General features: G+C 45.1%; 46 protein-coding genes and 1 tRNA gene (1 of these 47 running past the window's edge). 28 read left to right on the top strand and 19 right to left on the bottom strand.

Features of this window, described 5'->3' with window-relative positions:
• Positions 1 to 135, bottom strand: partial view of a methyltransferase domain-containing protein gene (locus QUB35_RS15390; RefSeq protein ID WP_333142723.1) — the start only. Its footprint begins 1,539 nt before the window's first position; 135 of the gene's 1,674 nt are visible here — the first part of the coding sequence; the start codon lies at positions 133 to 135; the stop codon falls past the left edge of the window.
• A 369-nt stretch (positions 136 to 504) separates the two neighbouring features.
• On the opposite strand from QUB35_RS15390, the gene QUB35_RS15385 reads away from it, so the two are divergent.
• The 11 genes from QUB35_RS15385 (at position 505) to QUB35_RS15335 (ending at position 18,638) form a co-directional block, all read left to right on the top strand.
• Positions 505 to 5,103 carry a glycosyltransferase gene (locus QUB35_RS15385; protein ID WP_333142722.1) on the top strand — a complete coding sequence of 1,533 codons (4,599 nt, stop codon included), beginning with the start codon at positions 505 to 507 and terminating at the stop codon, positions 5,101 to 5,103.
• Between the two features lie 295 nt (positions 5,104 to 5,398).
• Positions 5,399 to 6,148 carry a peptidylprolyl isomerase gene (locus tag QUB35_RS15380; protein WP_333102856.1) on the top strand — a complete coding sequence of 250 codons (750 nt, stop codon included), beginning with the start codon at positions 5,399 to 5,401 and terminating at the stop codon, positions 6,146 to 6,148.
• 132 nt (positions 6,149 to 6,280) lie between these two features.
• Complete coding sequence (locus QUB35_RS15375) at positions 6,281 to 9,289, top strand: peptidase domain-containing ABC transporter (RefSeq protein ID WP_333142721.1); 3,009 nt, start codon at positions 6,281 to 6,283, stop codon at positions 9,287 to 9,289.
• A gap of 52 nt (positions 9,290 to 9,341) precedes the next feature.
• Positions 9,342 to 11,348, top strand: coding sequence for a chromosome partitioning protein ParA (locus QUB35_RS15370; RefSeq protein WP_333142720.1), 2,007 nt, complete (start codon positions 9,342 to 9,344; stop codon positions 11,346 to 11,348).
• 222 nt (positions 11,349 to 11,570) lie between these two features.
• Entirely contained in the window at positions 11,571 to 13,694 is a 2,124-nt protein-coding gene (locus QUB35_RS15365) for a hypothetical protein (RefSeq protein ID WP_333142719.1), read from the top strand.
• A 172-nt stretch (positions 13,695 to 13,866) separates the two neighbouring features.
• Positions 13,867 to 14,970, top strand: coding sequence for a hypothetical protein (locus tag QUB35_RS15360; RefSeq protein WP_333142718.1), 1,104 nt, complete (start codon positions 13,867 to 13,869; stop codon positions 14,968 to 14,970).
• Between the two features lie 128 nt (positions 14,971 to 15,098).
• Positions 15,099 to 15,620 (top strand): hypothetical protein, encoded by a 522-nt coding sequence (locus QUB35_RS15355; protein WP_333142717.1) that lies wholly within the window; start codon positions 15,099 to 15,101, stop codon positions 15,618 to 15,620.
• Positions 15,617 to 16,417 (top strand): glycosyltransferase family 2 protein, encoded by an 801-nt coding sequence (locus QUB35_RS15350; protein WP_333142716.1) that lies wholly within the window; start codon positions 15,617 to 15,619, stop codon positions 16,415 to 16,417. The genes QUB35_RS15355 and QUB35_RS15350 overlap by 4 nt, the downstream gene beginning before the upstream one ends.
• On the top strand, positions 16,417 to 16,611 hold the full coding sequence (locus tag QUB35_RS15345) for a hypothetical protein (protein ID WP_333142715.1): 195 nt from the start codon (positions 16,417 to 16,419) through the stop codon (positions 16,609 to 16,611). The genes QUB35_RS15350 and QUB35_RS15345 overlap by 1 nt, the downstream gene beginning before the upstream one ends.
• Before the next feature lie 79 nt (positions 16,612 to 16,690).
• The gene (locus tag QUB35_RS15340; protein WP_333102862.1) at positions 16,691 to 17,347 is read left to right on the top strand and encodes a Uma2 family endonuclease; all 657 of its coding nucleotides are present in this window, start codon (positions 16,691 to 16,693) and stop codon (positions 17,345 to 17,347) included.
• A gap of 226 nt (positions 17,348 to 17,573) precedes the next feature.
• Entirely contained in the window at positions 17,574 to 18,638 is a 1,065-nt protein-coding gene (locus tag QUB35_RS15335; protein WP_333142714.1) for an NAD-dependent epimerase/dehydratase family protein, read from the top strand.
• An 87-nt stretch (positions 18,639 to 18,725) separates the two neighbouring features.
• Here QUB35_RS15335 and QUB35_RS15330 read toward each other — a convergent pair whose 3' ends face one another.
• The 3 genes from QUB35_RS15330 to QUB35_RS15320 all read right to left on the bottom strand — a co-directional run bounded on the left by QUB35_RS15330 (position 18,726) and on the right by QUB35_RS15320 (position 20,210).
• Positions 18,726 to 19,349 carry a hypothetical protein gene (locus QUB35_RS15330; RefSeq protein WP_333142713.1) on the bottom strand — a complete coding sequence of 208 codons (624 nt, stop codon included), beginning with the start codon at positions 19,347 to 19,349 and terminating at the stop codon, positions 18,726 to 18,728.
• A gap of 96 nt (positions 19,350 to 19,445) precedes the next feature.
• Positions 19,446 to 20,048, bottom strand: coding sequence for a Uma2 family endonuclease (locus QUB35_RS15325; RefSeq protein ID WP_333142712.1), 603 nt, complete (start codon positions 20,046 to 20,048; stop codon positions 19,446 to 19,448).
• A gap of 36 nt (positions 20,049 to 20,084) precedes the next feature.
• Entirely contained in the window at positions 20,085 to 20,210 is a 126-nt protein-coding gene (locus tag QUB35_RS15320; RefSeq protein WP_333142711.1) for a hypothetical protein, read from the bottom strand.
• 32 nt (positions 20,211 to 20,242) lie between these two features.
• Here QUB35_RS15320 and QUB35_RS15315 point away from each other — a divergent pair, with 32 nt between their 5' ends.
• Positions 20,243 to 20,788 (top strand): Uma2 family endonuclease, encoded by a 546-nt coding sequence (locus QUB35_RS15315; RefSeq protein ID WP_333142710.1) that lies wholly within the window; start codon positions 20,243 to 20,245, stop codon positions 20,786 to 20,788.
• 62 nt (positions 20,789 to 20,850) lie between these two features.
• On the opposite strand, the gene QUB35_RS15310 is transcribed toward QUB35_RS15315, so the two are convergent.
• Positions 20,851 to 21,525 carry a methyltransferase domain-containing protein gene (locus QUB35_RS15310; protein WP_333142709.1) on the bottom strand — a complete coding sequence of 225 codons (675 nt, stop codon included), beginning with the start codon at positions 21,523 to 21,525 and terminating at the stop codon, positions 20,851 to 20,853.
• A 50-nt stretch (positions 21,526 to 21,575) separates the two neighbouring features.
• On the opposite strand from QUB35_RS15310, the gene rfbC reads away from it, so the two are divergent.
• The 4 genes from rfbC (at position 21,576) to QUB35_RS15290 (ending at position 25,962) form a co-directional block, all read left to right on the top strand.
• On the top strand, positions 21,576 to 22,121 hold the full coding sequence (gene rfbC / locus QUB35_RS15305) for a dTDP-4-dehydrorhamnose 3,5-epimerase (protein WP_333142708.1): 546 nt from the start codon (positions 21,576 to 21,578) through the stop codon (positions 22,119 to 22,121).
• 2 nt (positions 22,122 to 22,123) lie between these two features.
• Positions 22,124 to 22,996 (top strand): dTDP-4-dehydrorhamnose reductase, encoded by an 873-nt coding sequence (rfbD, locus tag QUB35_RS15300; RefSeq protein WP_333142707.1) that lies wholly within the window; start codon positions 22,124 to 22,126, stop codon positions 22,994 to 22,996.
• A 153-nt stretch (positions 22,997 to 23,149) separates the two neighbouring features.
• Positions 23,150 to 24,895, top strand: coding sequence for a hypothetical protein (locus QUB35_RS15295; protein ID WP_333142706.1), 1,746 nt, complete (start codon positions 23,150 to 23,152; stop codon positions 24,893 to 24,895).
• A gap of 92 nt (positions 24,896 to 24,987) precedes the next feature.
• A complete protein-coding gene (locus QUB35_RS15290) occupies positions 24,988 to 25,962 on the top strand; it encodes a glycosyltransferase family 2 protein (protein ID WP_333142705.1) in 975 nt (324 codons plus the stop codon).
• A 93-nt stretch (positions 25,963 to 26,055) separates the two neighbouring features.
• On the opposite strand, the gene QUB35_RS15285 is transcribed toward QUB35_RS15290, so the two are convergent.
• From QUB35_RS15285 to smc, 5 genes are all read right to left on the bottom strand, one after another.
• Complete coding sequence (locus QUB35_RS15285) at positions 26,056 to 27,900, bottom strand: DUF6798 domain-containing protein (RefSeq protein ID WP_333142704.1); 1,845 nt, start codon at positions 27,898 to 27,900, stop codon at positions 26,056 to 26,058.
• 12 nt (positions 27,901 to 27,912) lie between these two features.
• Complete coding sequence (locus QUB35_RS15280; protein WP_333142703.1) at positions 27,913 to 30,093, bottom strand: hypothetical protein; 2,181 nt, start codon at positions 30,091 to 30,093, stop codon at positions 27,913 to 27,915.
• Positions 30,094 to 30,174: 81 nt separating this feature from the next.
• Positions 30,175 to 31,104: an SGNH/GDSL hydrolase family protein gene (locus QUB35_RS15275; protein ID WP_333142702.1), complete on the bottom strand. Its 930-nt coding sequence runs from the start codon at positions 31,102 to 31,104 to the stop codon at positions 30,175 to 30,177.
• Positions 31,105 to 31,487: 383 nt separating this feature from the next.
• Entirely contained in the window at positions 31,488 to 32,513 is a 1,026-nt protein-coding gene (locus tag QUB35_RS15270; RefSeq protein ID WP_333142701.1) for a PRC-barrel domain-containing protein, read from the bottom strand.
• A gap of 618 nt (positions 32,514 to 33,131) precedes the next feature.
• Positions 33,132 to 37,019 carry a chromosome segregation protein SMC gene (gene smc, locus QUB35_RS15265; RefSeq protein ID WP_333142700.1) on the bottom strand — a complete coding sequence of 1,296 codons (3,888 nt, stop codon included), beginning with the start codon at positions 37,017 to 37,019 and terminating at the stop codon, positions 33,132 to 33,134.
• A 365-nt stretch (positions 37,020 to 37,384) separates the two neighbouring features.
• Between smc and murA the strand changes: the two genes are divergently transcribed.
• The 6 genes from murA to QUB35_RS15235 all read left to right on the top strand — a co-directional run bounded on the left by murA (position 37,385) and on the right by QUB35_RS15235 (position 41,301).
• Positions 37,385 to 38,803: a UDP-N-acetylglucosamine 1-carboxyvinyltransferase gene (murA, locus tag QUB35_RS15260; protein WP_333142699.1), complete on the top strand. Its 1,419-nt coding sequence runs from the start codon at positions 37,385 to 37,387 to the stop codon at positions 38,801 to 38,803.
• 94 nt (positions 38,804 to 38,897) lie between these two features.
• Positions 38,898 to 39,767, top strand: coding sequence for a M48 family metallopeptidase (locus tag QUB35_RS15255; protein ID WP_333142698.1), 870 nt, complete (start codon positions 38,898 to 38,900; stop codon positions 39,765 to 39,767).
• A tRNA-Leu gene (locus QUB35_RS15250) sits at positions 39,746 to 39,827 on the top strand. The genes QUB35_RS15255 and QUB35_RS15250 overlap by 22 nt, the downstream gene beginning before the upstream one ends.
• Entirely contained in the window at positions 39,801 to 40,124 is a 324-nt protein-coding gene (locus QUB35_RS15245) for a hypothetical protein (protein ID WP_333142697.1), read from the top strand. The genes QUB35_RS15250 and QUB35_RS15245 overlap by 27 nt, the downstream gene beginning before the upstream one ends.
• Complete coding sequence (locus QUB35_RS15240) at positions 40,103 to 40,978, top strand: DMT family transporter (RefSeq protein WP_333142696.1); 876 nt, start codon at positions 40,103 to 40,105, stop codon at positions 40,976 to 40,978. Before QUB35_RS15245 ends, QUB35_RS15240 begins: the two co-directional genes overlap by 22 nt.
• 95 nt (positions 40,979 to 41,073) lie before the next feature.
• Positions 41,074 to 41,301, top strand: coding sequence for a hypothetical protein (locus tag QUB35_RS15235; protein ID WP_333142695.1), 228 nt, complete (start codon positions 41,074 to 41,076; stop codon positions 41,299 to 41,301).
• Between the two features lie 216 nt (positions 41,302 to 41,517).
• Here QUB35_RS15235 and QUB35_RS15230 read toward each other — a convergent pair whose 3' ends face one another.
• From QUB35_RS15230 to QUB35_RS15220, 3 genes are all read right to left on the bottom strand, one after another.
• Complete coding sequence (locus tag QUB35_RS15230) at positions 41,518 to 42,144, bottom strand: type II toxin-antitoxin system antitoxin SocA domain-containing protein (RefSeq protein ID WP_333142694.1); 627 nt, start codon at positions 42,142 to 42,144, stop codon at positions 41,518 to 41,520.
• A gap of 69 nt (positions 42,145 to 42,213) precedes the next feature.
• Complete coding sequence (locus QUB35_RS15225; protein ID WP_333142693.1) at positions 42,214 to 42,453, bottom strand: DUF2283 domain-containing protein; 240 nt, start codon at positions 42,451 to 42,453, stop codon at positions 42,214 to 42,216.
• Complete coding sequence (locus QUB35_RS15220) at positions 42,438 to 42,767, bottom strand: hypothetical protein (protein ID WP_333142692.1); 330 nt, start codon at positions 42,765 to 42,767, stop codon at positions 42,438 to 42,440. Before QUB35_RS15220 ends, QUB35_RS15225 begins: the two co-directional genes overlap by 16 nt.
• Positions 42,768 to 42,962: 195 nt before the next feature.
• Between QUB35_RS15220 and QUB35_RS15215 the strand changes: the two genes are divergently transcribed.
• Positions 42,963 to 43,298: a DUF6883 domain-containing protein gene (locus tag QUB35_RS15215; RefSeq protein ID WP_333142691.1), complete on the top strand. Its 336-nt coding sequence runs from the start codon at positions 42,963 to 42,965 to the stop codon at positions 43,296 to 43,298.
• A gap of 8 nt (positions 43,299 to 43,306) precedes the next feature.
• Complete coding sequence (locus tag QUB35_RS15210) at positions 43,307 to 43,531, top strand: DUF4926 domain-containing protein (RefSeq protein ID WP_333053374.1); 225 nt, start codon at positions 43,307 to 43,309, stop codon at positions 43,529 to 43,531.
• Positions 43,532 to 43,761: 230 nt separating this feature from the next.
• Here QUB35_RS15210 and QUB35_RS15205 read toward each other — a convergent pair whose 3' ends face one another.
• The 6 genes from QUB35_RS15205 to cysC form a co-directional block, all read right to left on the bottom strand.
• Positions 43,762 to 45,399, bottom strand: a complete 1,638-nt coding sequence (locus QUB35_RS15205; protein WP_333142690.1) for an acetolactate synthase large subunit — start codon at positions 45,397 to 45,399, stop codon at positions 43,762 to 43,764.
• 148 nt (positions 45,400 to 45,547) lie between these two features.
• Positions 45,548 to 46,915 (bottom strand): NAD-dependent succinate-semialdehyde dehydrogenase, encoded by a 1,368-nt coding sequence (locus QUB35_RS15200; protein WP_333142689.1) that lies wholly within the window; start codon positions 46,913 to 46,915, stop codon positions 45,548 to 45,550.
• Between the two features lie 159 nt (positions 46,916 to 47,074).
• The gene (locus QUB35_RS15195; RefSeq protein ID WP_333142688.1) at positions 47,075 to 47,332 is read right to left on the bottom strand and encodes a hypothetical protein; all 258 of its coding nucleotides are present in this window, start codon (positions 47,330 to 47,332) and stop codon (positions 47,075 to 47,077) included.
• A 129-nt stretch (positions 47,333 to 47,461) separates the two neighbouring features.
• Positions 47,462 to 49,786, bottom strand: coding sequence for a polysaccharide biosynthesis tyrosine autokinase (locus QUB35_RS15190; RefSeq protein ID WP_333142687.1), 2,325 nt, complete (start codon positions 49,784 to 49,786; stop codon positions 47,462 to 47,464).
• 143 nt (positions 49,787 to 49,929) lie between these two features.
• A complete protein-coding gene (locus QUB35_RS15185) occupies positions 49,930 to 51,477 on the bottom strand; it encodes an SLBB domain-containing protein (protein WP_333142686.1) in 1,548 nt (515 codons plus the stop codon).
• 220 nt (positions 51,478 to 51,697) lie between these two features.
• A complete protein-coding gene (gene cysC / locus QUB35_RS15180; protein ID WP_333142685.1) occupies positions 51,698 to 52,222 on the bottom strand; it encodes an adenylyl-sulfate kinase in 525 nt (174 codons plus the stop codon).
• Between the two features lie 349 nt (positions 52,223 to 52,571).
• Between cysC and QUB35_RS15175 the strand changes: the two genes are divergently transcribed.
• From QUB35_RS15175 to hetR, 4 genes are all read left to right on the top strand, one after another.
• The gene (locus QUB35_RS15175; protein WP_333142684.1) at positions 52,572 to 54,374 is read left to right on the top strand and encodes an FAD-dependent oxidoreductase; all 1,803 of its coding nucleotides are present in this window, start codon (positions 52,572 to 52,574) and stop codon (positions 54,372 to 54,374) included.
• Positions 54,375 to 54,472: 98 nt separating this feature from the next.
• A complete protein-coding gene (gene patX / locus QUB35_RS15170; protein WP_333142683.1) occupies positions 54,473 to 54,700 on the top strand; it encodes a heterocyst-inhibiting protein PatX in 228 nt (75 codons plus the stop codon).
• Between the two features lie 605 nt (positions 54,701 to 55,305).
• Positions 55,306 to 55,530: a hypothetical protein gene (locus tag QUB35_RS15165; protein WP_333142682.1), complete on the top strand. Its 225-nt coding sequence runs from the start codon at positions 55,306 to 55,308 to the stop codon at positions 55,528 to 55,530.
• 852 nt (positions 55,531 to 56,382) lie between these two features.
• Positions 56,383 to 57,288 (top strand): heterocyst differentiation master regulator HetR, encoded by a 906-nt coding sequence (gene hetR / locus QUB35_RS15160; RefSeq protein WP_333034952.1) that lies wholly within the window; start codon positions 56,383 to 56,385, stop codon positions 57,286 to 57,288.
• Positions 57,289 to 57,671: the final 383 nt, after the last annotated feature.

The following is a 57,671-nucleotide window of genomic DNA, read 5'->3' as shown; positions in this document are numbered from 1 at the left end:
GCCAATATACTGACAATGGGGAGTGATCAGCTTGTACTGTTCGCCCGTCGAGCCCGTACCGCAACCAATTTCAACAATGACTTTAGCATCCGGCGGGAGCAGCTTCAAGAGGTCGTGGTTGACGCGATCGATCACTTTCTCTAAAATTCCTGATTAGTTTATCGTAAAATAAAACAGAGCCACCCATGCCGACAGACAACCAGCCGAAGGTTAGCATTGCGATGCCAGTATACAATGGCGATCGGCACATTTGTCAAGCACCAAATTTTTTGTTGCCAACTCTTTCTCTTCCCTCTCTTCTCTTCCTCTGCGTTCTCTGCGGCCTCTGCGGTTCATTTAATCTTATTCACCCATCCTACAAGGATTGCTATATCTTAGCAAATATTGAGCAAAATTATAATTTATTCTTAACCCATATCCTCATTTAGCGCGATTTAGGAACTCCCTTAATTCTGCTTTTTCCCCAAAAATCAACACAACAATTTGCTAAATACATTAGAAACTATGAAGCCTAATCTAGGAATGAACATCGCCGGCTACATCAACGGCGAATTTGGCATAGGAGAAGGTGTCAGAGCAAACATCAGAGCCGCCGAAGCCGCCAACATTCCCTTCGTCATCAACAATTTTACCCGCAGTCCCCACCGCAAGAAAGACACCACCTATCAAAATTTTAGCCAAGACAATCCCCATCCCGTAAACTTAATTCAAGTCAACGCCGATGAAGTTGCAACCTTTATTAAACATACAGGTTCCAGCTATTTTAAAAACAAATACAATATCGGCTTTTGGGCCTGGGAACTTCCCGCATTTCCCCCTGAATGGCAGCCAGCCTTTAATCACTTTCACGAAATATGGACTTATAGTAACTATTGCGCCGAGGCAATTTCCGCAGTCTCACCAATTCCCGTTATCAAAATCATGCCCAGTATTGCTCTTCCCGCACCTTCCCTGAAAAGAGAAGCACTGAATTTACCTAAAGATAAATTTATTTTCTTATTTGTATTCGACTTTTCCAGTCGCATCGAGCGCAAAAATACTTTAGCGACAATTCAAGCATTTAAACAAGCTTTTGGCGAAGAGGATCGCGTATTATTGATTGTCAAATCTTCTAATTCAAACAAATTTTCAGAGGCTCAAGCCTCCTTAAACTCAGCCATAGCGAATAATTCCAATATCAAACATCTAGACGGGTATTTGTCCAAAGATAAACTTAATGGTTTGCTCTACAATTGCGACTGTTATGTATCCCTGCACCGCTGCGAAGGATTTGGCTTAACAATGGCTGAAGCCATGTTTTATGGCAAACCCGTAATTGCCACAGGCTATTCATCAAATACAGAATTTATGAATGTCGGCAATAGCTATTTAGCCAAGTATAAGTTAATCCCAATTGAGAAAGATTGCGGGCCTTACAAAAAAGGCAATGTTTGGGCAGAAGCGGATGTGGAACACGTTGCTGATTTAATGCGGTACGTCTTCAACAATTACCGGGAAGCTCAACAAATTGGAGCGATAGCGGCTGAGCAAATTAAGACTTTACTCAACCCGCAAGTTACAGGGAATAAAATTAGAAAACGTCTCGAATATATTGCCGAAATTACCGATAACTTTCAAAGCATACCTCTGTCAGGAGCTGCCAAAGCGCAGTCTGCCAAAATTAGGGCTAACTTGCCACCATCACAGCAACAAAGTCAATCAAAAGCAGAACTGCCAAACGGGCAGCCGAAGGTTAGCATTTGCATTCCGACATACAACGGAGAAGCATTTATTGGGGAAGCAATTCAAAGTGCTTTGGCCCAAACCTACCCTAACATAGAACTGATTATATCCGACGACGGCTCCACAGACCGCACAATTGCGATCGCCCAATCATTCCAATCACAAACCTTAGTCGATTTCCGCATCATACTGCACCGCAACTACGGCTTATCACAAAACTGGAATTTTTGCATCTCTCAAGCAACAGGCCAATACATTAAATTTCTATTTCAAGACGACTTACTCGCACCAGAATGTATTGAGAAAATGGTCGCACTCGCCCAAGCAAACCCAGAAATAGGTATGGTTTTCTCCCCGCGCGGCATCACCATAGCTGAAGATGAATCTAACCCAATTTTGCGGAGAGCTTCCCAATCAATTAAAGATTTGCATAAAAGTTGGTCGAATTTAAAATCTATTCAGCCCGGAAAAGAATTACTGGCAGATACTAACTGCTTGACCAACCCGATAAACAAAATTGGCGAACCGAGTACCGTCTTAATTGCCGCGCGAGTCTTTGAAGAAATAGGATTATTTGATTCGGGATTATCTCAGTATGTAGACTTAGATATGTGGTGGCGAATCATGGGGAACTATCACATCGGATTTGTAGACGAAAAACTGTCCTCACTGCGGATTCATCCCGAACAACAAACTTGGAAAAACTTCGCGGCTGGGGAAAATCATAAGGATGTAGTAAGATTTTACAAAAAACTACTCAATAGTCCTGATTACAGTTTCCTGAATCAACAAATCAAACAGCAAATCCGCCAAAAGCTGGCATTGAGAACCCAGCCGAGTTTATCGGAATTGTCAGCAATGCTTGATCAATACAAGAAATTCCCCTCAAAACAGCCTCTTCTCGCGCTGCGCCCCTACCGCCAACAGCTAGCTGAATATTGGCTGAATTTGCCAGCGGAAAAATTAGAAACTGCTTACTCGAAAGACATGGGGAAAGCTCATAAATTGCTACTACATAGCGGTCTCAAACATGAAACTTTAACTGACGAAGAACAAAGTTTTGTCCAGGAGTTATCCTCGAAACTTGCTGAAGGAGGGGAAATTGCCGAGAAGATGCAATATCTCCTCGCAGTGATGCTGTACAGCGACGCTTATCAGTTGCCGCTTGAGTATAACAATGCAGCGATTCCCCAGTGGTTTTTTGACGACTTTCTGAAATTCCTATTTCAGTCGCCGAATTATTTTCAAAGGAGATGTGGCATTGTCAAGAACGGGCAAGATGCCCGTTCCACAAGAGATGAATTTTCTGGTGGAACAGGCATCTTGCCTGTTGCTTCCACACAAGATGAATTATCTGGTGGAACAGGCATCTTGCCTGTTGCTTCCACACAAGATGAATTATCTGGTGGAACAGGCATCTTGCCTGTTAGTTCCACAACAGATGAATTATCTTGTGGAACAGGCATCTTGCCTGTTAGTTCCACACAAGATGAATTATCTAGTGGAACAGGCATCTTGCCTGTTAGTTCCACAACAGATGAATTATCTGGTGGAACAGGCATCTTGCCTGTTAGTTCCACAACACATGAATTATCTGGTGGAACAGGCATCTTGCCTGTTAGTTCCACAACAGATGAATTTTCTAGTGGAACAGGCATCTTGCCTGTTAGTTCCACAACAGATGAATTATCTGGTGGAACAGGCATCTTGCCTGTTAGTTCCACACAAGATGAATTATCTTGTGGAACAGGCATCTTGCCTGTTAGTTCCACACAAGATGAATTTTCTAGTGGAACAGGCATCTTGCCTGTTAGTTCCACAACAGATGAATTATCTGGTGGAACAGGCATCTTGCCTGTTAGTTCCACACAAGATGAATTATCTTGTGGAACAGGCATCTTGCCTGTTAGTTCCACAACAGATGAATTATCTTGTGGAACAGGCATCTTGCCTGTTCCTAACCAAGTAATTGAGAAGGGTGCAAGATATCAGTTTAAACCCAAGTCGGAAGTTGAAAGGTACTCTGAATATTTCCAGCAGTTAATCAATTACGTCGCTGCTAATATCGCCAGTTTTCCCGATTCAGAAGTTTGGCGTTATTTGGCGGCTTTTATTGCGAAAAATGTTAGATTCCAAGCTTTGTATTTGAGCGAGTTCAATCTGCTCAATATATTGAGTCAGCGAGCTGATATTCTGGAATTTCATTGGAAAAATATCGGCAGTCAAATAGAATGGAATTTTCCTCAGAGAGAACCTGAAAGAACTAAAATCAGAGTTGGCTTTTTGCTTGATAAAATTAGTGATAAATCCGAGACTCGTGCAGCAATTGCGAGTTTTGAATATTTAGACAGAAGCAAATTTGAAATTATCGTGTACTATTTCCAGGTACAAGACGAGCGACTGGGGAAATATTGCGAAAATTGCGCCGACAAACTGGTGCAACTGTCAGAAGCTTTGCCCAATCAAGTCCGAGAAATGCGATCGCACGATTTAGATATTCTGCTAATCTGCACCAATACTACCGACACTTCTCAACCAAGCGCGCTGCTGTGCCTGCACCGACTAGCGCGGGTGCAAATAGCTACGGGTGCATCAACCCCCGCAACCACAGGCGCCCGAAATATTGATTATTTCATTGCCGGAGATTTGACATTGCCCCCAGGTGCAGCAGCAGAGTATCGCGAAAAATTAATTAGTTTAGAAGGTTCGGGAGTTTGTTTAAGCTATACTGTAGGATCAGCACCTGGCAGAGTTGAACCGACTCGCAGGAGTTGGGGAGCCACCGACGAATCTGTAGTGTTCATGTCCGGCGCTCAAGCTTTTACAATTATCCCAGAATTGAGAGAAACTTGGGCAAAAATTATTGCGGCCGTACCAAATTCTATTTTAGTTTTGTATCCCTTTCGTTCGCGCAATGAAAACTATCCGACGGTGCCTTTTTACAACCAAATTCGATCGCTCTTTGCCGAATTTGGGATTGACAAAAAGCGTTTAGTTGTGATTAAGGCGCTGCCATCTCGCGCAGATTGCATAAAATGTCTGGAATTGGCTGATATATATTTAGACTCCTATCCATACAGCAGTGCCTGCTCCTTAGCAGAACCCCTGTTGGCCGGGTTGCCTGTAGTGGTAAGAAAAGGGCAAACAACTCGATCGCGACAATCAGCCGCAGTGATCGAAGAACTACTACTTCCGGAACTGGTAGCAAACAGCGAGAAGTCTTATTTAGAGCTGAGCACAGCACTGGGAACCAACCCAGAACTGCGTCGGCACTACCGCGATCGAATCCAGCAAAAAATGGCGGCAAACCCCAAATATCTCGACAGTCGCGCTTGCTCGACCCAACTCGAAACACTCTTTGAAAGACTATTCCGAGAGTGAAGGAAGAAGGAAGTTCAGCAACTAAGCAGTGTACGGGATTTAACGGATGGATGTTGAGGGAAGAAGGAAGATGGCAGAAGTAAAGATTTTCCCACTCTCCCACTCTCGCATCCCCCTACCATTGTGAGACCCGTGGGGAACCCCTCGCTAGGCAGAGCGTCAAGAAATAGACAGCAATAGCGCTAGCCCACGGACGGTCTGCTATCATCGGGGAATCGAGGGGTTAGTGGTTGTCGCTCTTTTCCTGCCACAGCTAAATTAAAAGGGGAAGCGCAAGTCAGTTGGAGATAAAAAAATGACAGGACTTTTTCAAATAGGCGATAAATTACTGCAAGCTCAGGATATGCCATCGCTCCTGAAGCGGTACCAGTTGATGCCGCAATTCTTGCGCGGTGTAATAGTAGACCAAGCGATCGCATCCTTTAGTTGCAGCGACGAAGAACGCCAATCCGCCGTGGAGAACTTTCTGGCACAACACCAACTGACAGCCCCGGAAGCCAAAGAAGCTTGGCTGCGCGGTCAAAATATGACGGAAGAAGAACTTCAAGAGATGGCCGTTAGGCCCTTGCTGATCGAAAAATTTAAGCAAGCCACTTGGAGACCTAAAGTAGATAATTATTTTTTAACCCGCAAAGCCAGCCTAGACCACGTAGTCTATTCCCTGGTACGCACCAAAAATCCATCGCTGGCAAACGAACTTTACTTTCGCATCCTCGAAGGCGAACAAACCTTTGCTGAAGTGGCCCGCGACTATTCCGAAGGGCCCGAGTCCAAGTCAGGCGGCTTGTTGGGCCCAGTACCCCTCTCCCAGCCCCACCCGGCAATCAGCAAACTTTTGTCCGTCAGCCAGCCAAATCAACTCTGGACGCCGCGTCCTCTGGCAGAATGGATGGTAATTATTCGACTAGAAAAGTTCATGCCGGCCCAGCTCGATGAATCGATGCGGCTGCACTTGATTAACGAACTATTTGAAAGCTGGCTCGCCGAACAGATAGCGCAAATAGGCCCGCTACAGCCCCTCTCCTCCCTGTCTTCCATATCATGACAATCAAGCAAGTTGGTCAGGGGCCCCCGGATTTATCCGTGGAGACTTGAAAAAGCGTAGCATCCTGACAAAAACCCCCTGGATTCATCTGTGGATTCAATCTAAAATCTAAAATCTAAAATCTAAAATTGGATGACTTCTTCCGCTGTTTCCCTCTCCCAAATTCAGGATTTCCTAGCTCAAACACCTCCCTTTGACCGACTGTCAGAGACGGCTCTGACAGCCTTGGTGGCTAAATGCCAACTCCTTGGCTACCGGACGGGGCAACCCCTGTTTGAACGGGAAAAAATGCCGACTCAGGTGGCAATTATCTATCAAGGCCAGGCCCGGCTGCTGGGGTTTGACCAGCGCTCGCAGCGCCACGTAAGTTTACGCTTGGTGCAGTCGAAGGAAATTCTCGGCTGGGCTGGATTGCTCAGGGGAGTTCCCTGCGAAACCGCGATCGCCTCTACAGATGTGATCGCGATCGTCCTGCCTGCCGAAGAGTTCCTGAGCGTACTGGAAAAACAGCCGACATTTGGAGAAGCCTTTCGCGAACACTGTTCCTTGAGCGAAGTATTTGAACTGTTGAGCCTGGAATTGCAGCGCCAAGCCGACGGCACTTCCAATCTCAAGGAACTCACCCTGCAAGCTTGGCAAGATGCGACAGTTGTCAACGTGCCAAACGGCAACAAAAAAACTCAAGACATCGCCAAAGAGCTAGATCCCGATCGAGTTTGGCTCGTCAGCAGCGGCGTCTTGGGCGACTTTCCCACCGGCAGCCGCTTCTCTGTGGAAAACGCAGCCAAATCCTTAAAAGTAGAAGGCCGCCTCGGCGCGCGATTGGTCGGCTTCCGGGAACCCCCAGAACCTCAAGAAACAGACCCATTAAATCCCACGCCAGATATAGTAGACCCTGGGCCGAATCCGCCCGGCGGAAAATCGCTCAGCATTATAGACGCCCCAGACCGTCCCCCAGAACCCAAAACCGACCCCCAAACAAAGGATGCGGCGAGATACCCAGTTTTCCGCGCCAAAGGGCAGATTGACGCCCCGCTAGCTTGCTTCCAAATGTTGAGCAAGTATTTCGGCCTCAAATTTCGTCGAGATATCATCCGCAAAGTTCTAGAAAATCAGTTAAAAACCGCCGGTTCCATCAGCATCCAAGCCTGCGGGGCGATCGCCCAAAGCATCGGCCTCACGCCTCAATTGGCGCAAGTCCCAGCAGAAGCAATCAACCGCATCAAAGCTCCCGTAATGATTAAATGGCAAGATAGCTTTGCCATTATTTACAGCATCACCGAGCAAGAATTGGTGATGGCCACGCCCGAACAGGGGCTGATGCGGAAGCGGATACCTCAGTTTAAAGAAATCTGGGGCGAACAGGGAGAAGTCCTGCTGCTGCAAGCTCCGCAAGTTGAGCAAAAAGAGCAGTTCAGCTTCTGGTGGTTTGTGCCGGCGCTCATGGAACACAAGACAGTGTTTTTTGAGGTGTTGCTGGCTTCGTTTTTTGTACAGTTATTTGGTCTTGCCAACCCATTAATCAGCCAAGTAATTATTGATAAAGTCTTAGGTCAGCGCAGCATTGACACCTTGGATATTTTGGGGGCATTTCTATTAGGTGTTGCCCTGTTTGAAGGACTGCTCAACGGTTTGCGTACCTTTTTGTTTATAGATACCTCAAACCGCATTGATGTCAAATTGAGTGCAGAGGTAATCGACCACTTGCTCCGGCTGCCCCAGAATTACTTTGACAATCGGCGCGTCGGAGATTTGGTATACAAATTCAGCATGATGGGCCAGATTCGGGAATTCATGACGAGTACAGCTCTGACAGTGGTTCTCGATGCGGTATTTTCGGTGGTTTACGTCGCCGTTATGCTCTCTTACAGTGTGCAGCTAACTGCAGTATCTTTGGCAGTGGTACCGATACTGGGGCTGATGATTGTTCTAATCAATCCGCTGGTGCTGCGCCTGATAAAACAAAGAAACAACCGTTTTGCTGACTCTCAATCTTATTTAGTGGAAGTAGTCAGCGGGATTCAAACTGTTAAGGCTCAAAATATTGAATTGAAATCCCGTTGGGAGTGGTCGAGCCGCTACGCAAAATACATTACAGCCAGTTTTAAAACAATTATCACGGGGACTACGGCCGGTACGGTTAGCAGCTTTTTAAACCAGGTGGGTAACTTAGCTCAGTTGTGGGTGGGAGCTTATTTGGTACTGGGAAATGAGATTACGTTGGGTCAGTTGATTGCTTTCCGAATTATTTCCGGGAACGTGACTGGTTCGCTGCTGCGTTTTGTGAGCGTCTGGCAGAGTTTCCAAGAAGTCTCAATGTCGATCGATATGCTTAAGGATGTCGTCGATACGCCGACGGAAACCAGCGAGGAAGACCGCAGCAATATCCCGCTGCCGGCAATTCAAGGGCAGGTTACCTATGAGGAGGTTTCCTTCCGATTTCTAGAAAGCGGGGCACTGCAATTGGCTAATGTGAATTTGGAATTTCCCCCTGGCAGTTTTGTGGGAATTGTGGGGGGAAGCGGTTCCGGTAAAAGTACGGCGATGAAGCTGTTGCAGCGTCTTTATCCGCCGCTGTCGGGCCGGATTTTTATTGACGGGTACGACATTGCCAAGGTGGAACTGTACTCGCTCCGCAGCCAACTTGGGGTGGTGCTGCAAGATACTTTGCTGTTTAACTGCTCGGTACAGGAAAATATTGCTCTGAGCAATCCCGATGCGAGTACGGATGAGATTGTGCGAGCTGCGAAATTAGCGGTGGCTCACGATTTTATTATGGGCTTGCCTGCTGGCTACAATACGATAGTCGGAGAGCGGGGTTCGTCGCTTTCTGGGGGTCAAAGACAGCGTTTGGCGATCGCCCGGACGATTTTGCAAAACCCGAAACTGCTGATTTTGGACGAAGCTACAAGCGCCCTCGACTACCATTCCGAACGCCAAGTTTGCAATAACTTAGCAGAAGCTTTTGCCGGCCGCACGGTGTTTTTCATTACTCACCGCCTGACGACAATCCAAAACGCCGACATAATTATTATGATGGATCAAGGTTCTGTAGTCGAGCGGGGAACTCATAAAGAATTAATGGCTCTTAAAGGGCGTTACTACTGCCTCTTCCAACAACAAGAGTCATCGAATACCTGATATCTAACAACTCACAACTTAGCGCTAACAATTAACAACTGAGAACTAACAAATGGCTATGAAATCGTTAATACTTTCTGAGCAACCAGTCATTCTCGAAAAACCAGCGATTTGGTCGCACTTGTTTTTGTGGATGATCATGCTGATGACCACTTCTGCTGTAGTTTGGGCTTATTTTGCTAGCGTAGAGCAAGCTGTCCCCGCTGTCGGCCAATTGGAGTTCAAAGATGGTGCTAGAGACATCCAAGCACCTGCTACGGGCGCTGTGGTGAGACTTCACGTTGAAAATGGCGATCGCGTGGAAAAGAACCAGCCTCTGCTCACTTTCAACCCCCTTGCACCCAGCGCCGATTTAACATCGATTCAGAAAACTAAAGAAGCTCTGGAAAAGGAAAATAAATTTTACGAAGATGTTGTCAACGGCAAAATTCAAGGCGCTGTTCCTTCTAACCTAGAATCAACTATCAAGGACAGACAGAGCCTCACGGCACAAAATCAAGTGCTGCAAGCTTTGATTGACGAACTGTACCTCAACAGGGGAGCTAGCGGAAATTTTGATGCTGCTCAGCAAGGACTTTATGTTAATTATCGATCGGAGTTTCTGTCTCGCGTAGCCGCAGCTCAAGGCCAAGTTCAGGAGTTGGAAAAACAACTGAAGCAAGCTCAGGATGCTGAGAAAGCCGCCGGCGATCAAATGACAGTGGCACAGCAACAATTGGGTTTTGCCCAGAACCAATTAAATTATGCTCAGCAGCAGTTAAGTTCTTCGCAAGAGCAAGTAAAATCAGCCCTGGCTCAGAGAGATTTGGCCCAAGAACAGTTAGCGAAATCCCAACAAGTATTGAAGTCGAATCAAAACATTCTAGGCAGACTCGCCCCCCTGGTGGAGGAAGGAGCCATCGCTGAACTGCAAAAAGAACGTCAAGAACAAGATGTTTTCAGAGGCCAAAGCGACGTTCTCAAACAGCAAGATCAAATCAAGCAGCGCGAAGGTGAAATCAACTCTCGCAGGGGCGAAATTAACACGCGCCTCGGTGAAATCAATACGCGCCGAGGCGAAATTAACGCGCGTCAAGGTGACATCCAAAAAATTACTGCTGAAATACAGCGTCACCAAGGAGAGCAAGCGCGCCTTCTGGAGTCCATCGCCCGCGCCCAAGAACAGTTGAAAAACACCAAGGATACCTGGGCGAAAGAACTTTATACCAAAATTGCTGAAAACCAGAAACAAATTGCCAGCAGCGATTCTCAGCTAAGCCGCTTCAAAGTGGAAAACCTGAAAAAGTTGTCCGAGGTGAACGCTCAGCTAGAAAAGGCTCAACAAAACCGCGACACTCAAGTGATGAAGGCTCCGGTATCTGGCGTTATCTTCGATTTGAAACCTTCTACGAAGGAGAAAGCTAAGTTGGATATGGCGAAAGATCCGATATGCCAATCCATTATTAATACGGTGGTGAAACCGGGCGAACCGCGCCCAGCACGCTGCGAAGAAGCTTATTACGAAGCGCAGCAAACTGAAAAGCTGCTCAAAGTTTTGGATGACGACAACGGTCTGCAAGCAGTGGTTTACCTGGAAAACAGCAATGTGGCTCTGGTATTGGATGCTTTGAGACAGAAGCGGGCAAAATTGGAGCAGTATCACGGCAAGCAATTAGACGGAGAAAAGATTGACTGCGAAATAGGTAAAAGTTGCGTTTGTCCAGAGAAGGAAGTTAACAGAGAGAAACTGGGTTTGACGAAATACCAATGCGTGCCTGTGGAAGTGAATGTAGAAGCTTTCCCGGCGCTGGAGTTTGGTACTGCTGAGGGTGAAGTGATAGAGATTAGCAGCGATGCTGAGCCTCCTACTGAACTGCGGAAATACTACGCTTTCAAAACCAAAATAAAGCTCAAAAATCAGAAGTTTGTTTTGAACAAGGGCAAGGCAAATGAAGTGGAGGTTAACTTGCAGTCGGGAATGTCCGTGAGTTCTAATATCAATATTGGCAAGCGGAGTGTCTTGCAGATGTTTATCAACCGATTTACTGGGAAAATGGATACGTTCAAGACTATTAAGTAATTCGGTTAACCGAATTGAACGTGAGACTTTGAGGCTGTTCGGAAACCCGGTTTCTTCAAGAAACCGGGTTTCTATGTGTTATGTTTTTCAACTTGTTTGTAGTAACGAATGCAAGTCCCGGCTCAAACTATGAGGAGTGAAATCTTCACTACAAACTTGATAAAAATTATTTAACCGGGTTTGATATAAAATGGTGATGACAATCAGTGCGATCGCACTTTCATGAAAAAAATCATCTTATTTACTTTATATCTAATTCCTGTCCTCTTCTTAATCGGATTGGTAGCGAATTTTAGCGTTAACGTTCCCGTTGATGACGAGTGGAGGTTAGCTAGCCTTTTTGAAAAAATAGCTGCGGGAAATGTAACTTTTAACGATTTTTGGGATTTGCACAGCAATCACCGCATAGTTTTCCCTAAAATAATTATTGCGGTGCTGGCTTTTGCTTCCCGATGGAATATTAATTATCAGTTGTGTCTCAGCATAGGTTTGGCTGCGATAACTTTTCTCGCTATGTACAAGTTATCCTCGATGCAAGTTAAGAATGTTGGGGATGATTTGTGGCATTTAGCTAATATTTTAACTTGTATTTTGCTTTTCTCGCTAGTTCAGCACGAAAACTGGCTTTGGGGATTTCAATTGGCTTGGTTTTTAGTCAATTTTTGTTTTGTCGCTGCGGTTTATGCGCTGGTTTCAAATCACAAATTATTGCCTAATATAGCGGTTTTTAATCGGATGAAACAGAGATGTTGCACCACGATCAATAAGCTATTTAGGAACGGGCAAGATGCCCGTTCCACAAGAACATTGAATTTTTGTGGAACGGGCATCTTGCCCGTTATTGAGAATGATGCAACACCTCAGATCAAACAGAGTACGGACACGCCACTGCCGTGTCCCTACGATATTCAAATATGGATTGCGGCTGGATTCTGCTTTATTGCGAGTTTTTCCCTGGCCCAAGGTTTGCTTTCTTGGTTGGCTGCGATTCCGGCTGTGGCGGCTTTAGAAGGAAATGCGGCGCAGAAAAGAAAAAGAGTTATTGTCTGGATGCTGCTGTTTTTGGCAACTTGTGCTGTTTACTCAATTGATTATCATCCTAGCCGGAAAGCAAGTATTATTTCATTGTTGAATAAGCCGTTTGTGGTGATTGATTACTTTTTAAGTTTGCTGGGTTCGCCAATTGTGCGATCACCTGGAATTTCAGCATTAGTTGGATTGCTAATAGTTGCAAGTTTCTTATTTTTGGTATTCTATTTCTTTGTCATTGGGAACCCTGCGAAGCCATCTCCAGCCCCTGCGATTCCTTCGCCACTGGCAATGACAGATAGGAATGATATTTCGGAAAGCTATAGCAATCCCAACTCAGTTATGAACGTGGTTCAGACTGCGACGCTGGACGGGCAAGATGCCCATCCCACAATTCATTTAGGATTACGGCAAGATACTCATTCCAATATTGATTTAGGAGTGCCATATCAGGCTTTACCTTGGCTGTCAATAGGTTTTTTTTCGGTTTTATCGGCTCTGTTTATTACGGCGGGAAGGGCTGAATTTGGGGCAATTCAGGCGCTAGAATCGTCTAGATATACGACTAATTCAATTTTGCTATTAATTGCTGTGGTTCAGCTAGGGCAATTGTTTGTCCGAGGCAATTATCAAGAAACAAAAGCAACGTTAAAACGTAATTATAAATTTATTTATCGGGTAGTTGCAGGGCTGTTAATTGCTACAATTATTCTTAACTCTCAACAGGCGATCGCCCAAACTAGATCGGCACTTCTTTACAAACAAGGCGCTCAAGATTGTTTGCAGTTAATTAACTATCTGGAACCCTCGGATTTTTTTAAGAATTCGCCGGAAAGCTGTTTGAGGGTGCTGAGCAAAAAAACTTGGCTGGTGAGAGAAGGCGCTGCAATTATAGACAAAATAGGTTGGCTCAAGTTCGCGAAAAATGTAGAGTTTATTTCTAATACCGAGAAAATTTACGGTTATTTAGACAAACCTCAAACTACCGATAAATCCTTGACTGTTAAGCAAAATGATGCTGTCAAGGCTGCGGGTTGGGCGGTTTGGCCAGAAAAATTGCACCAGCCGAATATTGTACTGCTATCTGTAGGCGATAAACAATCTTTTTTTGCTAACGCTTATGTAAATTTGGACAGTCCCGACATTGCTGAGAGTTTAAAATCTGAGTTATACAATAATGCAAGGTGGGCTGTTGATTTGTCGCATAATAATTTGCCGATCGCCCAAACGGAAATTAAAGCTTGGGTGTATAATCCTGTTGACAACCAGTTTGTCAAATTAAAGGGAGAGGAGCAAGTGAGAGTCGAGGAACTCTAAAAATTTCATGCAATAGATTTTTTGGTTTTGCTCAACTTGTTACTCAAGTCCTGTTATGATTTAGAACAGTTTATCACTGTTATCCGTAAACATAGAACACAACCTCTCGCTTGTTGTGTTAATCAAGCACCTGAATCATTACTCTTTTCTCTTTCCTGTCCAAGCAAACATAATGAAAAAAAGTACCTTACTGATTCTTTATCTGATTCCTGTGCTCTTAGTAATTTGGTTTGTAGCTGCTTTTAGCGTCAATGTTCCCTTTAGGGATCAATGGGCATTAGTCCCTATTTTTGATAAAGTGACTGCGGGAACTTTAACCTTTAGACCTTTTTGGGCTTTACATAGTAACCACCGGATACCAGTCCCAAAAATTATTATGACTATACTCGCGTTTATATCCCATTGGAATATCAATTATGAAATATGTTTTAGCATTTTTTTATCTCTCATAACTTTTGGTATCCTCTATAAAATCTCTGAGATCACAGCCAAGGGTGTGAGCGCTCGTCTGTTCCATTTGACAAATATTTTAACCTGCTTTTTGGTCTTTTCCCTCGTTCAAGAAGAAAACTGGCTGTGGGGGTTCCAATTAGCATGGTTTTTGATTAATTTATGTGTTATTTTAGCGGTATATTGGCTGAATAAAAAATCCCAAATATCTGCTAAAAAGAGAATTTTTTTAGCAGGCATATTCTGTTTCGTGGCTAGCCTTTCATCCGCCCACGGCCTGCTATCTTGGCTCGCCGTCATCCCTTCATTATTTGCCCTCGAAGGAACAGTAAAGGATAAAATCCAGCGATTGGTAGGATGGGTGAGCATTTGGGTAGCTTTATTGGCTATATATACAATTAATTATCATCCTAAAAAGGGGAATTACCAAATAGATTCTTTGCAAGAACAGCCATTCCTCCTATTCGATTACTTTTTTAGCTTGCTCGGTGCGCCAATTGTCCGATTTCAGATGGTTTCAGCGGTTATAGGCTTAGTCATTTTTTCCGGTTTTTTTGGTATAAGTGTATATGTTATCAAAGTTCTCAAAATCTCTCAGTTCAAGTTTGTACCTGCTATCACAGAACTAACACCCTGGCTATCAATTGGTTTGTTTTCTCTGTTATGTTCTCTTGCAATTACGATTGGTCGGGTGCGATACGGGGTAGAACAGGCTTTGGAATCGAGATATACGACAACTTCTCTGTTGTTAATCATTGCTTTTGTTCAGATTGGTAATATATTTATATGTAACCAAAGAAAAAAAATGCAACTTTTGGTAGCCTGATTTATCCTGTTTTTACGGTTATTTTAGCTGGTACAATCACGCTCAATTCTGGGTTTGCAATTGCCAAAGCTCAAGCTGATATTCCCTACAAGCAAAGCATCAAAACTTGCTTAGAGCTAATTAATTATATGGAAAAATCCCCATTTCACGAATCAGAAGATAGCTGCCTCTTTCTGCTCAGTGGTGAAAAACCTTTGTTAATTAGAAAGCGTGCAGAAGTCCTCGATCGCATTGGGTTTAGACATTTCCCCAAAGACGTAGCTTTTATTAGCAATAATAGCGAAAACTACGGCTATCTTGACAACCCCCAGACAATAGATAAACCCTTAGTTGTCAAAAGCAACGATCGCATCCGGGTGACAGGCTGGGCAATTCTGCCAGATCGCCAGCAACAACCCACACTCGTGCTACTATCATTGGCAGACAAAAAATCATTTTTTGCCAATGCTTGTGTCACTCTGGATAGCCCTGATGTAGCCAAAGCGTTAAGGTCTAATCAGTATAGTCGCGTGAGGTGGGCTGTGGATTTTTCGGCGAAAAATTTGCCGATCGCCCAAACCGAAATTAAAGCTTGGGTGTATAATCCTGTGGACAACCAATTTGTCAGGTTGCGTGGTGGCGCTAGGATAAAAGTGGAGGATGAGGAGTGAAAATTTCTGTGATAATACCAGCCCACAATGAGGAGGGCTGTTTGTACGGTACTGTGCGGGCGATCGCCCAGACGCTCGATTTAGAAGGCATTCCGCACGAAATTTTGATTGTGAATGACAATAGTGTCGATCGAACTATTGATATTTGCCAGGAGTTGTCAGAGACTTTTCCCACAGTGAGATACATCAACAATCAGCCTCCCAACGGTTTCGGATTTGCTGTGCGCCGGGGATTGGCGGAATTTGACGGAGATGCAGCAGCAATTGTGATGGCGGATGCTTCCGACGATCCGATGGATTTGGTAGCAGGATACCGCAAGTTGCAAGAAGGATATGATTGCGTTTTCGGTTCCCGCTTTATCAAAGGTGGCTTGATAGTTGATTATCCAATTCACAAGTTAGCAATTAACCGCTTAGCAAACTGGTTTGTCAAAAGTATTTTCGGCTTGCGGTACAGCGATGTCACCAATGCTTTTAAAATTTACCGCCGAGAAGTAATTGAAGGCGTACAACCGATTTTGAGCCATCATTTTAATTTGACAGTGGAACTGCCTTTAAAAGCAATTGTTCGTGGTTTTTCCTATAAGGTAATTCCTTTGAGGTGGTACAATCGGACTGCTGGGATTTCTAAGCTGAAAATCAAAGAGATGGGCAGTAGGTATTTGTTTATTGTCTTGTACGTTTGGCTGGAAAAACATCTCTCTCGCGGCGACTACCACCGGACTAGAAAGATGAATGAATTGAAATTAGATTTATTGCCAAATTCAAGGAGGGAAGTTTTGACGGCGAAGGAATGATGACTAATGATTTTGGTACCGCAGCTATTGATACTTTGATGCAGATCGGAGATAATCAGTGCGATCGGTTAATCGTCATCCTACCTGGCATATTCTCGCGAGATGGAAAAATTCATGGCAACTTTGCGCTCTTCTCGCGGATTGCGTACAAAATCGAGTTTCCCGATTATAATGGTGAAGGGGATAAAAAGTAGGATAGTCAGCGATAATTTGACGAGAGAGGCGATGGGGAAGTTTGGGTTATAAAATATACCAAATTGGGAGGATTGAGTCATGGTTTTTACAGCCCAAGAAATGGCAAGATTGATGCCAGATGCCAGTCAATTAGAAAGTGACGAACCGGAAATGGAAAGTTCCCTACATTATATTCAACTAGCATTATTAGTTGCCTGTTTGGAATGGCAATGGCGCGAGCGCCACGACTTTTTTATTGGAGCAAACCTGACGGTTTACTACAGCCAGCAACAATTGCGGAATCGGGATTTTCGCGGTCCGGATTTTTTTCTGATCGCAAACACAGAAAAACGTCCGCGTCGTTCCTGGGTAGTTTGGGAAGAAGAGGGGAGATATCCCGATCTAATTATAGAATTGCTATCTAGTTCTACGGCAAGAGTCGATCGCAACGAAAAAAAGATATTATATCAGAATCGGTTTAGAACTCCCGAATACTTTTGGTTCGATCCTGAAGATTTAGATTTTAGCGGTTTTCGTTTAATCGGTCAAGAATATCAACCTATCATTGCCAATGAATTTGGTAGATTGTGGAGTGAGGTACTAGAATTATATCTGGGAATTCACGATGGGAAATTGCGTTATTTTACCCCAGATGGTGAGTTAGTTGCTACACCAGAGGAAGCTGCACTGCAAGCACAGGAGCGGGCCAATCGATTAGCGAATCAGTTGCGGGCTTTGGGCATTGAACCAGAATAGTTGAAGACTTACGCATTTCCGACCAAAGAAACCGGGTTTTTTATCTAATCTGCGGATTGCAGCGAAGGATTTTCGCAAAAAACCCGGTTTCTGGTCATCCGTGCGTCAGTCCTATAGTTGTCAAAATTCATTAAAAAGATGATTCGGTTTTAATGCGAGGTATACCTCAACACCCATTGTTCAATAATTTAACAGCAGTAATTAATCCTCTAAGAAAGTTGAGTCAATGCCTGAGAGAATTTTAATTGTGGGTGGTGCGGGTTTCATCGGCAGTTGTTTGGCAATTGGCCTGAAGAAACGGCACCCGGAATGGCAAATAATTTGTTTAGATAACCTGCGTCGCCGGGGCTCGGAATTGAATCTGCCGCGGCTTAAGAGTTGGGGGATTCAGTTTGTTTACGGGGATATTCGTACAGCGGCAGATTTAGATCCAGTTGCACTGAATGCTGACTGCATTATAGATTGTGCTGCGGAGCCTTCTGTGCTGGCTGGTTTTAGTTCGCCTCAGTACGTTTTGCAAACGAATTTACTGGGCACTGTGAATGTTTTGGAGTTGGCGAGACAAACGGGTGCGAGTTTGCTGTTTTTGTCTACGAGTCGGGTTTATCCGATCGCCAGTGTCAAATCTGTTAAGCTGTTAGAGTTGCCGAATAGATTTGCGATCGCCCCTGAGCAAACTTTACCCGGTATATCTGAGTTGGGCATATCAGAAGACTTCCCATTAAAAGGACACCGTTCGCTTTACGGAGCAACTAAATTAGCTTCGGAATTGCTGATTGAGGAATACAGGGAAGCATACAATGTGTCGGCAATTATTAACCGTTGCGGGTTAATTACCGGTGCTTGGCAAATGGGTAAAGTAGATCAGGGAGTTTGCGGTTTGTGGGTGGCGGCTCACTATTTTCAAAAGTCGCTGAATTATATCGGTTTTGGCGGCAGTGGGAAGCAAGTTAGGGATTTGCTGCACGTTGAAGATTTGTTGAGGTTAGTTAATTATCAGTTAGAACATTTTCCTGAATTTGATGGCGAAGTTTTTAATGTGGGCGGCGGTTTGAGCAACAGTCTTTCTTTAGTTGAGACAACTGATTTGTGCCAAAAGATTACGGGTAAATCGATTTCAATTAACCCTGTTTTGGAGGAACGCGCGGGGGATATTCCGATTTTTATTACGGATTCTTCTAGGGTGATGGAGAAAACAGGATGGCGGCCTGTTATTGGGCCGGAAGCAGCTTTGCAGGATATTTATGATTGGATTGCTGCTAATGAGGTGGTTTTAAGTTCGATTTTGTAGGGAGTTTTTTAATGGCAGATTGCAAATAGTAGGGTGCGTCGCTATGGGAAATTTCGCCACTATTTGAGTGACTAGAACCGACGCACCCTACGGCGAAATTTCATCCCCGTCTAAAATTCCCACCATTATTTTCATTAAATCCTCTAAATCGTCAGGCACTTTAAACAAATTGATATCTTGAAAAATAGTGTGCTGATTTCGGTCTAACTTGCCAAATCGCCAGACATCTCCCATTGTCACCGCACCGTAAAAGATATTTTGCTCTTCAACGTGAGACATCGCAATCAATTCTACAGCTAGTTGGGTAAATCCTCTAGTCATATCGTCGTTCTTTGCTTCAATGACTAGCAATTCTCGCTCGGATTTTACGAAATAATCTAAATTTCCCTTTAACCAGCTATTAACGTTGAGAGTATACTCAAATCGCAGTTGACATTTGCAGTACCGGATGATGTCCAGCAAAACTGGCGATACTAATGATTCTCTTCTAGCTGTTTCGCTGCTGAGACTGACAAAAAATAAAGTTTCTTTAATTCTTTGTTTGAGAAAAGCTATTTCTGCGAGTTCCCTAGGGGTATGCGGCAAAGACAACTCAGTTTTGATCAGCGAGTAATCAAATTCTGCTAAAATTTGATCCGTTTCGTAAGGTAACTCAAAGTATGAACGAAATGTATATTCTCGACCTTCCTGTAAGATTTTTTGCTTGGTCATTCTGTTTGAAATCGCCATGTATTTGTTTGTACATTATATATCAATTTTTCCAAGCTTAGAAGATGAGGAATAGCCATTTTTAACAGGACTCAGCATTTATCCCCAAACTTCTGTCAAATCCAAGACAAACCCCGGCAACACATCTTCACCGGACAAAGTAACAGGATTTTCCAGCACTTCTACATCTTGATTTTGCCTGTAAATTTCCACCTTTCTGTTTTTTCTATCTATCAACCAACCTAAACGAGCGCCATTGTTCATATACTCTTTCATCTTGGCTCGCAGCGGTTCCATGTTGTCAGTTTTAGAACGAAGTTCTACCACAAAATCAGGACACAAGGGAATAAAACTTTCTTTTTGTTTTGGGGTGAGCCCATCCCACCTTTCTTGACGCACCCAAGCTGCATCGGGAGAGCGATCTGCTCCATTGGGCAGGTGAAAACCAGTAGAAGAATTAAATGCTTTACCGAGTCTAGTCCGCCGATTCCACAGCCAGAGTTGCCCTTCTATATCCAGATTCCGATATCCTGTTTCGCCTCCGGTTGGTGGGTTCACGATTAATTCTCCTGTTGCTGTGCGTTCTAATTGTAACTCTCGATTGGCGATCGCCAATTCAACGAACTGTTCGTGGGTAACGGTGAGTGTTAGTGTTAGTGGAATATTGACGGGAAGGGCAGCGGATGATTGAGTTTGTGTCATCATTTTTGTCCTCAAGCTGATGCTTTAATGGCAGCTTCATCCTAATTGGACAAAGCCAGAAATGCGGGATACTTTGTAACTTTTATGATAACACTTAAAAGTGCCATCTACAAAGTGCGATCGCCCTTTTGTCCACCAAAGGTCGATCGCATCTGGTATCATAGAAAAAAAGTTCCCCGCCCCGACGCAAAAACATGATAACTTCTACAGTTGTTGCCCCATCGAAAATCTACTCTCTAGAAGCATGGATGGAAAGTCCACCGGATCGGCAAGAGTGGGTTGATGGCGAATTACTGGAGAAAAATGGCATAACTCTCAAGCATAGCAAGGTGCAAAGAAATCTTTACTTTTATTGGAGAAACTACAAAGAATCCAGCCGACAGGGAGAAAAAGTTTATACTGATGTTCCCTGCCGCACAAACAACCAGGGGCGCTATCCTGATGTTGCCTACCTTCCCCCGGAATTAGCAGCACAATTTGGCAATCTCAAAGTGCTGCCACAAAGTTTTCCTTTATGTGCTGAAATTGTTTCACCAACAGATTTGGCGGAAGATGTAATTGCTAAAGCTACAGAATATTTAGAATCGGGAAGTGAGGAAGTTTGGCTGGTATATCCTGAAAACCAATGGATTATTGTAGTAACAAAACAAACCAGAAGCATCTTTATTGCTGGGGAAGCTGTTAGCACTCAAATTGTTTTACCGGGTTTTAGTATTCCAGTAGATGAGTTATTAAAATGAGCGCTTTCCCTACATTCTCATTTTCAGCCTCCGACGGCAAGTGTCGATATTGAGGAAGATACTCACTTGTTGGGTTTCGATGCTTTAACAAACATTTGCCCTCCCAAAAACCGCCACAACCAAGGCAATTTTAAGTAAATTTTTAACAGCAAGGGCGAGGCCGGTCTGCCTTTCGTCGAAAAGGGCAAAAATCTCGGTACAATCAGGTCAATTTCAAACCCGACAGTTTGTAAAAGCTCTTGTAGCGATAAATGCGTTATCGGTAATTGATGGTCGATAAAATCGTAGTATTCCTTGTAGGAATATTTGAAATTAGGCTGAATTACCAATAGAGAACCGCTAGGCTTGAGGGCATCAAAGCAAAACGAGATAATTTCTACAAGTTCCTCTTTGTTGCGGAGGTGTTCAAAAAAGTTTGAGATAAAAATGCGATCGAACTGTTCGGTAAAAGATGTGTAATCTTCCAAATTCAACACATCAATATTAAGCACATTTACATCAGCATTAGCAAATAACTTTGAATCGGGATTAAGGTCAATTAAATATTTTTTTTTAGCCCGAATTTGATTGATAAACTCGCAGTAACCGCCGCCAATATCTAAAACGGTTGATTCGGGAGGAACATAATCTTGTAAGAATTCGTCAATTAAAACTTTCCATAGTGCCACCTTCGCTTGCATTTGTCGCAAATCAAAGCGGTTGGCATACAACTTTTTGAGATATGTGTCAGTTTTCATAGTAAAATAGCCTAGACTGAGTATGAGTTTATCACGCGATACAGCCAACTATGAATGTTATATCTACTGAAATACCGGAAGTTCTGATTATTGAGCCGAAAATTTTCGGAGACGATCGCGGTTTCTTTTTTGAGAGTTTCAATCACAAAGCTTTTGTAGAAAAAACAGGCGTGACGGCCGAATTTGTGCAAGACAATCATTCCAAATCTTCTAAAAATGTGCTGCGCGGTTTGCACTACCAACTGCAGCAGCCTCAAGGCAAATTGCTGCGGGTAGTTGCTGGCGAAATATTTGATGTAGCAGTGGATATTAGACAAAGTTCGCCGAATTTTGGAAAGTGGGTGGGGTGTTTGCTGAGTGCAGAAAATAAACGGCAATTTTGGGTGCCGGCGGGATTTGCACACGGTTTTTTAGTGGTTTCCCAGACTGCTGAAGTTTTGTATAAAACTACAGATTATTATGCACCGGCACACGAGCGGTGTATCCTGTGGAATGACCCCGATTTGGCGATCGACTGGCCGCTAGATGGTGCTCAACCCATCTTATCAGCTAAAGACCAAGCTGGACAAACGTTGAAAACAGCTCAAGTGTTTTGATTATGAAAATTTTACTCGCAGGTGGCAGCGGACAGCTAGCTCAAGAATTGCAGCCGATTTTATTATCTTCGGGAGAGGTAATTGCGGTCGATCGCACTCGCCTCGATTTATCCCAACCGGAAAGCATCCGTCAAGCAATGGCTGAAATTCAACCGAATTTAGTCGTCAATGGGGGTGCTTACACTGCGGTAGACAAAGCGGAAAGCGAACCGGAATTAGCAAACGCCATCAACGGCATTGCACCCGGAATTATCGCAGAAGAATGCGAAAAACTGGGAGCAAGTTTGATTCACTTTTCTACTGATTATGTATTTGACGGTAGCCACGGTTCTGCTTATCAGGAAACAGATTCTACGAACCCGCTGGGAACTTACGGCAAGTCCAAATTAGCAGGCGAGGAAGCAATTCGGCAAGCCGGAAACCGACATATTATTATTAGAACAGCCTGGGTTTACGGCAACGGTGGCAAAGGTAATTTTGTCAAAACCATGTTGAGGTTGGGAAAGGAAAGAGAAGAAATTCGAGTAGTAGCCGATCAGATCGGAAGTCCTACTTGGACGGGGGATTTAAGTGCGGCGACTTCGCAAATTATTCCTCTGCTTGGGCCAGAAAGTTTTGGGACTTATCAGTACACTAACAGCGGTGTTTGTAGTTGGTACGATTTTGCGATCGCCATTTTTGAGGAAGCAGCCAAACTCGGCTTTCCCCTAAAAATTCAGCGCGTAATTCCCATCACCACCTCCGAATATCCGACACCCGCAAAACGTCCCGCTTTTTCTGTCCTCTCTACAGTAAAAATATCAGCACTTCTAGGCACGTATCCTCCCCACTGGCGGCAAGGGCTCAGACAAATGCTGGCAAGAGAAGTGAAATAAAAATTCGAGTAAATCTGTAAAGTAGCCAGAAACCGGGTTTTTTCACCAAAATACTTGGTTCAAACCCTCAATCAAGTAAAAAACCCGGTTTCTTTAATCCCAGCGCGTACAACTTAGCCCAAATCGATTAAAAATATCGCCATCTACCAATCCATGAAAGTCAAGCAACAATATATTTTAATTGCCGCATCAATTCTCGGAATTCTAATACCAGCGTCATATATTTTGTACTTGATATCGCAAGCGGGAGACTTGTCTAATTTTGATTATTGGTGGATGACATGGAATTTTTATTCTGTAGACGGTTTCTCTACCAATCCTTTTAATTGGATATTTCGGGCGAACGAGCATTTTGTCTTGATTCCGGCAATTATTTATGGCTTGAATATAGTTGTCACCCAAGGTTCAAATATTGGTTTGTGTTTAGTTGCCTGGTTCTTGGCTTGGATTCAGTGCCACGTATTAATTGCTCTGCTGCCGTTAAATTTGAGGCGTTTTCCCCTGCAATTTATCTCGCTACTCCTTTGCATTTCTATTTTTAATTTTACTCCGGCGGCGGCTCACAATTGGATGCGGGGATTCAGTGGCGTTCACTGGATAATTGCTAATTTATTTGTGATTTGTTCGATATATTGTTTGCAATCCTATGCGACTTTGTTGGGTACACCGGGGGCGGGCACGGGGGCACCGCCCCTACGGAATGGTTGGGTAATTGGCAGCATTGTTTTTGGCGTTTTAGGCTGTATTAGTTACAGCACTCCTTTAGCTTTGTGGCCGATATTGTGTGCGGCTGCTGTTGTGCTGCGGTTTCCTCGGCGAATAACTTATTTGTATTTCATTGCTTCGATTGCGGTGATTGGCATTTATTTTTTAACTTATAAAACTCCATCTCATCACCCTTCTTTAACTAAAATTAACCCGCTCAAAACTCTCGAATATATTCCCACTTATCTCGGCGGAATTTTTAGCGAAAATATTATTGTTGCTTCAATTATTGGTATAATTGGTTTGATTGCAACGACGGGTTTTGTGGGTTATTGGCTATTTGTAAAAAAGGTCGATCGCCCGGATTGGCTGCCTTGGCTATCAATCCAACTTTACACGCTGCAAACGGCCTTAATGGCCGCTGTCAGTCGATCGGGATTTGGCGTCGAACAAGCCACCGCTTCCCGCTACGCCACACTCCCAGCTTTGTTTTGGATGAGTACAATTGTGCTGACAGTATTGTGGGTGCGCGAGTTGCAGCCAACACCAAGAATTCAAGGGCGTTGGCTGACACCGCTGTTTGCAGTCGCCACAGTCGCGATTATTTTAATGTACGGGGTGGGAGGCGAAACTGCAATGGCGATCGCCCGCAGAGCAACCTATCAACCGTTAGTAGCATTATCACTGCAATTAGGCATCACCGATGTAACCCTAATTAAAGACCGCGTAGGCAATAAACCCGCCGCTTTTGTCGGCTTAATCGACGCATTAAAAACTAACAACTTAGTGCCATTTAACCGAGACATCAAAAAACACAATTTTTGTGCAGCATTAGACACAAAACTCGACGCAAATTTACTGTCAGCGCCCAAAGACGGAGTACCCGGATATTTTGATACAGTAACTAAACTCGCACCCGCCGCCTCCAGAGTAATTGGCTGGGTAGGAGACCCCGAAAACAATGTAAAATGTATTGCCATTCTCAACCAAGAAAATGTCGTTCGAGGTTTCGCCATGTCAGGATTTCCCCGCCCAGATTTAGTTAAATTATTTGGCCATTCCTACGAATTCGCAGCTTGGAGAGGATACATTCAAACATCACCAACAGATAAACTATTGACAGCCTATGCCTCCTTTAAAAACCGCAAAGATTGGGTAGCCTTGCGAAACTCCCAAGTTATCAACAAAAACTAAAAAACCTCTCTTTCTCCTCCTCTGCGCCCTCTGCGCCCTCTGCGGTTAATAAAAAAATCTCATTGACAACACAAATGAAATAGAATAGCCCTATGCCAAAACATCTCAGCTTCGTAATCCCAGTTCACAACGAAGAAGCCACCCTCAAATTACTGTTTGACAAAATCCAAATTGTCATGTTCCAAACAGCAATTGACAGTTACGAAGTCATTTTCATAGATGACGGTAGCCGCGATTATTCCTGGCAAGAAATCACCGATTTAGCCAACAAACATCCCAAACTAATTAAAGCGATTAAAATGCGCCGCAACTTTGGCAAATCCGCCGCGCTTTCAGCAGGATTTCGCAATGCAGCAGGGATAATTATCTTTACTCTCGATGCTGACCTTCAGGATGACCCCGCTGAAATTCCCAAATTCTTACATCATTTAGAATCGGGATTTGATTTAGTTTCCGGTTGGCGAAAACAGCGGAACGACCCGCTTTCTAAAACTTTGCCTTCCAAGCTGTTTAATGCCGTTGCGTGTTTGCTGACTGGGGTGCAAATGCACGATATGAATTGCGGTTTTAAAGCGTATCGTAGGGAAGTTTTGCAGTCGATTAAATTGTACGGAGAATTGCACCGCTACATTCCGGCTTTAGCAAACAATTTAGGGTTTAAAATTGGCGAAGTAGTCGTGGAACATCATCCGCGCAAGCACGGAAAATCAAATTACGGCTGGGAACGTTATGCGCGGGGATTTATTGATTTGTTGACGGTGTTAGCCACGACGCAATATTTGCACAAACCGGGTCATTTGTTTGGAGGTTTGGGATTGTGTTTTGGGTTGGTTGGAACTGTTTCGCTGAGTTATTTGATAGTTATTTGGTTTCTGAATTTGGCGGGGATGAATTTTGGGCCGATCGGGAATCGACCTTTGTTATTTTTTGGGATTTTGTGTACAATTCTGTCGGTGCAGTTGATTTCTTTGGGGATTTTGGCTGAGTTGATGGCGCGGAATGTGGATGCTGATTATGTGGATAAGCAAATTAGCGAAATTATTGATGATTCGGGTTTTGATATTTAACCGCAGATTTGATTCGGCGGTTGAAACCGCTTCTATACAAACAAAGTCTGCCTTCGCAGACTGAATAAATATCTCATGTTTTGAAGAAGAGTATTATCTAATTTTAAACAGTATCCATTTGCCTTCTCGATCTACTATTTCTCCGTCAATATTTGGATGCCAATCGCTGCGAGTGAGGATATAATCGGCATGATAGTTTTTGGCTACTTTGACTAAATCCGCACTGCTGCGGCGGATGAAAAAGTCATTTCCTCCCCAAATCATTTGCGGGTTTAAGGGAACTCCTAAAACAGCTTCCATGCGATTTTGCCATTCTTTGATGCCTTTTTCTGTCAGGGGAAAGTTCTTGAAATTAACTACTATAGCTCTCTGAGAGAAAAACTGGAAGCTGGTAACTGAAGGTGGAATTAATACCAGTGCATCTTGACTGCTAATTTGTGAAAATCGCACCGCTAATTTGTTTACGTCGTCGCTGGGAACGGCATTAATATTAACTTTTTTTTGAAATATGTCTAACATTGGTTTTGGTAAAATGCCTGCTACCCCAAAAACCAAGATCGCGGTAGTTGCTAAAGCTAAGGCATGGGTGAGAATTTGTTTGATTGGTTTAGAAATGGATGTTTTTTCTAAAATAAAAGGCAAGGCAATAATTGAGAAAAGGATAGGTATGCTAATTATACGATCGCCTATTATTTCTCCTGAATTAGTCAGCGGATATATCAAGCTGAAAGTTAATGTTCCTGCTGTGAAAATCCACGGCAAAATAGTGTAGCGTTTGGGAATTATATATTTTTTGCTTTGCCAAATTGATAAAAATACAAATAAGGCTAAAAATAAAATACCTCGGTCAGGTAAAGTGAGGATAATTAACAGCAGCAAACCAATAGCTAGCTGTTTTGCTTGGTAAAGTCGATCGACTAGCAAGCTGATGGCAATAAATATGATTATTTGAGCAAAAGGTACGGTTCTAGCTAACTGGAGTTTGGCAATTAAAGCCACTGGGTAAACTTCTACAAATACATAATTAAGCAGCAGCCCAAAAATTGAGGTACTAATAATTACAGAAAAGTTAACTTTGTCTTCTTGGCGCAGTGAATCGGCAGTTTTGATGCACAATAAGCCACCAATGATCAAACATATAAAGTTGAACCAACTCCAAATATTCCAATTTGACGGGAGGATGTGGTGAGGATTCCGTACTTTTGCGTGAATGTATACAAACTCAGCATTCTCAATAGTTTGAGTGCCGGTAGTACCTGTTAGTAACATTGGCAAATAAACGATACTTGCCATTGCTGCTAAAAGTGCGATCGCCAAAATCAATGTTTTAAACTTCCGCTGTTTTACCGATTCAATAAATAAAACGGGAACCATCATCAATCCCGGCAACAAGCCAACTAAAAATTGCAGCAAACAACCCAGCCCAAAAAAGAAATATCCTGTCAGCCATTTTTGGCGCAAACTAAAGTAAATTCCCCAGATTGCGAAGGCCATCGCGAAGGTACTGGGTACTGATTTTGTGGAAAATATCAGCGTGTTACCAACATCTGTAAATGAAGCGGCTATACATAAAAAAGCCATCGCTGCTGCTGGCAGTTTGGAATTAGTATAGATATTGATAATTGCGTAGCAAGCTAGGATAAAGGAACCGAAGGCTAGGAATTGATAAATAAAATGCACCAACGGAATACTTAACCCTAAGTTGGCTAAGAAATAAATGATATAATAATAGTAGGATCTCGGATTAAATTTAACCATTTCCTGAACATGATAGTCATTTTTGTAGAGTTCAGGATTTAGCAGCGATTGGATTTGTGGCAATTCTGGAAAGTTGCCTCCAATGGGGAAAATATAGCCAGTTGCCATCAGGGAACCGATGATGACAAAAGTATAGAGAGATAGATTAAAATACCAGTTTGATTTTTGATGGTTCTGCATTGAGGGTTCAATTTACCTATTGACAGCTAAATTATTAATCTCCAGTTGGCATTGGTTTGTTAAATCCTGTTTGCTGCTACTCAATACCTCAAGCAGCAGATAAAGGGGATTTTTGCCCTCAACTAATAGATTTAAGCCGATCGCACTTTTTTGACTATCAGCCATCTCTGCTGAGTCTACTAATTTACCTTGCTTGTCCCACAACGTCAAGCGCAGGGCAATTCCCGGACATTGTTTGTTAGGTAAATTGAGTTTGCCGGTAACTTTTACTTTGTCTGAGATGGAACCTAAATACAGAAAAGATGTATCGAGTTTCTTGCTGTTTTTAATTGGATGAGTTACAATATTATATAGGTTATCCGATTCTTGACTCACTGAATAATTGGCAGTTGTGTAGATTGATTGATGCAAACTAATCCAATCTAACTGCGTGCCTGGTCGATCGACTATTTGCCGCTGCATCGCCTCCAGAGTCCTAACTGCCGTTGCTGTATCAGTCGGTCGCATCCTCCGGTAAACGCTGAGTGTCACGCCGTTTTCTAGCTTAAACTGTTCCGGTAGCAATTGGAAATCGCGGGCAATTTCCCAGTTTTGAGTAAAGGCATCGTACACAACTTTAACAACATCTTGTTCGTGCGATCGCAAAACTTGTTCGTCCGTCGATAACACCTGCTGAAAAGGTACAGCAACCACCGCATATTGTGACTGCAACAACTCCGGTAGCGGGTAAGTATCGCGCGAGTCAATTTGCGGCCTCCCGATTGTATTTAACTTCCACCAACCCTCCGGCGGGTTTAATTTGCGGTTAGCTTGTCTGAGTATGTTAGCATTGAAATTGTTAGAAGCACCGGCAATATAAATCGGTTCTTCGTTGGGTGCTGATTTTCGCAGAAACTCTACTAATTTTACAACTTCGTCGTAGTCCGATCGCACTAACGGCGGAAAATTACCCACAAACAGTCTTGGCAAATCAATTTTGAGAGGAATTAACCCGACTGCGGCATTTACAACCAGGTACAAACCCGCCGCGCCCAGCATGAAATACCGGACTTTTCCCTTGAGTGTCAGCCAAGTTGTCCAGAAAAATGTAGATAGTCCTAAAAGTGCGATCGGTGTAATATGAATTGTATAGTGCAAGTAGCCGTAACGCAAGACTAACAGCCATTCAATCAGCGACAAAACCCCAAACAACGAAACAAAAATAGCCGCCGCCGGAACCAGGATTCTGGTGAGAATTCCCGCCGAAAAACCAATCAGTACCAGCAGCCAAGTTCCCAAACCGTAAAAATCCGCATAACGAGTTAAAATATCATTTACAGGCAAACTCCAAGCGACATACAAATTGCGGTAGTCAACCGTCAGAGCACTGCGAGTAAAATCTCCCGCTACCAACATTAAAATAGTCAAGCTAGTTGCAGCTATCAAACCCAATTTTACACCTGATTCAAACAAGTATCTGTAGGGAAACGACACTGCCACGTCCTTGTCTTTGGGAGATGACAATGCGGTTTTTTTACGGTATATTAGTATAATAAACTCGATGAAAGCCTGTAAAGCCGCTGCACCAAAAAATGCGATCGCACTATAAGCAAAATGGCGCCGCAACAGAATGGCCGCCGCCAGCAAAAACCCAATTAATGGGATTTTCCACCAAGATTTCAGCTTAACATCCTGCAAATAAACCAAAATTGCCAAGGCTACAAACACACAGCCGCCAGTATCCAGATATCCCCGCAGAGTCGGTATCCAACTCATAGGAATTAATAAACTCAGCAGCACCGTTGACCAAAACACCCGGCGGGGATAAACTGGAATTAGCTTGGCAGAAATTGCCCCCAACAACAGGCGAAACGGCAGCACATAAATCAGGGATACGCTGAGAATGTAACTCAGCCGAGACTTGCCAAATAAGAGAATAAACGGCACTAACGGCAGAGAAATTAACAGGTTTTTTTCCTTAGATAGCGATTCTATAACTCCGCGCCATGCTTTATCTGGCGAGTCTCGAAATAAATTTGCCGTGTTGACTGTAGCAGTATTGTATCCCGCGTAATCCCACCAATAAAAAGTATGTTCGCTAGATACATAGATTGATGTTACTGCAACTGTGACTAGAACAAGCACAAACAGGAAAAAGCCATCAATTAGAAATTTTCGAGGCAATTTAAAAGAAACAAAATCAAATAATCCCATCAGTCTAGCAACCCTAAATAACTCCTAAACTTCCTCTTTCTCTCTTGCTTCGCGCCCTTCGCGCCTTCGCGGTTCGTTAACTTACCTTAAAACAGTACCTTGCAAAAAATCCTCCAACTTTTCTGCATATTGCCGATTCGCGATCGCGCTTGGATGAATGTCATGAGGTAAATTATTATTGGCAGGTATTTTCAAATCAACCGAAATATCCGCCGTAGCAATTCCCTCCTGACTTAACTCCCCCAACATCTTAGCAGAACCCGCATTAATTCCCGCAACAACTAACTTAACACTGTTAGCCTCAGCCACACGGTGAAACTCTTGAATAATTGCCTTAGAAAGGTCACGGCTTCTATACAACCCCTCTTCAAATTGATTGTAATTAACCTCCCAAAAATGGCTGAATGCAGAAACCCGCATCAGCGGGAACTCGCGATATTCAAGTTTGGCCATGCTGTAGGTAAAATTATTTTCTTTATTCAGCCTCGCATCGGGCTGAAATAGAATACCGAGTTTATTCCAAGCAGCCATTTGCTTTCTTCTCGCCCTTAACAAAGTATTGCGGCGGTCATGAAATCCCGCATAAGCAATCACCGCAATTTTGGGTTTATTTCCTTGTTTGAGTGCTGCTTTGAATTGAATCAATGAGTGCAGCGTTCCGTAGCCGTTAACGCCAAAATTCACTATTTCATATTTGGGTAATTTCTCTTGCAACAACCAAGCATAAGTTTCGCTATCATTCAATGACCAACCGTAGGTAAAAGAACAGCCAAATATCGAAATTTCCGGCTTTTTTGACGATAAATTGTAAGTAGTGAGGGGATGTGTGATTCTTAAACTATTATTGAGATGAGTTGTATTAAATGAGTAATTGCCGTTAATTATCACCTTGAATTTTCCAGGCAAATGTTTGTAGCCGAGTTCCGAATCTTTAGTGAAAAAGTTACCTTTTGGTTCGACCGCAACATCAACATTTTCTATTTGCCAGGGTTTGTATCCCGCAACTCGCAAGACAATTTCAGCCGTAGTGGTAGATAAAAAAATTGGAAAAATTAGATATGTTATTAATCTGAAAATAGAGGTTTTAATAAATTTTTTTTTCATAATTTATCGTAGGGGCGGGTTTCACCAACCATATCGGCGTAAGACCAACAATATAATAAACCCGCCCCCGCCCAACGAATAATCGGAATCTACATTTTTTTGGATGATCTCGAACATCAGGTTAATCTAGATTATCGGTTGTGTGGGGGCGGGTTTATTTAAATTGTTTGTGAACATCAAATATTGTTTGTAAAACCCGCCCCTACAGGCAATTGTAGGGGCGGATTTCACCAACTATCTATGTCTAAAACAAACAATCTCGTAAACCCGCCCAACCGAGGGATTAATTCCTAATAACCAGGCTCCTCCTCGTACTCAGGAGTCTTAGTCTTCTCAGGGATATTCACCCGAGGAGCCTGGTAAGGCTTCGGTGCCTCATCGTCAGCCCAAGCATCCGCCTCCACATCATCCTCGTACTCGTACTGCACCACCGGCTGCTTCGGGCGAGAAATTTCCGCGCGAGTGTACTGCGGCTTCTCCTCGTACTCCTCCTCGTAATCGTCCTCCTCACCGCCCCAATTATCCTCTTCGTAATCGTCGTAATCGTCGCTTATTGGCTCAGGCTGCTGTACCTGCACCGCGCGCATCGGCTGGCGAACCGCAGGCCGATTCCACTCTAAATCCTCATCCCAAGGAACTTCCTCCACCGCAGGCGCAGCTACCCGGCTCCGCATTTCCGGTGCAGGTATCCGCACCCCCGGGCCCAATTGATTTCCCGTAGCCACGGGTTTCGGATAATAACCTGCCTCGTCCTCTTCTCGTTCCCAAGGTGCTTGGCCCAAACCAACGCGCTCCAGCAAACCCACACTAAGCTGCCTGAGCCTTTCCTCGGAACCTTCAAACACAATCAAGCGATTCGGGCCGCTGCTGACAATTTCTTCAATCCCCAACTCGTAAGTGCTGAGAACTTGGTCGGGGATTTGGGGGATTCCCAGGGAAGCGATAATTATAGAAACTAACTTACCGTCTTCGGGATCGAACCTAAAGCCCCGTACCCTACCTAAAAGTTCGCCAGTTTCGGTAATAACTTCGCTGTTAATCAAAATGCTGTAGACTTCAACATCAACATCATCTTCGATCGCGCTCTCATCTTCCACCAACAGCACGTCGCCGATTTCGCTGACATTGCTGAGGAACATAAACCTCGGCATTCCAGCGACCGCGAATATATTATCACGCAGACCGATCGCCACAACTTCCCGCCGATCGATGTCCACCCACAATTGACTAACCACCCCCAAGCGTTTACCTCTGTCGCGGGTGATGACTTGAGTGCCGAGAATATCGGAGCGTTGGCAAATTTGTTCTGATGTCATTCTAAGTTTAGTCCTGATTTATCATAAAAATGGGCCTAAAACCCCCGTGCTTCTAGCACGGCTTTGCTGTATGCTTGTAGTAGTGGAAAGGTAATCAACCACTCTAAAAACCTAGCTGTCAAAAGACAAAGCGCTGAACCTTGAAAATTGAATCTAAGCGGTTCTACTGCATTTTTCTAGACTCCACCTCGCAGTAGGTAAAAGATTCAGAGGAGCTAGACAAACAGCATTTGAAGCGAATTTGCTTCAAACTGAAACAGGACTTGCCTAAAAGCAAATAGGGTAGGGCATACCCGAATTAACTCTTGGGGAGAGTCCCACCTCTGGGCTAGAGACTTCAAGGAATCTAGTTTAAGTGGTCTCGGTGAGCCAAGAATCCTCGTACCTTCAGGTCGAGGAGTGTCAATAAGTACATATATCACTCAACACGATCGTCAACCGACACTCCGGGACTACAACTTCAGTCAGTCGATTTTAGATTTTAGATTTTAGATTTTAGATTTACTCCACAGAGGAATGTGGGAGCTGGAACTAGGGTCTAAAATTTTGATCTATCCACGACTGTTGTCGGCGGCTTGTACCCGTTTTTGGGTAGGGTCATCAACAGAGACTCCGGGACTACAACTTCAGTCCTATGACTTGAGTATAAGCTCCCCGTGCTTGAGTAACACCAATTGTACGCTCAGCCGATTGAATCATAGGTCGCCGCAAACTCACAACAATAAACTGGGCTTGTTCAGACTGTCGTTTTATCATTCTAGCTAATCGCTCCACATTTGCCCCATCCAGAAACATATCCACTTCATCAAAAGCGTAGAACGTAGACGGGCGGTAGCGTTGCAGCGCAAAAATAAAACTCAGCGCCGTCAACGACTTTTCGCCTCCAGACATGGAAGCCAGTCGCTGTACGGGTTTGCCCTTCGGGTGAGCGACCAAATTCAAGCCACTGCTGAAGGGGTCTTCCTGGTCATCTAGCTGGAGATAGCCATCGCCTTCGGAAAGTTCCGCAAAGATAGTCTGGAAGTTCTCGTTAACCGCGTCGAAAGCTTCTTTAAAAGCGCGTCGCCTGAGTGTGGTAAAGTTTTCGATTCTCAACAGCAGTTCAGTGCGTTCTCCTTCCAATGTCGTCAATTTTTGACTTAATTCTTGAAGGCGTTCTTGAGTGCGGTTGTACTCTTCCAAGGCTAGCATATTGACTGGTTCTAAAGCTTGAATGCGTTTGGCGATCGCCTTTACTTCCTGCTGCAATTCGGTCAAATTGGCTTTCTCGACATTTTCAGGAATCGACGGCACGGGGTCGGGCATTTCCGCCCGCTGCGTTTCCAAGAGAGTGCGGATTGCGGCCAATTGTTCCCGGCGTTCTTGCTGGGTTTCGTGGAGTTTTTGCAACTGCCATTGTAACTGTTGTTTGGCTAAATGCTGTTCTCGCAATTGAGATTCCGCCCGATCGCGCTCTCCCTTTTCCACGCCCAATTTTTCCTCAATTTCCCCCAAAGCCGCCTTAGCTGCGGCAATTTGTCCATCGAGTTCTAACTGCTGCGAAACAATGCGATCGAGTGCATCCGCCCCCGCGTTTTGCTGCAATTGCCATTCCTGCAATTTCTCGCTGCCTTCCTTAATTTTCTCTTCCAAACGCCCGAATTGATTTTCCAAGTCTACAAGGCGCTGCTGGACGTTTCTCAGAGCCAATTCTCGCTCTTGGAGTTGCGCTTCCAGAGCGCGCAAACTCGATTGCATTTGCTGCCATTCGCTGTGACTGTTCGACTCTTCCAACTGCGCCAAAGTTTGCCGGTACTGCTGCAATTGAGTTTCCTGTGCGGGCAATTCTCGTTCCAGCAACTGCAATCTCGATCGCGAATCAGTTAATTCCTGTGTGTTTTTCGCAATTTGCGATCGCACTTGTTCCTGTTGCCCTTGCAAATTCTTAATTTCTGACTCCAACTGTTCCAATCGCAACTGATTTTCGCGCAAATTCTGTTTCGCTTCCATCAATTCTTGGCTGCGAGTTTTCACTGCAATAGACGCGCGATCGATCGCAATTTTGCACCGTTCCAAAATCCGCTCAATTTCCTCCAACCTTTCTTGCAAAGACGCGATCGTCCGCGCTTCACTAGCAGCCTCACTAGCCTCAACCGTGCCAAAATGCAAAGTAGATCTATTAGTAGAACTTCCCCCAGTCATCGCCCCGCTAGTTTCCAAAATTTCCCCGTCCAAAGTGACAATCCGGTACTGTCCCAAATAGCGGCGAGCATCGCTGAGGTTGCTAAACACAACCGTACTGCCAAAAACGTAAGCAAAAATTTCCTGATACCGGGAATCGCAGTCAATCAAATTAACAGCCGCATCCACAAACCCAGCCGCGCGCCGCAAATTTTCATTCACCGAATACCTGCCGCCCCTAATCTTATTCAAAGGCAAAAACGTCATCCTTCCCGCCCGTTTTTGTTTCAACAATTCGATCGCAGCAGCAGCCACGCTGTCATCTTCCACCACCATATTTCCCATGCGCCCGCCCGCCGCAATTTCCAGCGCCAACTGATAGCGCGGTTCTACCCTACCCAGTTGAGCCACCAAGCCACAAACTCCGCCAATCCCGCTTTGCGCGACAATTTTTGCAGTAAACGTTCCCGTCGCTTCTTGCATTGCTTGAAACTGCACCTCTAGTTTGTCTAATTTGCGCTGTCTTTCCCGCTGTTCTTCCAACAAACGAGTTTGAGTTTCCTGTTGCAGTTGCAATTCTTGTTCGGCTTCGACTAAAATCTGATTTAGCGATTCTACTTGCAAAGATGCCACGCCTTTGGTTTCCACAAGGCGAGATTGTTGCTCTTTTTTCGCTGCAATTTCCTGTTCCAATACTTGCAGCGATTGGTTTTGTTCTTGAATTTGACTTTGCAGGCGATCGGCTCTTTCTCCGATAGTAGCTTGTTCTGTACGCTGCGGTTCCAAAGTTTGTTGAATTGTTTCGATTTGGCGGTGCAGTTCCGTTTGCTGCTGTACCCAAGCTTCGGCCGTCGAGGCGATCGCATTTGCAACTTCCCGACTTTCATCTAAACTTTGCTGGGCTGCGTCCCGCTGTTCCTGCAAACTTCCTGTTTGAGACTTAACATAAGATATTTCTATCTCAATTTGCTCCAAACTTTGCCGGAATTGGCGAACTTCTTCCTCGGTTTGTGCTATGTTAGCAGCTATTTGCCCAGCAGTTTTTTCCAAATCCTGTTTGCGGTTTTGCAGTTGCCGCCGTTCCGCTTCCTGAGTCGCAATCGTCGCTTGCAAAGCCAACAATTCCGACTCTCCCAAAGCTTTAACGCGGGCATTCAGCGCGTCGAGTTCCGCCGTTGCTTCTTGAATTTGGGTACTAATTGCTTGCAGTTGTTCGGTGAGAGATGCAGAAGTGCGATCGCCCGTTTCGATTTGTTCTCGCAGCTTCCATTCTTGCTGCTGCAATTGGCGGAATTTCAGCACAATTTCCCATTGCGACTTTTCTTGAAATTCCGCCCGCAATTTTTGATATTTTTCCGCTTTTGTGCGATCGGAAGCCAGTCTATCGCGCTGAGAAATCAGCTCTTTTTCCACAATACTGCTGCGTTCTTCCACCTCCTTAACTTCATCCAACTTCTGCCTAGCTAAAGAGATTTTGCGATCGAACTGAGCCACCCCAGCCAATTCGTCAATGATTTCTCTTCGTTCCTTAGAATTCATCGAAATAATGCTGGTAACGTCTCCTTGCAGGACGACGTTATAGCCTTCGGGATAAATTCGCAAGCGGTTGAGTTGTTCGTGAAGTTGAGTCAGCGTGCAAGGTTGACCGTTAATGTAATAAGTTGAAGTGTAAGTACCTTGGCGAGTTACCCGAAGTTTGCGCGTCACACTCCACTCATCCGGTTTGGGATTTTGGATTTTGGATTTTTTATTAGTAGCGAGTAGTTGTCCGTTGTTGTCTTGAGTTGCTGCGATTTCAATCTCTTCTACGTCTTCAACAGATAACTCATCCGATTTTGGATTTTGGATTTTTGATTTTCGATTGACAGGAGATGATTGGCCGTTGTTGTCTAGAGTTTCGGCAGTTTCTATCCCTTCGGCTTCTGCAACTAGAGGCGATTCTTGATTGACAGGAGATGATTGGCCGTTGTTGTCTAGAGTTTCGGCAGTTTCTATCCCTTCAACTTCCTCTGCTTCAACAGATAACTCATCTGCTGCATTTTCATCCTCATCTTCATCCTGCGCGAACCATTCCTCCCCCACATCTTCCAGGGCAAAAGTCGCAGTCACGCTAGCTTCGATCGTACCGCGTTTGTTTTGGGCGCTGTTCACCAAATCCGGCAAACGTTCAGCCCGCATTCCCTTAGAACTCGAAAGTCCGAGACAAAACAGCAAAGCGTCGAGGATGTTGGACTTCCCAGAACCGTTGGGCCCGGAAACCACAGTAAAACCGGGCAGCACGGGAATGGCCGTCGTGCCGCCAAAAGATTTAAAGTTAGTCAGTTCGATCCGCTTAATGTGAACCATATGCTAGGAGTAGCTTTGGCTCTAGGTTGTTGTCACAGGGTAGCACAGGCAATGGGGCGATCGACAATGTGTTAACTTTCTAGCATTGTTGATCGAACCGATATCTTACACCTTCGTCAACAACCCAGCCGGCTTTTACTTCAAAAGATCGTTGACAAAAGTACAACATCTGCGATCCGAGCGACCGCTACAGATGAACGTAAATTTTGATACAAATAATTTCATGAGACTCGATCGACATTATTTATGCGATTAAACCTGAAAGCCTTGTCCCGATTGAATCCCAGCAAATATAATTCCCGGAATTCCTAATGTTACCCCTAGACATATAAAAACTTTCCGGTAAAATCGAACCAAAATTAATAATGTATAAAGTAACGAAGCGAATTATGGAGGGCAAACCCATTACACCAGCTCAGAACTCATCTAACCTGTCAGCTTCACCTGAAAGCGACCAACAAGTATTGCAAATTTGGGGTCGCCAGCCCCTTAAAGGACATATCAAAATCAGCGGCGCCAAAAACTCGGCCTTAGTCGTCATGGCAGGAGCCCTGCTATGCCCAGAGGATTGCCGTCTCCGCAACGTTCCCGGTCTAGTCGATGTCGCCCGCATGGGGCAAATTCTCTCGGCTGTAGGAGTCAAATTACAGCAGCACGGCGACGTTTTAGACATCAACGCCAGCAGCCTCATAGACGCTCAAGCCCCCTACGAATTAGTCAGCCAACTGCGGGCGAGCTTCTTCATCATCGGGCCACTGCTAGCACGTTTGGGATTTGCCAAAGTGCCCTTGCCCGGTGGGTGTGCCATCGGTGCGCGACCCGTTGAACTCCACGTTCGCGGTCTGCAAGCCCTGGGTGCCGAAGTCCACATCGACCACGGCACGGTTCACGCTTACGTCAAAGGGCCGAACCGCCGCCTGAAAGGAGCCAAAATTTATTTGGACTACCCCAGCGTCGGCGCAACTGAAACTTTGATGATGGCGGCGACTCTGGCTGAAGGAGAAACCGTGATTGAAAATGCGGCTCAAGAGCCGGAAGTCGCAGATTTGGCGAATTTCTGCCGCGCAATGGGAGCAAAAATTCAAGGCGCTGGCACGAATACGATCGTCATTTCGGGAGTTCCCAAGCTGCACGCGGTAGACTATTCAATTATTCCCGATCGCATTGAAGCCGGAACATTTTTAGTAGCCGGAGCCATCACTCACTCGGAAATCAGTTTGTCGCCGGTAATTCCCGACCACCTGACCGCAGTCATTGCCAAATTGCAGACAATTGGGGCGAAAATTATTGCAGAAGCCCCTGACATTTTGCGGATAGTTCCCGGCCAAACTCACTCGGCCACAGACATCGAAACTCTGCCTTATCCCGGTTTCCCCACAGATATGCAAGCTCAGTTTATGGCTTTGCTGACGCTGAGCGAAGGCGACAGCTTGATCAAAGAAACCGTGTTTGAAAATCGCTTGCGCCACGTAGCAGAGCTCAACCGCATGGGCGCGGACATTCGCCTTAAAGGCAATGTAGCGATTGTGCGCGGAGTGTCGCGGCTGTCGGGTGCGCCGGTAGTAGCAACAGATTTGCGGGCTTCGGCGGCGTTAGTGTTAGCGGGACTTGCCGCCGATGGTGTCACCACCATCAGCAGCTTGCAGCACTTAGACCGCGGCTACGAGCAGTTAGAGGTGAAACTGCAAAAATTGGGAGCTAAGTTGCGGCGCGTCAAAGAGGGTACAGACCCGGCGACTGCTGAGGCTCCTGTCAATCCAGTGCGATCGGGTTTAAACTGTTAATTAGTCAGTTGACCGTTGACTGTTGACTGTTGACGGTTAACTGTTGACGGTTAACTGTTGACGGTTAACTGTTGACTAAGGAATAATCACTACAATGTCGAACATACCGCTCATCGGTTTAAAAGCAGACCAGTTTCGCCACCCGCTAGACTTGGAAGCCACCAGCACTCTCAAACAACTGCCCGGTCTGGATTTGATCGTGCGGCAGTTGCTGGGACAACTGGGCGAACAGTTTTTCATGCTGGAAAATCTGGCTTCCAGCGTCCAAGTCGGCGAAAATCAATTGCCCCACCTGCATCAATTGCTGTTGGATGCCTGCAAAACTCTGGATTTGGAAGCGCCGCAGCTTTATGTCCGCCAGCATCCGATGCCAAATGCTTACACCTTTGCGATGCGGGGAAAGCAGCCTTTTGTGGTGATGCACACTTCTCTGATTGATTTGCTCACAGACGAGGAAGTTAAGGCAGTAATTGCTCACGAGTTGGGGCATTTGAAGTGCGAGCACGGAGTTTACCTGACTCTGGCTAATTTAATTGTGTTGGCGGCCGGTCAAATTTCGCCTGTGGGAGCCGTGCTGGCGCAGGGTTTGCAGGCGCAAATGTTGGAATGGTTGCGGTGTGCGGAATTTACGTGCGATCGCGCCGCCTTGCTCGCCACCCAAGACCCAAAAGTGGTAGCATCGGTGCTGATGAAACTGGCCGGAGGTTCGCCGACTTTAGCTTCCAAACTGAATGTCGATGCGTTTTTGGCGCAGGCGCGGGCCTACGACGACCTCAGCAGCACTCAACTGGGAGAAATGCTCAAACAAGCTCAGACGGCTCAGTTGTCCCATCCTGTACCAGTATTGCGCGCCAGAGAGATCGATCGTTGGGCAAGTTCAAAAGATTATGAATCTTTGCTTGCAGGAAATCGATCGGTGTGTTATGATGGTGAAACCCAAAAGGGCGGGTGGCGAAATTGGTAGACGCATCAGACTCAAAATCTGACACCGAAAGGTATGAGAGTTCGATTCTCTCCCCGCCCACTGCTAAAAAAGCTTAATAAATCTAGGGTTCCAGATGATAAGTCTGGAACCCTAATTTATACTGGGCATCGGGAATCGGGAATCGGGCATCGGGAATCGGGCATCGGGCATCGGGAATCGGGAATCGGGAATCGGGAATCGGGCATCGGGAATCGGGAATCGGGCATCGGGAATCGGGCATTGGTAACTAATGACAACAGTCAACAGTCAACCGTTAACAGTCAACAGTCAACAGTCAACAGTCAACAGTCAACAGTCAACAGTCAACAGATTTTATGGGTGAAATCGCCGCTTTAGGCGCTGCATTTGTCTGGGCTCTAGCTTCCACCATCTGGCAGCGAGTGGGACAGCAACTCCCCGCAGTCGTGCTAAACTTGCTCAAAGGCGCGATCGCCCTTTTCATGCTCCTTGCCACTGTACTAATATTAGGCAAACCCTTACCCGCAATCAACCCTAATATTTTAGCAATGCTGCTCATCAGCGGCGGGCTAGGAATTGGCATCGGAGACACCGCTTTCTTTATCGTATTAAAATATTTAGGCGCGAGGCGAACGCTGCTTTTAGAAACCCTATCTCCCCCTTTAACAGCTTTATTCGGCTTAATCTTTTTGCAAGAAAAGTTATCGGCCATTGCTTGTACTGGCATTCTTTTAACTATCTGCGGCGTAGCGTGGGTAATTGCAGAACGAACAGCCGAAACAACCTTATCATCAAAACATATTTGGCAGGGATTAGGTATTAGTTTATTAGGACAAACAAGCCACGCCGCTGGAGCAATTTTATCCCGCGCCGCCTTCACTCAAATAGATATTGATCCCCTGTGGACAGCCGCCTTGCGTTTGAGCGGTGGTATGGCAGTTATGTTGTGCTTTTTGAAGCCAACAAACCTTGACAGTTTCAAACAATTAAAATCCTCCAAAATATTAGCTGCAATAATTCTGGCAGCTTTTTTAGGAACCTATCTCGGAATTTTCCTGCAACAGACTTCACTGAAATATGCACCCGCAGCAATCGCTCAAACACTCAGTTCTACCAGTCCCCTATTTATCCTGCCTTTAGCCGTGCTGGCGGGCGAAAAAGTGAGCATTCGGGCTGTTTTGGGGGTAGTTGGTGCGATCGGCGGAATCGCCTTATTATTGGGTTTGAAGTGATTAGATTTGATCTCAATTCCGGTGCCACCGGAATGATTGTTGACTGTTGACTGTTGACGGGCGGGTCGAAAAACTGAATGGTTGAGTGTTAACTGTTGACACTAATAGGCACGGCGCCGTCTCGAAAGCAATGGGTAATATTAATTCCGATGCTACCGGATTTGATATCACAACTCCGACAAGTGGAAACAAAACTCTACGGAGAGATTGAGAAGCAAATTGCAAACGCTCACCAGAAGGAAGAGGAAGGGATTTATGCTTCTAATACTTGGGTAAAACAATTGGCAGAAATCCGTAAGGATTTTGGTCTGATTATCCGCTAAATCACGAAGGCCACAGCTAATCCGAATACTTGAATCTGAGAAAGCGCGATCGCCCTTACATCCCAACTTGTCACAAAGCACGCGCGGCGCAGCTATCCCGTAGGGAATCGCCCTTATAAGCTGTTGTGCATTTAACTTATATCTTTAGGGCGGGCAGGATGCCCACCCCACAAAAGTTTAATTGTATTCGGTCGTGCAATTTAAATGCCTCGGAGCTTATTCTTTAGAGAAGAAACGGCCCGAATAATATTTCTTCATCGATTCGTGAGAAATAATCCCCTCACAAGATTCGTCTCTCGGCAAATCTCCTCTCGCTTCCTGCCAAGGCATTTCACTGCAAATCATTCGTTCCAAAGTTGCATCATCATACTCAAAATAAGCATCAGCAACTTCCTCGATAAATTCCCCGATTTTTTGGGGAAGTTTCGGTTGTTCGATTTTCTCTGTAATTGGTTCCCCACTAAATTGTCGTTGATACTTTTCTAATAAATCAGGAATAACCGGCCCGTGAATCCCTGCTTGAAAATCTGCATCAAATAGTGGCTTGCCGTAAACTCCTAAATACCAAGCTTGAGCGTAATACATAAGTTTTTGTAGCTTGTAGGCGTTGATTGCTACATTAGTTTGGGCGGCTAACCAAATAAAAGCATTGGCAATATCTTGCTCACTCACTTTTACTGAATTACCTGGAACCGCAACAACTTTGAGTTGACCTTCGCCTATCTGTTCCAATAGTTCAGAAACTGACAAGTTAAATTCGGCGGCAATTTGCTCAACTCTTTGCCAAACTGGAGAACTCACAGTTATTTGATATTCATTTTTTGTTGAGATAGCTTGAGTCATAGGCCTCCTTAGAGCTGACTTAAATAATTCTAGCAAACAGTGCCGAATAATGACCTCATGCAGTCTTTTCTAAACCTTATAACTCAAGTGCAACTCACCCACAATCGGTAATTCAAATACATTACTCTCTCGCAACCGCTTTGAGAAAAACATAACTTCCAGATTTTCAATTTCCTCCGTGTCAGGATTGAGACGAGCCACAATTCCATATTCTAGTTCTTGCGATTCTTGCTCTGCATAAGGCGAACATTTATTGACGTACAAAATATCCCCAATAGCATCGTATTTAAAAGTTAGTTTTTCTGCCATATTATCTCTCCTTGGGTAACATTTTTTGTTAAGTAAGCTGTCACGATCCAATAGCGCTCTCTCGGAACTGTATCATTCACAACAGCTACTACAACATACCTACCCTTGCGACCCTTACCATACTGCTGTGAAAATAGAAAAGTATTGCCGAAACGTAAATCACATCGAACCTCATCTGGGTCAGCTAGAGTTTTAGCAATTCTTTCCTGATAAGATGGTAGCAAATCGGGATGTGTATCAACAATATGTAGTTCTCGCTCTTCAGTGAGTTCAACCTCGCTATCGAGATATGGACAGAAAAATTGTGTTGTCACATTCCTCCATTCTTGCCAGTCCTAGTTACCTAACTTTTAGATTACCATAATTACCTGATAAGTTTAGCGATCGCCCATCCCAACCCAACTTGTCAAAAAGCACGCGCGGCGCAGCTATCCCGTAGGGAATCGCCCCTGCTTGACCGATCGCCTCAACTCTGGTTAATATACAAGAGTAAGCTTTGGAGAGAGTGCTTGAAACTGCCCAATTATGAAAGAGCAGTCGTTCCTGAAAAGAAAATTACCGAATATCTGCTCTCACTCACCCACCGCGACGGGAAAAGCAAAGCAAAATTTTTTTTACGGTTTGGTTTTTCAGTTGATGCTTGGGAAATCATGGCAACTGCCTTGCTGCGTCATGCCGCAGACCATGAATTAGCTAAAATTGAAGAATCTCCTTTTGGCAGTCGGTACGTTATTGAAGGAGAAATGCTAGCAGCAGATGGCAGAAAACCCTTTGTGCGTTCTGTTTGGTTTATTGAAACCGGAGGCGACACTCCCAGGCTAGTAAGTGCCTATCCACCAGATTAAAAAATAAAATGATTCAAGAACTTGACAGCATTGTTTTAACAATTGATATCCCCGAAAAAAAATTAAGCCAAGGCGATATTGGCACAGTTGTTTTAGTACATCAAGGTGGGGTAGGATATGAAGTAGAATTTGTTACCTTGACGGGGAAAACATTAGCTATTATTTCACTCTTTAGCTCCCAAGTCCGTCTCATAGGTGATAGAGAAATTGCTCACGCCCGGATGCTAGCTTGAGCGTTATCTAAATGGAAGCAAAAACATTATGAACACTCACAGATTCACAGGCATCATTTACAAAGAAGAAGATAGATACATTGCCGAATGTCCAGAAATCGGCACAGTTGACCAAGGCGAAACCATAGAATAAGCGATCGCCAATCTTAAACAAGCTACAAAACTCTATCTCGAAGAATGTCCATTATTAGAGCCCCGACTTATTAAAGAAGCCGGAGCTCTAGCTACTATTACAAATTGCAACTCATATCCCCAGATAATTGACTGAAACGCGCATTTTCCCGATAGTCTACCGGACAGTCAATCACGCAAGGGACATCTTGAGCAAGGGCTTCTTTCAGAATCGGAATAAAATCCGTTGCAGATTCCACTCGATAGCCTTTTAAACCCATACTTTCGGCAAATTTCACAAAGTCGGGATTGCCAAATTTGACGAAATCGGAATGACCAAAATAATCTTGCTGCTTCCATTCAATTAACCCGTAACCGCCGTCATTAAATATCAGCGTCACAAAATTAGTACCGACTCGCAAAGCAGTTTCTAACTCTTGGCAATTCATCATAAAACCGCCGTCGCCGGTGGCTGCTATTACTTTGCGATCGGGATAAACGAGTTTTGCAGCTACCGCACCCGGAATCGCAATTCCCATCGCCGCAAAGCCGTTGGAAATCAAACAGGTATTCGGGCGATCGCAATGATAGTGCCGCGCGATCCACATTTTGTGAGCTCCCACATCAGATATAAGAATATCTTCCGGGCCCAGGATTTGCCGCAAATCGTAAATGAGTTTTTGTGGCTTGATCGGGAAACCGTCGTCGGCTGCATATTGTTCGTACCCAGCCCGAATATCCGCCCGCAATTGCTTAGCAAAAGGGTCTACTTTCTCCATGCGATCGGCACGCTGCAAAATTTCATTGAGAGAATCAGAAATATCCCCCACAACTTCTATAAGAGGAATATAACTGCTGTCAATTTCTGCTGGCAGAGCTCCAATATGAATAATCGGAATTTTTCCTTCAGGATTCCACTTCTTCGGGGAATATTCAATCAAATCGTAGCCAACAGCAATCACTAAATCCGTTTCTTCAAAAGCACAGCTAATGTAATCGCGTTTTTGCAAGCCCGTCGTCCAAAGCGCCAAAGGATGAGTGTAAGGAATTACGCCTTTGCCCATGAAAGTATTAGCTACGGGAATATTCAATCGAGTAGCAAATTGTGTCAAAGCATCGCTGGCGTTAGCGCGGATCGCGCCGTTTCCTACTAAAAGCAGAGGACTTTTTGCCTTGGAAATTGCCACTGCGGCTTTATTCAAGCTTTGGTAAGCGCCAAAAGTTTTTTCGCGGTTGTCTTTGGTGAGCGGCTGTCCTTCAGCAGGCATGGCTGCGATGTTTTCAGGTAAGTCAATGTGAACTGCTCCCGGCTTTTCACTTTGAGCTACTTTAAAGGCTTTGCGGACAATTTCTGCCGTCGTGCTGGGGCGAACAATTTGAGCATTCCACTTAGTAACTGGCGCAAACATGGCCACCAAATCTAAATATTGGTGCGATTCTATGTGCATTCTGTCTGTGCCGACTTGTCCGGTAATTGCTATTAAAGGAGCGCCGTCTAAGTTGGCGTCAGCAACTCCTGTCATTAAGTTAGTTGCGCCCGGGCCCAAGGTAGACAAGCAAACGCCGGCTTTGCCTGTGAGACGACCGTAAACGTCTGCCATGAAAGCGGCGCCTTGTTCGTGGCGAGTAGTAATAAATTTAATTGAAGAGTTTCTCAGGGCTTCTAGAACTTCTAAATTTTCTTCTCCAGGAAGTCCGAAGACGTATTCGACGCCTTCATTTTCTAAACATTTTACCAATAGTTGAGCTGTGTTCATTTCCGTTTTTCTCCTCGGTTAATGGGGGTTTTGGGTCTTTCTTTTTCAACCGATCGCCAAAATACTAGATGGGAATTTTTAACCGCAGGTAAACGCAGATAAACGCAGACTTATGTAGATTTGTGCGATCGGTTGATAGAGTGGGAGCTTATTTCACCCACACTGTTTTTATGTTAACAAATTCGTGCATTCCTTGGATGCTCAATTCGCGTCCGTAACCGGAGCGTTTGATGCCGCCAAAGGGCAATCTGGGGTCTGATTTTACTAAGCCGTTGATGAATACGGCGCCTGCTTCTAGTTCGGAAATAAACCGATCGCTCTCTTCTCTTACTGTAGTCCAAGCTGACGCACCCAAGCCAAAAGATGTGCTGTTTGCCAGTTCGATCGCCTCATCGATGCCTGCAACCCGGAATACTAAAGCTACAGGCCCGAAAAATTCTTCTTGACGCGCAGCAGCCTCCGGGGGAATCTCTGCCAGAATAGTTGGCAAGTAGAAATTGCCGCCATTCTCTGACAATGCGCGGCCGCCTGTCAGAAGTTTTGCTCCCGATTGGATGCAAGTTTGCACTTGCTTGTCCAAGTCTTTGAGGATTGCCGGAGTAGCTAAAGGGCCGATATCGGTTTCTGGCAACATCGGATCGCCTACTTTTAATTGCTCGATTTTTTCGACAAATCCTGTGATGAATTCGTCTGCGATATCTTCGGCTAAAATAAAGCGTTTGGCGGCGATGCAAGATTGACCGTTATTGAGCATCCGGGATGTCACAGCAGTTGATAAAGCTGCTGCTAAATCGGCACTGGGCATCACAATAAATGGGTCGCTTCCTCCTAATTCCAGTACAACTTTTTTCAAGTTTTTGCCCGCATTTGCTGCCAAACTTTCACCCGCTGGTTCGCTACCGGTGAGAGTTGCTGCTTTTATACGATCGTCCGCAACGATATCAGCTACTTTGTCGGCGCCCACTAACAAAGTTTGAAAAACGCCTTCGGGAAAGCCCGCTTCCGTGAAAATTTCCTCTATTTTCAAAGCGCACTGCGGCACGTTGGAAGCGTGTTTGAGCAAGCCGACATTGCCCGCCATCAGCGCCGGCGCCGCAAACCGAAAAACTTGCCAAAATGGGAAATTCCACGGCATGACGGCTAAAATAGCCCCTAGCGGTTGGTAGCGGACAAAGCTGCTGCTAGCGTCAGTGGTTGCCGGTACGTCTGCCATAAATTGAGCGGCATTTTTGGCGTAATAGCGACAAACTAAGGCGCATTTTTCCACTTCGCCGATCGCAGATTTGAGCGTTTTGCCCATTTCCAGGGTCATCATTTCAGCGTAAATTTCGCGATCGCGCTCCAAGATGTCTGCAGCTTTCTGCATCCACAGAGCTCTCTGCTCAAACGGCAGGTGGCGGTATTTGTTAAAAGCTTGCTGTGCTAATTCCAGCTTAGCTTCGATTGCCTCATCCGCGATCGCCTCGAAAGTTTTCAGCGTTTCTCCCGTTGCCGGGTTGATAGTAGCAATAGCCATTGTTTCATCTCCTGTGTGAAAAACACAAAACTCCCTGCTAGTTTTCCGCCTAGGCAGGGAGTTGTATCAATGTATTACAAAATAGGAATTTACCAGCCACGTTTTCTTTCAGGTCTTGCCAATTTGCAAGTGCCGCGATTTGTTTAAATTTCTCTACTTTTAATTATAGTTCAGAGTCTCGATCGCAAATCTTAAGAAAATTTGTCTTTCTGAAATCATGCACAAATCTCGCTTAACAGGCTGGACGGCCTGTTCCATAAAAGTTAAATGTTCTTGTGGGGCGTCCCGCCCGCCTCTGACAGCTTGATTCACAATTAATGGTGCAAGATGGATGAAATATCTTGTCGGCTGTCCCGCCCGCCTTGCATTCTCAAGAACAGTATAGCCGTAGGGTGCGTCGCCCTCAAAAATCCTCAAAAAAAGCGAAAATCTCGCAGCGACGCACCTTACAAGAATTAGGCATAAGGTGCGTCGCCCTCAAAAATCCTCAAAAAGAGCGAAAATCTCGCAGCGACGCACCCTACGATAATTAGCGATTCCCCTCCCTCAAACAGACTGTTCCTGAACGTAATCCTGCACGTAAGACTGATAGTAATACCTGCTGCCTTTATCGTTATTCGCCACCATTCCCAACAGCGGAATTCCCGCCATTTTTAAATCTTCAAAAGCCAACACCAGCGCCTCACGCTGAGTTTGATGCAGCCCTACTACCAACATCAATCCGTTAGTGTGAGCCGCCAACAAATTCGCATCCGCCAAACCTAAAAGCGGCGCAGTATCGTAAATAACTAAGTCAAAATGACTTGACAAAGCTGCCATTAAATGCTGCATTTTGCGGGAAGAAAGCACCTTTGTGGGATCGAAAGGAACCGGGCCCGAAGTTAACACAAACAAATTTTCATCACGGGGCGATCGCACAATCACCTTTTGCACATCCACATCATCAGCAATCACATTGTGCAGGCCTTGCCAATTCGGTAAACCCAGCATTTCATGTACCTGCGGGCGCCGTAAATCGGCATCCACTAATAGCACTTGCTGCCCCATTGCAGCCGCCGCCCGCGCCAGATTGACTGCTACCGTAGACTTGCCATCACCTACTTGACAAGAAGTAATTACACAAGAATTGATCGGAGTATCAACGTTTAGTAAGCGAATATTAGCATTGAGCGATCGAAAAGCTTCTTGAAAAGCATCCGTCGGCATCGGCGAAATTGCCACATCCACCGGGCTTGTCTCAGCAGGAGGAAGTCTCAAAATTTTATCGCTAGCAGGAATTACCCCCAACAAAGGCAGGCGAATCGACTCTTTGACATCCTCTGGAGTTTGGAACACCGTTTTATTTTTAAACCGTTCCGCCAACTGCGCCGTCAGCATACCAAACAGCAAACCAGCCAATCCCCCCAAAGCCAAATTCAAAGGCATAATCGGAGCAACAGCCATCAACTCGCCATTTTTGTAGCGCGGAATTTCCGGCTTAGCAATAACTTCCCAAGCCACCTCTTTTTTACCCACAGCTTCAAGCTGCAAAGCTTGCTGTTTTGCCAGCAAACCATTCAGCGTATTGTTAGTTAAATCCAACTCGCGCTGCAAATCCGAATAGCGCCGCAAAATCACTGGTAATCCTTGAGAGTATTGATTCAACTGCTTAGCAGCTTGTTCCAAAACTTGATTCCGCACGCCCAGCACCTGAATTAAATTAGCAGTACCAATAAACTGCTCGATTAACTTAATCCGCACCGGATCTTGAAAAGCCAGCACTTGCGAATTTACCTTAGCCAAATCAGTTCCCAGAACCTGTTGGGCTTCTTTCTTCAACAAAGGAATCAGGTTCTTGCGCTGTTCTCGCAACAATTGCATTTGCGGAGTTTCGTCTGTAAACGTAGCCGAGTTAATCGCAATTTGCCCTTCTAATTGCTGCAATTGAGTCAGCATCGCTTGATAGCGGGGAGCTTGACTCAGAGCCGAGGCCATCAGCGCTTGCTTCTGGTTTAATCCGAGCTGATTTTGCAGATTGGAATAGAGCAATCTCTGCTGATTGAGCTGCGATTGCGCTTCCAATCTTTGCGTTTGAAGTTCACTGATTTGCTGCGCGAGTTGTTGCGTTTGAATTTGCGGGTCAATGAAATTGTACTGCTGCCGCAACTTTTGAATTTCTGTTTGCAGAGCTTGTTGGCGCTTTCGCTGGTTGGGAATTTGCGATTTCACAAAATCCAGAGTCTGACTAATTTGAGTTGTGGTATCTTGCACGCTGTAGTTGCGGTAGCCTAGCGCCACTTTTTCCAAAACAAACTGAATTTTTTTCGGGTCATAATCCCGATATCTAACTTCGATAATCTTGGTATTTTTGAAGCGATTAATTGACAACCTAGTTTCCTGAGAAAACGGCAAATTATCGGCTTTTTGGTTCAAGAGGTAGTTGTAATTTATTTCGGGATACTTAGCCTGCAACTGTTTAATAATCGGCGACATTACTTGCGGGCTTTGCAAAACTTGAATTTGGGATTCGTAGTCAAAACCGCCCTTTTCTTGGGTCGCGGGGGCCGCTGGTTGCAGTTTCAGCTCACCGGAGTAGATTTTTGCTAAAGTATTTTGCGTAACCGCTGGTTCTACTAATAATTGAAAGCGCCCTTCGTACTCGCTTTTTTGATTCAGTGTCCAGGCGAAAACTCCGGTAGTTACTGCCGCTGCTACCCCGATGACTAAAATGGAGCGACTGCGGCAAACTTCCCAAAAACTTAACTCTTCTGCCTCGGTTTTGTTTCTGCCTAAAAATTGATCTTCTTCATAAAGCCCCGAAGACATTTTTTGCAGATTGGCGGCTTTTTTATGATTAAACAGTGCTACTTGTGATTGTTTCCCTGGTTTCATTGGATTTCTACAACTTATTAGTTTAAACGTCTGTATTGGTAGCGGAGTTTCAGGAAATCGGTTGATTCCTAGATATTTCATTACCAAACCGCAATTTTTTATAGAAAGCGGGTTTCTGAGGTCTTAATGCCAGTCTATTCAACTCACCGAAAAATATCGAACAATCGAAATATTCCTAACAGGGGGCTGAGAGGAGCGAGAGTCCCGCCTACATTATCCGAGAACGTAGCGCGACCCGATCGCCTTACCATAATTACATCATTATTTTGCAGTTTGGGATTAGTTTCTTCATTGGCAGTTGCGGAAAAATCCACCTTAACATTTAGCTGCGAAACAGTGCCGTTAGGATTGAGGCGAATTAAATTCACCGAATCCATTTCGGCCCGCGCTTTATTAAAACCTCCCGCTGCTACCAGCGCTTGATTTAAAGTAGTGTTGGGCAGCACCGCAATCGCTCCCGGTTTCACGACTTCTCCTACAATGTTCACCCTAATCGTATCCGGTGAAAAATTAGAATTAGCAACTTGTTCGTCTTGGGTTGCATCGAGGTTTTCGGCTTTGGGAACGATTACCGTATCTCCCTGTTGCAGCGCTAAATCTTGGGATACATCTCCCCCTTCCAAAAGTTGCCACAAATTCACATTAATAATTTGTTCGGTACCCGCCCGCGTCAGGCGGCGAACTTGTATTTGTCTGATATCAGCTACCGGCGTAATGCCGCCCGCCATTTTAATTGCCCTCGTTACAGTTTGCTGCAAAACATTTTCCCCGCCGTTGGTTTCGCTAGCAGCAAACAAACCAGAATTTTCACCCATTTCATTCTCTTGTACCCTACTTTGAGCCTCTTTTGCCAAAGTATAAGTACCGGGGCGAGTTACTTCGCCCACCACAGCAATATTAATCGGTTGAGTGCTTTGTCCGGTAATGTTAGCTACTGCTAAAGTCGGTGCTTCTTGGCGGTTGAGGCTAGTTACAGTGGGAATAAATATAGTATCGCCGTCGCGCAAAGTCATATCGGCGCGCAAATCGCCGTTTTGCAATAATTCCCACAAATCCACACTAATAATTTGTTCCGCTGCGTTGCGCTGGGGGCGGCGGATTTTGATTTGTCGCACGTCTGCTGACTGGGTAATTCCACCAGCCATTCGCAGAGCCCGCGATATTGTGGGCATTTGAGTTCCCATTTGCTCTGCTGTGCCTCCGGGGCCTGCTGCTGAGGATATTGTATAGGCTCCGGGGCGGTTGATTTCGCCCGCGATCGCAATTTGCAAAGGACGTGCCGCCAGCAGTTTCAGGGTAATCCAAGGACGTTTAAGGTATTTGCCGTATTTGTCTTTAACAACATTAGAAGCTTGTTCTAGGGTCATACCGTACACCGCAACGCTGCCAATTAACGGCAAGTTCAGGGAACCGTCTGCCTGTACTTGGTGTTGACCGTTGGGGCCGCTGTATTCCGGGACGTTGAAGATGTCCATTTGAATACGATCGCCCGCGCCTAAAGTGTAAACTTCCGATCGTACACTTGAAGGTTCACTTGCCGGCAATCCCGGCAATCCCGGCACTGCCGGTACTGGTACAGGAACAGGAGAACCCGCATCAGCAGGAGGAGGAGGAGGAGGAGGCATCAACTGGGCAGCCGCAGGAGATGAACCCACCGCCACCAGCACTGACACTGTTAAACTTTGAATCATTAAACTTTTGACAGCATTGCTTGCCCAATAACTTAGCTTGCAGCTTTTGCTGGAAACCTCTGCCTGGGCCCCTTTCCTTGCAGGAAATGGGAGAAATTCTTCACCCTCCCTATCTGCGAAGGGGACACAAGGGTGAGATTTTTTCTCAAGTTGCACGCCGTGCGAATAACTTTTCACCACCATCGCTTTTTGCCCCTATCCTCATCCAACCCCGCCAACATCAAATGTAACCCAACTGTTCTAACTTGGTCAGAACTTTTTTAACACTCTCTTCCACAGTTTCTCGCTCTGTGTAACAAATAATCTCAGGATTAAGCGGTTCTTCATAAGGATCGTCAATTCCCGTAAAACCCTTAATTTCTCCTGCTCTGGCCTTAGCGTATAGCCCCTTGACATCGCGATCTTCGCACACTTCTAACGGCGCTGTGATATATACTTCAACAAAATTGGGCTCCATTGCTCTAATTTCGTCGCGAATTGCTCTGTAGGGGCTAATAGCTGCGGTCATTACGGCTACTCCATTGCGGCTCAGCAGGTGAGCTACAAATCCAATCCGCCGAATATTAGTATCTCTGTCTTCTTGGCTAAATCCCAAACCTTTTGACAAGTTGGTGCGAACGACATCTCCATCTAATATTTCAACTTTGCAACCTCTTGCCTTCAATTCGGGTTCGAGGGCTTTGGTGATAGTTGTCTTGCCGGAACCGCTCAGCCCGGTGAACCAGAGGATAAAACCTTTTTCCATTTTCAATTGCTGGGTTAGTAGTGAATAGTGGGGAAATTACGCGACGTATGACTTTAGTGTGGCGGTTCCCCATTTTCTGATTCTTTTTGATTTGAGATGCGATCTGACTTTCACAATAACTAATTTTTTTATTAACCGCAGAGGACGCAGAGGACGCAGAGGTAGAGGGAAGAGGATAAAGAGGTAATTTTAAAATCCGTAGGGTGCGCCGCCTGTGTACCCTTACATTCAATGGGCGATCGCCAACGCCGAACATCTATCCTCTGGGTGCTTGTGGTCGCACCTTACATGATGAATGAGCCTCTTGCAATCTAAAATCTAAAATCTAAAATCTAAAATCCTATTCCCCATGTCCCCAACCTTAAAAGCAGATGTTTTGGTCGTCGGTGGCGGCACCGGCGGCACAGCAGCAGCCGTGCAAGCAGCCCGCCGAGGTGCCAAAACTATTTTAGTAAGCGAATTCCCCTGGCTGGGAGGAATGCTGACTTCGGCTGGCGTTTCGGCCCCCGATGGCAATGAATTAGCAGCTTTTCAAACCGGTTTGTGGGGCGCGTTTTTGCGGGAACTCCAGCAGCGACAGCCGGGAGGTTTGGATTGGGGCTGGGTAAGTTTTTTTACTTACGATCCCCGCACCGGTGCTGAAATTTTCGCTGATTGGGTTAAATGTTTGCCGAACTTGCACTGGATTTCTGGACAAACTGCTCAAGATGTGCTAAGGGAAGAATCTCGCATTTCTGGCGTTCGGTTTGCAGATTTTACGGTTTCGGCCAAAATCACTTTGGATGCAACGGAATTGGGAGATTTGCTGGCTTTAGCGGAGGTTGGACACCGCTGGGGTTGGGAATTCCAAGCCGAGTGGGGAGAACCCAGCGCGCCGGCTGCCTCTAATGCTCTCACACAGAGGTATTCGGTGCAAGCTCCGACTTGGGTGGCAATTATGCAGGATTTTGGTAAAGGTGCAGCCGGGCCAGAAATTCCCGCGCCACCTGTAGACAATCCCGATCGATTTATGGGTGCTTGGGACGGTTACACTCCCGAACAATTTCTCAATTACGGCAGGCTGCCAGGGGGATTGTTGATGATTAATTGGCCGATTCGAGGTAATGATTATGGTGAAGGGGTCGATCGACTCATTAAATCAGAAACATCTCGACAAGAATTCCTCCAAGAAAGTCTCTGGCATACTCAAAGTTTCGCCCGCTTCATTCAAACGCAACTCGGCCCCCGCTACGGCCTAGCACAGAATATTTTCCCGATTTCAACGATCGACAATCAACAAAATTCTTCCCTTCTTTCTTCCTTTGCCTTACATCCTTACTACCGAGAAAGTCGGCGCTTGCGAGGGATAAGTACAGTCACAGAACAAGATATTTTGCCTATTGTCGGTGGCAGAGTCGCGAAGTTGCCGATAAATTCTGAGGGTATTTGTGAAACAATTGCGATCGGCAACTACGCCAATGACCACCACTACACCAGTGGCGACATTCCCTTGCAGCCCAAATCGATCCGCTGGGGCGGCCGCTGGACGGGGACTCCGTTTACCATTCCTTACAGCGCGCTAATTCCTGCGAGTACAGACGGTTTGCTAGTCTGCGAAAAAAATATTTCCGTCTCTCACATCGCCAACGGTGCAACTCGCTTGCAACCGACAGTAATGAATATTGGACAGGCGGCGGGGATGGCGGCGGCTTTGTGCGCGGAATCTGGATGTCAGCCGCGGGAGTTGCCGGTGAGAGTGTTGCAGGAAGCTTTGCTGCAAGATTCCGAGGCGAGTGCGGCGGTTATTCCTTTATTTAATTTGACACGGGGGCGATCGGACTGGCTCGACTGGCAACGCTATTATCTCGATCGACCCCAAGCATATCCCGCCAGCGGCGAATGTCAGGAGTCAGTAGAGAAACAAAGCAGTCAAACAGCAAATACCCACAGCCAATTTTCGGGCATTTTCCGTCGCCTCGGCGAACAAGACTGGACACTAACGCTGACAAGCCCTGCATCCTTAGCCGGTCAAACTTGGCAACTCGTGACTTTGGACTCCGAAAGCGACAGATTTTTACACAGTTGCGAAACCGAAAAGCCTCTGACAGTATGGGGCAGGCTGAATTCGGCAGGTGCTTGGCTGCTGGCGGGCTCAGTAGAATTGAAGAGGTAGGGTTTTTTGCAGAGATCCGAAAAATTCACAGAAATTTATCCTGATCGATCGGGGAGAGTCCGTATCAGTTAATAGACAATGACACGGATACTAACCCCATGCAAACTTACACACCAATTGCTTTACAGAGTCTTTTGGGCGTTACTTTGAGCGCCACTGTCGTTCGAGCCTTTGAATCCCTCGTCGGACTGCTGGAAGTTGCCACCGCTTCATACATTTTATCCGCCCAAACCGAACAAAGGGGCGATCGTTCTCCTGAAAGAGGCAGCGGACGCCGAGAGTTCAGTGAACCTAATCTTTACACTCATCAACTACAAGCATTTTAATGACATTGGACGAAAGCGATTTCCGTTATTGAGTTAGTTTCTGCCGCCCGTGTCGAGCGCTCAATCTGATTTCCTGGGAGGCTAGTTTTTCAGGTTTCCAAGGCCACTGCATTTCTTGTTTACAGTCATTAGGCTCTTCTTTTATGTGAGTGATGATAGCATATAAACCTTAAACCGCCATCTATCGAGAGATTGAATTTCGTATTTGGCGGTTTTGTATATTATTGCAACTTTCGGGGTAGTGCAATTAGGATTTTTTTTTTATTACTGAACCCAGAGATTTTATTTATTCCATTTTACATCGACTTCTGACAGCTCTCATAGATCAGATGCTACGCATCTAAAGTGTCTGTTGCTTCGGGAGGGGTAGAGGGTGAGAAAGGGAGAGGGAAAGATAATTTTCCGCTTTTTATACAAGGATTTTAGGAGACAATTTAAATGCGAGATAGCTTAACTTAAGCCTGATTCCTTCTTCCTTTTTCCTTCTGATTCTTCCTTCTGATTCCTGATTCCTGATTCTATAGTTTGATAATTTCAGGGAAATTAATCCTGATCAGCCTGGGTAATGTCGTATCTCTAAATAGATACTGATACAAATACTACCCATGAAAACCTACACAGCAATTGCTTTACTGAGCCTGTTGGGCATTACCTTGAGTGCCAGCGCCGCTCAAGCTTTTGAATCTCCACTCCCCATTGTCGAAACTGCCACCGCCCAATATATGTTGTCAGTCCAAACTCAACAAAGCGGCAACCGCCCTGCTGAGAGGGGCAGACGCAGAAATTTTACTGAGCCTACAGTTTACACTCATCCGCTACAAGATTTCTAATGACACTGGACGCAAGTGATGACCACAACTGAGTTGCTTCGGGCCGTTCATTCGATCGCGCGATCGGATTTTCTAAAATTCTAGTGTTTCAGGTTAAGCGACAATTGCACTTTTTGTGGACAGTTCTGAGGAGATTCTTTTTTGTTTGAAAAATGTTAGCATATAAACGGGAAACCGCCATCTACCTAGAGATAGATTCTAGTCTGTGGCGGTTTTGTATTGAAAAGGCTTCAATTACACAGTAACTAACCACAGGCCTCTGATCATCTGGGTTTTTCAAACGATATCTCTCGCGCTCCACCCTTATTTTGGGGTTGTACAATTTGAGGAGGATTCTTGTGGGGTGTCCCGCCTGCTGTGAAAATACAGCGGACGGGCTACGAGATCCCATCCCACAAAACCATCAAAATCTTCCCGCAATTATGCAACAGCCTTATTTTAGTCGATCGAACCGGGTTTGGGCATCCATGACTATTCAAGAATTAGGGGATCGGAGTCGCCTGAAATTCTTGGCATCGCAACAGTTATTTACCTTCTCCCCCCCACAGGTAGGGTTTAATTTTCAACCGCTGCACTATAATAAACTTGCGATAACTAACTCATATATAGGTAAACTGTCAGCGCAGAGGGTGCAGGAATCTACTTAAATTGGCCACCAATAAGAACCACTTATGCGGTGTGGATAGCCTTTAAGCCCCTGCCCCTGTTACCTCAGGGAAATTAACTAACCTGAATATTAGGGTAGCTGGCAAGCTTTCCGGCGACAGTCGGCTATGCTTGATTCGGCGCTCTCGCAATAATTTAATGGAGGATGACAAAATGCCTCCTAATTTGGCTATTTCGGGGATAGTGATGAAAAATGACTCTTTGGATCTGGTCAAAAGCCTCAGCCCTAGTGCAATGGATCAGATCATGCTATATCTGGCGTTTAGCGCCATGAGAACCAGTGGGCACAGGCACGGGGCGTTTCTAGACGCGGCCGCAACGGCGGCTAAGTGTGCCATTTATATGACTTATATGGAGCAGGACAACAACCTGCGGATGACCGGACATTTGCATCACATTGAGCCTAAACGGGTGAAGGTGATAGTTGAAGAAGTCCGGGAAGCTCTGACTCAGGGAAAATTGCTGAAAATGTTGGGTTCGCAAGAACCTAGATATTTGATTCAGTTTCCTTATGTCTGGCTGGAACAGTATGGTTGGATGCCGGGACGCCCTCGCATTCCGGGAAACAATTTGACTGTAGATGAAAAAAAATATCTCGAAGGCAAGATTCCTCCGAATCCGCCTGATGCTCAACTGATCAATTCTTTTCAGTTTATGGAGTTGATCGAGTTTCTGCACAGGCGATCGCAAGAAGATATGTCTCCAGAAAGGCGAATGCCTTTGAGCGAAGCTCTAGCAGAACACATTAAGCGGCGCTTGATCTATTCTGGGACAGTAACTCGCATTGATTCTCCTTGGGGAATGCCGTTTTATGCCCTCACCCGCGCTACTTACTCTCCCGCAGAGCAGGAAGAGCGGACATTTACTATGGTTGAGGATACGGCTAGATATTTCCGGCTGATGAAGGATTGGGCGGAAAAACAACCGAAGGTGATGCGAATTATGGAGACTTTGGATATTCCGCCGGAACGGCTCGACCAAGCTCTTGAGGAATTAGATGAAATTATTCGCAATTGGGCAGATCGCTATCACAAGCGGGGCGAACCGACGATGATTTTACAAATGGTTTTTGGACCGCAAGACGACGCTTAGTTGGATTAACTATTAATCATTAGTCAGGAGTTGATTGCTTGAGACTAATGACTAATGATTAATAGCTAATAGCCCTGGACGGCGCAACCGGGTTTTTTTCTTCCAAAAATACTGTGTTATATCATGTCCGATCGAGCGATTAAAAGGGCGGGTTTTTGAGATTGTCAATTATTGGCACATATTTGTCGTGAAAGAGCCCCTACCGTATTAGGGGTAATCGACCGGACGTAATATTAATCGTTTGAATTCTCGTAAAAAACTAGGTTTCTTGGGTCGCGAATGCGTCCAGGATTAACTAAGGATCGCGAATTAAATAACTTACAATTTTAATTGTTATTGTGGGATGGGCGTCCCGCCCGTCCAAAAAGGACGGGCGGGACGCC

The sequence above is a fragment of the Microcoleus sp. B13-B6 genome (assembly GCF_036705405.1).
In the GTDB taxonomy this organism is placed as follows: Bacteria; Cyanobacteriota; Cyanobacteriia; order Cyanobacteriales; family Microcoleaceae; genus Microcoleus.
The sequence above is the reverse complement of the archived record's forward strand: the minus strand, read 5'-3'. Positions and strand labels throughout refer to the sequence as shown.

Bases quoted from the DNA above. Each gene is read 5' to 3' on its own strand.
- QUB35_RS15185 (WP_333142686.1), bottom strand. From the start codon at position 51,477: ATGATTCAAAGTTTAACAGTGTCAGTGCTGGTGGCGGTGGGTTCATCT.
- QUB35_RS15165 (WP_333142682.1), top strand. From the start codon at position 55,306: ATGAAAACCTACACAGCAATTGCTTTACTGAGCCTGTTGGGCATTACC.
- QUB35_RS15355 (WP_333142717.1), top strand. From the start codon at position 15,099: ATGGAAAAATCCCCATTTCACGAATCAGAAGATAGCTGCCTCTTTCTG.
- QUB35_RS15345 (WP_333142715.1), top strand. From the start codon at position 16,417: ATGACTAATGATTTTGGTACCGCAGCTATTGATACTTTGATGCAGATC.
- QUB35_RS15295 (WP_333142706.1), top strand. From the start codon at position 23,150: ATGAAAGTCAAGCAACAATATATTTTAATTGCCGCATCAATTCTCGGA.
- hetR (WP_333034952.1), top strand. From the start codon at position 56,383: ATGAAAAATGACTCTTTGGATCTGGTCAAAAGCCTCAGCCCTAGTGCA.
- QUB35_RS15385 (WP_333142722.1), top strand. From the start codon at position 505: ATGAAGCCTAATCTAGGAATGAACATCGCCGGCTACATCAACGGCGAA.
- QUB35_RS15245 (WP_333142697.1), top strand. From the start codon at position 39,801: ATGAGAGTTCGATTCTCTCCCCGCCCACTGCTAAAAAAGCTTAATAAA.
- QUB35_RS15315 (WP_333142710.1), top strand. From the start codon at position 20,243: ATGATAACTTCTACAGTTGTTGCCCCATCGAAAATCTACTCTCTAGAA.
- QUB35_RS15240 (WP_333142696.1), top strand. From the start codon at position 40,103: ATGGGTGAAATCGCCGCTTTAGGCGCTGCATTTGTCTGGGCTCTAGCT.
- QUB35_RS15380 (WP_333102856.1), top strand. From the start codon at position 5,399: ATGACAGGACTTTTTCAAATAGGCGATAAATTACTGCAAGCTCAGGAT.
- QUB35_RS15210 (WP_333053374.1), top strand. From the start codon at position 43,307: ATGATTCAAGAACTTGACAGCATTGTTTTAACAATTGATATCCCCGAA.
- QUB35_RS15320 (WP_333142711.1), bottom strand. From the start codon at position 20,210: ATGATACCAGATGCGATCGACCTTTGGTGGACAAAAGGGCGATCGCAC.
- QUB35_RS15225 (WP_333142693.1), bottom strand. From the start codon at position 42,453: ATGGCAGAAAAACTAACTTTTAAATACGATGCTATTGGGGATATTTTG.
- QUB35_RS15270 (WP_333142701.1), bottom strand. From the start codon at position 32,513: ATGACATCAGAACAAATTTGCCAACGCTCCGATATTCTCGGCACTCAA.
- QUB35_RS15310 (WP_333142709.1), bottom strand. From the start codon at position 21,525: ATGAAAACTGACACATATCTCAAAAAGTTGTATGCCAACCGCTTTGAT.
- patX (WP_333142683.1), top strand. From the start codon at position 54,473: ATGCAAACTTACACACCAATTGCTTTACAGAGTCTTTTGGGCGTTACT.
- QUB35_RS15190 (WP_333142687.1), bottom strand. From the start codon at position 49,786: ATGAAACCAGGGAAACAATCACAAGTAGCACTGTTTAATCATAAAAAA.
- QUB35_RS15200 (WP_333142689.1), bottom strand. From the start codon at position 46,915: ATGGCTATTGCTACTATCAACCCGGCAACGGGAGAAACGCTGAAAACT.
- QUB35_RS15255 (WP_333142698.1), top strand. From the start codon at position 38,898: ATGTCGAACATACCGCTCATCGGTTTAAAAGCAGACCAGTTTCGCCAC.
- cysC (WP_333142685.1), bottom strand. From the start codon at position 52,222: ATGGAAAAAGGTTTTATCCTCTGGTTCACCGGGCTGAGCGGTTCCGGC.
- QUB35_RS15370 (WP_333142720.1), top strand. From the start codon at position 9,342: ATGGCTATGAAATCGTTAATACTTTCTGAGCAACCAGTCATTCTCGAA.
- rfbD (WP_333142707.1), top strand. From the start codon at position 22,124: ATGAAAATTTTACTCGCAGGTGGCAGCGGACAGCTAGCTCAAGAATTG.
- QUB35_RS15335 (WP_333142714.1), top strand. From the start codon at position 17,574: ATGCCTGAGAGAATTTTAATTGTGGGTGGTGCGGGTTTCATCGGCAGT.
- QUB35_RS15290 (WP_333142705.1), top strand. From the start codon at position 24,988: ATGCCAAAACATCTCAGCTTCGTAATCCCAGTTCACAACGAAGAAGCC.
- QUB35_RS15205 (WP_333142690.1), bottom strand. From the start codon at position 45,399: ATGAACACAGCTCAACTATTGGTAAAATGTTTAGAAAATGAAGGCGTC.
- QUB35_RS15330 (WP_333142713.1), bottom strand. From the start codon at position 19,349: ATGACCAAGCAAAAAATCTTACAGGAAGGTCGAGAATATACATTTCGT.
- QUB35_RS15375 (WP_333142721.1), top strand. From the start codon at position 6,281: ATGACTTCTTCCGCTGTTTCCCTCTCCCAAATTCAGGATTTCCTAGCT.
- QUB35_RS15325 (WP_333142712.1), bottom strand. From the start codon at position 20,048: ATGACACAAACTCAATCATCCGCTGCCCTTCCCGTCAATATTCCACTA.
- QUB35_RS15175 (WP_333142684.1), top strand. From the start codon at position 52,572: ATGTCCCCAACCTTAAAAGCAGATGTTTTGGTCGTCGGTGGCGGCACC.
- QUB35_RS15230 (WP_333142694.1), bottom strand. From the start codon at position 42,144: ATGACTCAAGCTATCTCAACAAAAAATGAATATCAAATAACTGTGAGT.
- QUB35_RS15360 (WP_333142718.1), top strand. From the start codon at position 13,867: ATGAAAAAAAGTACCTTACTGATTCTTTATCTGATTCCTGTGCTCTTA.
- QUB35_RS15280 (WP_333142703.1), bottom strand. From the start codon at position 30,093: ATGGGATTATTTGATTTTGTTTCTTTTAAATTGCCTCGAAAATTTCTA.
- murA (WP_333142699.1), top strand. From the start codon at position 37,385: ATGTATAAAGTAACGAAGCGAATTATGGAGGGCAAACCCATTACACCA.
- smc (WP_333142700.1), bottom strand. From the start codon at position 37,019: ATGGTTCACATTAAGCGGATCGAACTGACTAACTTTAAATCTTTTGGC.
- QUB35_RS15365 (WP_333142719.1), top strand. From the start codon at position 11,571: ATGAAAAAAATCATCTTATTTACTTTATATCTAATTCCTGTCCTCTTC.
- rfbC (WP_333142708.1), top strand. From the start codon at position 21,576: ATGAATGTTATATCTACTGAAATACCGGAAGTTCTGATTATTGAGCCG.
- QUB35_RS15340 (WP_333102862.1), top strand. From the start codon at position 16,691: ATGGTTTTTACAGCCCAAGAAATGGCAAGATTGATGCCAGATGCCAGT.
- QUB35_RS15285 (WP_333142704.1), bottom strand. From the start codon at position 27,900: ATGCAGAACCATCAAAAATCAAACTGGTATTTTAATCTATCTCTCTAT.